Raw genomic sequence first — 57,671 nt, 5'->3', positions numbered from 1 at the left:
GGACCACGAAGGATGGCTGGGCCGCACGGGCGGAGGTCGATGAGGTCAAGGGCCAAATCCAAAGCAAAAAAGCGGGGCGTCAGTGTAATGCCAAACACTGCCGCCCGCAAAGGGACGCATGTATGTGAACAGGCTAACCCGTCCCGCTATCCGGCGTGGGACTTGATCAGTCGCAACACAAAATCCATGGTCTTGTGGCAATCGGGCTGGCTGACCAGTTTGAACTTGTCCTGGTTGTACATGGGCAGCACTTCCAACCAGCGCTGGCTGACCCAAGCCGCATCTTCCAGATGCATGTCATGGTACAGGTGCAGCAGATCGGGATTGACCTGATAAAACTGCTCCAGTGCCGCGCTGATGATGGTGAATTCCCCCAAAATGGGCTCGTGGGCCCAGTTCTGGCAAGGCACGGCCCGCACCTTCCACAGCCCGTCCCTTTCCTGGGCGGCCGAGATGATACGTACCCGCTGTTCGCCTTCCAGCACTATGCTGAGGGAGTCGTCTTCCAGCTGGTTAAAATCGATAATCTTGCATTGTGTGGCTTCGGGATAGCAGGGGGGATGACCATTGGGCTTGAGCATGCCAAAAGCGAGGGGATAACGCCCCTTGAACACATCGGCTACCATACGCAGATAGCGCGGCTCAATGATCCTCAACTCCAGCCGTCCATCTGGCAACAACAAGGCATCATGGGTCAATAACGCCATTTCCTGTGTTTGCATGGTAACCTCCACTCAGGAGCAAAACCGTGTCGCATTTTAAAGTTTAGCAGCTGTGTAAAAAGTCTACACACAGGCCAAAATTTATCAGCCTCACGAATTAGACCTTTGCCAGCAAGGATTTGTTGCACAGGAAAGGGCTGCCAGGCCCGAATTTACAGGGGTTCCAGCCGCTCCTGCCAGAGCCCGTTGTGGATAAGCTGGTTCAGTTCATCGGCCAATTTCAGGCTCATATCCGCCGCTTTGCGCCAGGCCTGCTGGCGACTGGCGGTATCCAGCAGTTTGAAGTCATCCCTATCCGGCAGCTTGCCATTGGGCAAGGACGCAATAAATTCGGCACTTGGCGCCAACATCAGCGCATTGGCGTAGTTGCCTTTGGCCCGGCGCCAGCGCAGCGATTTATCGAACCAGCCCGGACTGGCGAAGGGGTAAAAATGCGGGTACAGGGTCAGACCGGGTTTGGCCGTGAGCGGCAGGTCGAAGTGATAGTCGGTAATGCCGCCATCATAGTAGTGCCCCTGCGGCAGGCCGGTTATCTTCTCCACCGGTGACAGCACCAGAGGGATGGAGCCCGTTGCCAGCAATACCTCGGCGGCATTATCCCGGGTCAGTGAATAATCACGGGTAGGCAGATCCTTAAGATCCCGAAACGGCGAGTCCGGTCCCTCGGGGCCAAAGACGCAGCGCTCGAAATGCCAGCCCAGGGTGCGGCGGCTCAGCAAATTGGTGCCGGCGGTCAGCGATAATCCCAAAGCCAACAGACTCTTGGAGGATAGGCGATTCAGGTGACGGCCGCGGCACACCAGAAAGTGGCTGCGAAATATCGGATTGTCCACCAGTTCGCTTGCACCCGACTCGCCCAAAATACCGGCCACCACCTGGGCCACCTGGACTGAGATCTGCTCCCGGGTCGGTTTGCCTTCGTAGCGCTGACCTATGTACAGGGCTTCCAGTCGCTCATAGGCCTGCAGAGGATTTTGCTGACCCAAACAGGCCAGGCGCCATGCCCCCGAGGAGGCCCCCAGGGTATAGAGCGGCGTCTCCCGGCCGCGAAAAAACTCACCGAACAGAAAGCGATCAAGCCCGGCGATCCCCAGCCACTTTGGACCGCCCGAGGCCGCCAGCAGGCGGGAAAACATGCCCTGATGCAGGCCATCGCGCTTCAGGGCGTCCATGGCCACGGGGCCCGCCAGCAATCTCAGTGCTTTCAATCTATTACTCCGGTTCGGTCGATATCCGGCCCACTATAACAAGGCAGGAGCCCACTGCCAAAACGCCCCTTGAATCACACGCTGAATCAGGGCCTGAATCAGGGCCTGCAAGACCACTGCCCAAGGTACCCGGGAGCCGCTATAATCCAGGCTTTCCCCCAGCATCGGAATCCCCATGATAGTTGATACCCTCAGCAACCGCGCCCTGTACCAGGGGCTGCATCCCAGGCTGCACCAGGCCCTGGAACACCTGGCCACCACAGACTTCAGCCTGCTGCAACCGGGCAATTATGAACTCGACGGCAAGAACCTGTTTGTCATAGTCAATGACTACCAGACCAAGGCGCCGGGCACCGAGCCCTTTGAAACCCACAAGCGTTACGTGGACGTGCAGTTTGTGGTCAGCGGCGAGGAGTCCTTCGGCTATCTGCCGCTGGCACAGCAGGCGCCCCTGGCCCCCTACCACGAGAAGCACGACTATACCGAATACGCCTTCGAAGCCAACCGGGGCGACGCCAGTTTCGTCACCCTCAAGGCCGGCATGTTCGCCCTCTTCTTCCCCGGCGATATGCACATGCCGGGCACGGGCAATGGCACGCAGGTGCGCAAGGTGGTTATCAAGGTGCTTTGGTAACGAAGGCTTTGGTAACGAGGACTTTGGTAATCAGGCACTTTGGTAACGAAGGCCCTGGTAATTGGACCAGAGCCGAAAGCACAAGTTATTCCCGGCCAGGGTGTCATGCCCTGGCCTTCCCCCGGCAAGCAAAAACTCTTTAATCATACTTTTCAGCTTGTTATACGGTAAGTCGCAAACTGAGTATTTACCCAAACTGCAATATTTCTGTCGTGACTCTGTCATCTTCCGCCCCTAGGCTTGGGCCCCGTTTAAATCACCCAACAGCCCTTACAGAGAATAACGATGAAACATATAAGCCTGCTCGCGGCCGCCATAGGTGCAGCCCTTATCAGTGGATGTAACAGCGACACCAAGGAAGTGGTCAAGGAAGTTGAAGTCATCAAGGAAGTGGCGCCCGAAGAGGTGACCTCGGTTAAAAACGTGATCCTGATGATAGGTGACGGTATGGGCCCACAACAGGTTGGCCTGTTGGAAGACTATGCGCGCCGCGCCCCTCAATCTACCTACAACAGCAAGGGCAATAAGACCGCCATCAGCAAGCTGGGCGATGCCGGCCAGGTGGGTCTGTCACTGAACGCGCCCTGGGGCAATGAAGGCAGCTTGGTGGTGGACTCCGCCTGCTCTGCCACCCAGTTGGCCACGGGCATGGCTTCGGGTTCCGAGATGATAGGCCTGGATAATCAGGGCAACACAGTTGCCACCATTTTGGAAAGAGCCAAGGCGAAGGGCAAGGCCACAGGTCTGGTGTCCGACACCCGTCTGACCCACGCCACCCCGGCCGCCTTTGCCGCCCACCAGCCGCACCGCTCCTATGAGTCGGCCATTGCCGCAGAAATGATCGATGCCTCAGTGGTGGACGTGATGCTCTCCGGTGGTGCCCGTGAATTTATTCCCTCCGATGCCGCCAGCAATGAGACGGTAAAAACCAGCCTGACCGCCATGGGTGCACCGGCATCCATAGTCAAAAAATCCAAGCGCAAGGACAGCCGCAACCTGCTGGCCGAAGCCAAGGACAACCACGGCTATCAGCTGGCCTTCAACCGCGAGCAGCTCAATGCCGCCGACGGTGAGCGCCTGCTGGGTCTGTTTGCCAACTCGGGCATGATGGATGCCATCGCCTACGATGCCTGTGCCAAAACCGATTCCTGCACCGAACCTTCACTGCGGGAAATGACCCTCAAGGCTTTGGATATTCTGTCCAAGGATGAAGACGGCTTCTTCCTGATGGTGGAAGGCGGCCAGATTGACTGGGCCGGTCATATCAACGACGCCGGCTGGATGCTGCACGAACTGCTGCGCTTCGACGAGGCCGTCGATGCGGTATACGAGTGGGTCAAGGACAGGAACGACACCCTGGTGATAGTCACCGCCGACCATGAAACCGGCAGCTTTGGCATGAGCTACAGCCGCAAGGATCTGCCCGAGGCCCAATCCCTGCCCGGTGACGGTATGCAGGGCGCTGACTACAAGCCCAACTTTAACTTCGGTACCCTGGACAAGCTCGACCGGCTCTACGCCCAGTCCGGCACCTTCTATAACATGATGGACATGGTCAGCGCCGACTGGGCCTTCGACGGCACCACCGGCGATGACTGGGCCGCCGCCATCAACCACTACAGCGACTTCAAGGTCACAGCAGAGCAAGCTGCCCCCGTGGCACTGCGTGAACCCAACGAATACTGGGTCGATGGCCACAGCTACCTGTCCGCTACCGTGTTCCCCAAGGTCAATGACTTCAAGGAATTCTACGTGTACGCCGACGAGGTTCATGCCAACCTGATTGGTCGCGCCCTGGCCGCAGATCAAAACGTGGTGTGGGGTACAGGTACTCACACAGCCGCCCCGGTGCCGGTATTTGCCTTCGGTCCCTACGGCGTGACCAAGCAGTTCTCTACCCTGCAGCACCATGTGGAACTGGGTCAGAAGATGGCCAAGGCCCTGCTCGGCGAAGAGTAATGGCTTGAGGCTGATAGGCCTTGAAAGAAAAAGCCGCGACCAGGTCGCGGCTTCTTTATTTAGCACTCAAGGCAATTCAGGCCGCATCCTTGCCGAACAGCGCCTGGCGCACCTTGGCCTTGACCGAGCGCCAGTGGGTCATGGGCACTGTGGGTGCCGAGGCCAGCACTTCTTCCAGGTTGATTTCCGAGAGCGGATACTCGCCGCCGTGGGCCAGCAGTACCCGACTCGGTGCCAGAGCCTGGACCTTGAGCAGTGAACTGCGGTATCGGTTGGGATAAAACAGCGGAAAGGGGGCGATAAACCTCCCCCGCACCCGCACCAGCAAATCCGCCACATAGAGCTCGCCCGAAGGCCGGTGCAAGAGCGCCAGATCCCGGTCCGTGTGTCCCTGGCAGTGATAGGCTTGCCACTCGGGAAAGCCCGGCAGGGGCTCGTCATCCTTGAGCAGCAGATCCGGCCGCAGAAACCGTGGATACCAGAGCCAGCGCTGGGGGCGCTTCATGCGGCTGGCAACCCACTTGGCCAGCAGTATGTCGCTCAGGTGCATCATAAAACCGTCCAGGCCCCGATACCATTGGCCCGGAACATCGGCGGCGGCAATGAGCGCCCCACTCAAGCGTGCCAGTTTGTGGGCACCACCGGCATGATCCGGGTGCATATGGGTCACCACTATCAGGTGCAGATCCGTCAGTGGTCGCTTCAGTTGCTGACGAATAAAGTCACACACGGGACCGACATCGGCGCGGCAGCAACCATCGAGCAGCAGCAGGCGATCGGCGTACTCGGCCAGGTAGATGGTCTGTATGTGTCCCTGAAGTCTGTGCAATGTGAACATGGGTCATCCTTTGACAAGTGGATCCCGATTATGGCCAAACAGCTCCGACCACTCAAGTCAAACTGCGGCAATGACGAGCCCTAGGACGGATCACCATTCCCGATAAAACTTGATCTGGATCAACATCAGTGGGCTGTGTCGCAGATAATTTAAACGGGCGTTTAACCACATACAAAGGACAAACATGTACCCTATATTGCTCAAAGCCCACCTGGCTCTGGTGGCGCTCGCCTTTCTCAGCTTCCTGCTGCGTACTTACTGGGGGCTGCGCAAGCCCGTCATGCTCGACAATGCCATGGCCTTCAAGGCCCACAAGCTGCTGACCCTGTTGATGCTTCTCAGCGCCTTTGCCCTGTGCATTGCCGTCGGCCAATATCCGGTTGCCGATGCCTGGCTCACCGAAAAACTGGCCTTGCTGGTGATCTATGTGGGCTTCGCCATGGCGGCCTTCAGGCCCCGCGCCGCCGCCCCACAAAGACTGGTACTTGGCGGTATCGCCAGTGGCCTGTTTGTACTCATGCTGGTCATAGCCAAAACCCACAGCCCCCTGCTGCTCGGTTAAGTTAACTGGGGGAGACAGGCGTCTCCCCTGCGTCCACCAGCGAACCCCGCCGTAGCAACTATATAAATGCTCTTCGCCCTGTGCTGCTGTAGTTTCTGTCGATGGAAAAGACCAGTACAAAGGCCAATTATCATTCCTTTATCCCAACGGCCTTAGTCGTGGCGACAAAGTCATTGCGAGCAAGAAACTCCATCAATGCTTGGTTACCTGCCGCAACCAACACTGGGTCCGGGTCGAAATTACTCTCCTGAATGGCCAAGTTGCGAGTGAGCAGGTGACCCACACCCGGATAGAGATTCACCTCGCAGCTGCCCCGCATCTCTGTCAGCCGGCGGCAATACTCCTTGGCACCGACGGCCGGAGTAAGGGTATCCCTGTCCCCCTGCACTATTGTCACCGGCGGCATATCCGAGTGTAGGCTGGCCAGCGGTGAATAGTCAGCAGCAGCGGCTCCCTTAGGCAACAGTCGTAAAAACCATCCATCACGCTCCATATCCAACGCCGGCGACCACAGCAGTAAGAGATCCGGGCCACCATTGCCTTGAGCCCCCTGGTTATTGCCACAACCACGACTGGCAGCCATAGCGCTCAGGTGACCACCGGCAGAAACACCAAAGGCCGCCACTCGTTTGGGATCCAATTGGTACTTCCGAGCGTTCTCCCGCACCCAGCCCAGGGCATCACATACATCTTCCAGGGCATCAACCGGGGTCACAACCTCATCCGAGAGCCGATACTCAAGCGCCACGGCCAACATGCCCGCCGAAGCAAATCGTCTTGCATCATCGAAAGTCCAAGCCGCCTTACCCCATTTCCAGCCGCCACCATGAACTGTCACAACCGCGCTACCGCTCCCCCGGCCCGGCTCAGGGGTAAAAAGGTACAGCTTGATACCCTTGCCGGGCAGGACAATTTCCTGCGGCTCAGATGGGGCAGCCCACCCTCTGGGTAACAGGCAAAGCGCCAGCACTACAGACGCAAACATCCTTATCAACATAACCATGCTCTCCCGCCGTCAAAATGAGTCACAGGATCATGGTCCTGTGAAAACTGGCTAAAAACTCGCAGAAAACATTGGAGATGTCCAGCCAAGGTCTGTTTGTGCTGATGCTGGTCATAGCCAAGACCCACAGCCCGCTGCTGCTGGGTTAAGTTAACTGGGGGAGACCAAGGTATCCCCCGTTTCTACCAAACGCACTCTCCGCCGCAATTGTAGACAAATTGTTAAATCACTTATATTCTGCTGCGTCAAATTAGTGCAACAACACCAAAGCCCACCGGATAAGCGCCATGCAGCACAATAACAAGCATAAATTGCCTGGAAAGATCCTCTTCCCCCTGCTCTGCCCCCTGGTTTTCGCCCTGGGTCTGCTGTGGTTGTTGCCTCTTGAAAGAGGCTGGATAGCGGCGCTGTTGCTAAGCGTCTTGCTGATCCAGCTGGGCCTGGGGTTATGGTTGCTGCGGCGGCTGCTGGGGCAACGGCTGACGGCACTGGACCAATACCTGCAACTGGTAATCAGCACAGAAGAAGCGCCGGCCAAGCCGCTGAGGGATAAGGGCGATGACGAGCTGGCAAGCATCTGCAACGATCTCGGCACCTTTATCGACGGCCTGAAAGAGGTGCTGACCGAGGTGCGCCGCGATGCCCGGCTGTTCAGTCAGGATGCCCAAAACCTGGCGCGGCAGATGACCCAAGCGGAGGCGGCGGTGGACAAGAGTGCCGCCGAAAATGCACAGATCACCCTGTCGCTCGGTGAAATTGCCCAGAGCGCAGACGCCCTGTCGGTCAGCGCCTCCGAACTTAAAACCACCTCGGTGGAAGTGCAGCAACTGTTGCAACTGGGCACTCAGGATGCCGAAAATAACCAAGACGCCATGAATGAGTTCGCCGAGGGCATTGCCCGCATGGTCACGGATCTGGAGCAGTTAAATCAGGACAGCCAGCTGATTGGCCGGGTGCTGGAGGTCATTGGCACCATCGCCGAGCAAACCAATCTGCTGGCCCTCAATGCCGCCATTGAAGCCGCCCGCGCCGGCGAACAGGGCCGGGGTTTTGCCGTGGTGGCCGACGAAGTGCGTGCCCTGGCGGGTCGTACCCAGGACTCCACCTCTGAAATCCGTGGCATTATCGCCCAGCTGCAATCCCGCGCCGGCAATGCTGTCAGCGCCATCACCCAAAGCCAGCGCATCAGTCAGGACAGCCTGCAGCAATGCCTGCGGGTAACCCGAGCCTTTGGCGACATAGGCGCCGCTTTCGCGGCTCTAGACCAATTGGCCGGCACCATGAACCACAGCATTCAGGAACAGCAGGCCGCCACCGCCGCCATCAACACCAGGGCCGGCGAAATAGCCCGCCTGGGTCAGGAACTGCATGCCAGCCTTAAGCTCAGCGCCGATCAGGCAAAGCAGCAACAGGCGACCACGGCGCAGCTGGATCTGGTGCTGCGCAGAATTTGCGTCTGAACGCCGCCCTTCCCCGCACACACAAAAAGACCCGCAGCTGCGGGTCTTTTTTTTATGGATATCGGTTCGGGTTCATTGGCCCTGATTAAACTGATCCATGGCGGCCCGGGTCATGGCCCGCACACCTGTGCTTATGGTCAGCGGGTAATCGGGGGCAAACTTGCTCGAATGCAGCGACGGCAAACTGGTGCCCTTGGCCTGGCTTTCGGCATAGGCATCCGGCGTCACGCCGCCGAGCCAGAACAGGGTAATGGGCACCTTGGCGTCGGTGCGACCATAAAGACCGAAATCTTCACCGGCCATCACAGGTGGCACTTCCTGCACCTTATCCTCACCAAGTTCGGCGGCGATGCTGGCCTGCACCCGGGCCGCCAACACCGGATCGTTATAGGTGGAAGGAATGGTCTCGTCCTCGTGAACCAGCACCTCGGGCATCAGCTCCTCCGGCAACCCGGCGCTGATGGCTATGCCGCGGGTGATGCGCTTGATGGCTTCAATCTGCTGCTCCCGCACCTGGGGATTGTAGGAGCGCAGGGTCAGCTGCAGTTTGACCTCATCGGAAATAATATTGTGTTTGGAGCCGCCGTGAATGGAACCCACAGTCACCACATTGGGTTCCAGGGGCGAGATTTCCCGGCTGGGTATGGTTTGCAGCGCCAGCACGGTACGGGCCGCCAACACCACGGGATCGATTGTGGTGTGGGGATAGGCACCGTGGCCACCCTTGCCCTTGATGCTGATATCCACAGAATCCACATTGGCCAGCGCATAACCGGGCACTATACCGACGGAGCCCGCCGGCAGGTTGGCACTCACGTGGAGCCCCAGCACCTTGTCCGGGGTCGGAAACTGACTGAACAGCCCCTGCTGCAGCATGGCCTTGGCGCCGCCGCCCACCTCTTCCGCCGGTTGCCCCACCAGCATCAGGGTGCCGTGCCATTGATCCTTGTGTTTGACCAACTGCTCGGCCGTACCCACCAGGCTGGTCATATGAATGTCATGACCACAGGCGTGCATGACCCCAACCTGATTGTTATTGGCATCCACTGTGGTGACCTTGGAGGCATAGGCCTTGCCCGTCTCTTCGGTCACCGGCAGCGCATCCATATCGGCACGGATCATCACTGTGGGGCCGGCACCGTTTTCCAATATGGCCACCACGCCATGACCGCCAAACTCGCTGGTCACCTTGAAGCCGAGGCGTTTCAGCTCTTTGGCCATTGTCTGCCCCGAGGCCTTTTCCTGATAGGACAGCTCGGGGTGCTGATGCAGTTGCAGGTAGAGCTGCTCCAGCGCCGGCATGGACTGGCTCACATCCAGACCAGCGGCGGCGCTTGGCAGCCCCAGCCCCGCCAGGGCCAGCAGAACGGGTTTGAATTTCATTGTCATTTGCTTCCTTCCTCTGCAGCCCATTGAGCGGCGATAAATTTTTCTTTTAGTTGCAATAAGCTAATCGAAATAAGCTAGCACAGCCCAGCGCAAGATGGCAGCCAGACATCCCGCTTCGGCTATTGCCGGGTCGTTAGCTAAGGGAGAATCATCAAACCTTGCACTAGGTAACCCAATAACAGGAGCACATAGGTTAACATCTTGGTTGTGCTGGGTTTATGTTTCACTCTAGAATCGGCCCCTCTGAAATGGCGCTGAAATATGGCAAATGGAACGGCTGGCAGTCTCAAAGGGTAAGCCATGAACAAATTCAACAAGAAGGTCCGCTGGTACAATTTTTTTGAACGCCTGGCACATCTGGGCTTAGCGTTCAGTTTCCTGTATGTCTGCTTTTCAGGCACATTTTCAGTTCCCGTCCGAATAGTTCTGGTCATGCTGTTGATGATAAGCCTCTTCGTGATTCAGGGAATTAAGCTCAATAAGATAAGCCAGATGAAATGCCCCAACTGTGGTGCTTATGTGATGACAGAGTGTGCCGCTATGGACCAACGCCTCGAAACTGTTCGTGTGTCCGAGTGTTGCTACAAGTGCCATTTTAAATTTGACTGACTCAGTTCCAAACGACTGCTCGCACAACAGAAATTAACAAACAATACAATATGAAATACATGACCTTTTTTGACATAAGCCAGGACAGCCTGTTAAGTGTTCTGCCTGTGCCATGGCCCTTAGCAGTTTTGATAATTCTATTGGGCTTTGTCATTTATCCATTTTTTAAGCACCATTCAGGCCATTGGAACGCTCAGAAGATTTTCATGGCAATTTGGATGCTAGGGACTTTCTCTATGGGTCTAGCTGGTATCTCAAGTGGACTGTTACATAAATACAAAGACAGGGAATATTTGATAACGGGAAATTACAGTGTAGTCGCCGGATCAATTGAACAACACGTAATGGTCAGGCGTAGCATAGGTGCTTCAGAATTTGAGGTTGACGGCGTGCAGTTTTCCTTATTTAGTCAATACTTTTCAGAATCAAAAAATCCCAAATATAGACTGAGGGATGGATTGAACGTCCGCATAAGCTATATTCCGGAGGAAAATACCATTTTGAAGGTGGAGCTTGAGGAAGCTGATTTCAAAAAGATGCTCGATGGAAGTGTTTTGGCAAAAACCTTATGCACTAAATACCAATCTTGTGTCCAATAACCCAACCTTATTATTGACGTTCATCCAATTAACATGAATTAAATTACAGTCTTATATACACATCATTGTTTGAATCCCTAACCTAAATTTAGCTTATTATAGGCTGGGGCTCGAAGAAATAATCAATGCTAAGGTGAAAGATAAAGCTCTCTCTATAACATACGGTTAAGCGACATCAAATGTCATAAAAGAGCCATCATAGCCTTTGTCCAACTCAAGCCTGCTATTAATCCCTTCTCTCGTTTATGGGCTGTCATTACCCTGCCATCTGTCTGTTATTCAAGCTTCGCACTTCTGTCACCGTTCCGTCATTTCCCACAGCGGATAATAGCCACCTATCACATCCACAAATAACAGGGAGCAGTTTATGACAGGTGTGGCTTTGGTTACCGGCGGAACGGGCGGCATAGGCAGTGCCATTTGCCAGACATTGTGCCGCGACGGTTACCGGGTGGTTACCACCTACAGCAATGAGGCCAAGGCAAGGCAGTGGCAGGACGAGCAGAGGGAACTGGGCTTCGATTTTGCCATCTTCCCCGCCGATGTCCGCAACTATGAGCAATGTCTGCGCGCCGTGCTCGATATAGAAGAAGTTAAGGGCCCCATCGAGGTGCTGGTCAATTGCGCCGGCATCACCCGCGACAAGAGCATCAAGAAACTCACCCCGGAGATGTGGCAGCAGGTGATAGACGTCAACCTCACCGGCGTGTTCAACTTCAGCTCCATAGTGGCCAGGTCCATGCTGGGCCGCGGTTACGGTCGCATCATCAATATCTCCTCCATCAACGGTCGCAAGGGACAGTTCGGCCAGGTCAACTATGCCGCCGCCAAGGCCGGCATCCACGGTCTGACCATGAGCCTGGCCCAGGAGCTGGCGCCCCACGGCATCACGGTCAACACCCTGGCCCCAGGTTATGTGGCCACCGAGATGGTCACCCAGATCCCCGCCGAGATCCTGGAGCGAATAGTGGCCCAGATCCCCGTCGGTCGCCTGGGACAACCGCAAGAAATCGCCCGCGCCGTCAGCTTCCTGGCAAGCCGGGACGCCGCCTTTATCACAGGCAGCGAGCTGGCCATCAACGGCGGTCAGCACATGCATTGATGCTGTTAATCCGAGCAATCCAACCAACCCAAGCACGCAATAAGGAAATGACGATGGACCAAAATCTCTTCAACAGCTTCAGCGAACAGGCCCAGAAAATGTTCAAGCCCGTCAGCGACATCAACCGTCTGATGGTGGACAACATCCAGATGGTCACCGACTTCCAGCTGACCACACTCAAGACCTACACGGATCTGCAACTGCAGCAGTGGAAAAGCGCCACCGAGATCCGCGATCCCGACAGCCTGCAAAGCTACGTCAAGGGCCAGATGGATTTCATGGTCAAGGTCAACCAGCAAATGGTGGAAGACAGCAAGACCCTGGCCGACATGGGTCAGCGCTTTCGTGACCAGATGCAGCAGATCCTGGGTGAGAACAACCCGGTGAAGCCTGCCGCCAAGGCACCGGCCAAGGCCGTTTAAGGGTTTCGGTTGTGTCTCGGCCCACACCTATATAGGGCCGGGGCACAGCCTCCATACCAGTGGCCATCCTCCCGGGTGGCCAGCGGCATGGAATCAACCGCAGCGGGTGGCAAATGAAGGCGCATAAAGACTGGGATCAGGATCTGTTCGAGCTCGGCAAATGCTATTGGCAGGTGCTCGACAACCTCTGGCAACAGGGCAGCGGCTATTGGCAGGGCAGCGGCGCCGAGCAGTGGGCCGAGGCGGTCAACCAAGCCAATCAGGCCTGGCTCGGCAATCCCAGCGGGCTGTTTTCCCTCTACAACCAGTGGCTGGAGAAGCAGCAACTGTTGTGGCAACAGACCAGCCAGCGCCTGTTGGGCGGTCAATACCAGACAGTGGCCGAACCCAGAGCCGGCGATCAGCGTTTTAACCATCCCCAGTGGCAAAACCACCCGGTTTTTGACTTTATCAAGCAGGCGTATCTCATCAACAGCGAATACCTGGATGCCCTGTTTGCCCAGTTGCCTGAGCTCGACCCCAAGGTGCGCCAGCAGTTGCAATTCAATGCCCGCCAATACATCAATGCCCTGGCGCCGACCAACTTCCCCTGGTCCAATCCGGATGTGATAGAGCAGACCCTGGCCTCCGGCGGCAAGAACCTCAGCGAGGGCCTCAAGCGTCTGGCGGAGGATCTGGAAAACAGCCCCCTGGGGCTGAACCTGCCGATGACGGATCTGAACGCCTTCAAGCTGGGGGAGAACATTGCCGCCACCCCGGGCCAGGTGGTATTCCAGAATCGGCTGATGCAGCTTATCCAATACAGCCCCAGCACCGAGACCGTCGCCAAACGACCCATGCTGCTGGTGCCGCCCTGGATCAACAAGTTTTACGTGCTCGACCTCAGGCCCCAGAACTCGCTGATTAAATACCTGGTGGATCAGGGCCATACCCTGTTTGTCATCTCCTGGGTTAACCCGGATGCGGATCTCTGCGAGGTGAGCTTCGACGACTATATGCAGGAAGGCCCGCTGGCGGCCCTGGAGGCCATAGCCCAGGCGACCGGCGAGCAGGAGGTCAATGCCCTGGGATATTGCATCGGCGGCACCCTGCTGGCCTGCACCCAGGCCTATCTCGCCTCCAAACGCAGCAAGCGCATCGCCAGCACCACCTACCTGACCACGCTGCTGGACTTTGCCGATCCCGGCGAGATTGGGGTCTTCATCAACGAGCAGTCGGTGGCGGCACTGGAGCGGCAGATGCAGCAGCTGGGCTATTTCGATGGCCGCATGATGGCGCTCGGCTTCAATATGCTGCGGGAAAACGACCTCTTCTGGTCATTCTTTATCACCAACTACCTCAAGGGCGAGCTGCCACCGGCCTTCGATCTGCTGTACTGGAACAGCGACAGTACCAACCTGCCGGCGGCCATGCACGGCTTCTACCTGCGGCAGATGTACCTGGAAAACAAGCTGGTGCAGGACGAGCTGAAGCTCGCCGGCCGTTATATCCGCCTCAGCCGCATCACAGCCCCCTCCTACTTTTTGGCCACAGAGAAGGACCATATCGCCAAGTGGCAGGCCTGCTTCCAGGGTGCCCGGGCCCACGGAGGCGACAAGACCTTTGTGCTGGCGGGCTCGGGCCATATTGCCGGGGTCATCAATCCCCCCGAGGCGCAAAAGTACGGCTACAGCACCTGCGCCGACCTCGAACTTGAGCCCTTGGCGTGGCAGGAGGCGGCCGAGCGCCACAACGGCTCCTGGTGGCCCCACTGGCAGGCCTGGCTGACGCCGCTACGCGGCGGCGAGGTGCCCGCCAGGCATCCCGGCGATGGCGAGCTGCCGGTGCTGGAAGCCGCCCCCGGCAGCTATGTGCGTAAGAGGCTCTAACGGGGAAACCTGGACTCCCGGCGCTGTGGCTCTGTGGGCAATGGCAAGGAAAGGCCTTGGGGTTTATACCTAAGGAGCAACCCCCTGCCACAAATCACGGCACACGAAACAGACAGCCATAAGCCCGGGAGATAGCTATGAGCACCAGATTAAGCGATGCGGGCATGGACCTGCTGTTCCGCCAGGCCCGCACCCACACTCACTGGCTGAACAAGCCGGTCAGCGACACCACCCTGCACGAACTGTACGAGCTGATGAAGTGGGGCCCCACCAGCGTGAACGGCAGCCCGGCGCGGATCCTGTTTTTGCGCAGCGCCGAAGCCAAACAGCGACTGTTACCGGCACTGGCCTCGGGCAATATCGACAAGACCATGAGCGCGCCGGTGACCGCCATCATAGGTTACAACCTGCGCTTCTACGACAAGCTGCCCAAGCTGTCGCCCCACAATCCGGCAATGAAAGAGATGTTTATCAAGGCGCCGGAACTGGCGGAGATCACAGCCAGGCGTAACAGCTCGCTGCAGGGTGCCTATTTCATCATGGCCGCCCGCGCCCTGGGGCTCGACTGCGGCCCCATGTCCGGCTTCGACAATGCCAAGGTAGACCAGGAATTCTTCGGCGCCGGCCAGCAAGCCTACCCCGACGAGCAGGAGTTCTTCACCACCTGCTGCACCCGCTCCAACTTCCTCTGCAACCTGGGCTACGGCGACGCCAGCCAGCTGCACCCAAGGGCACCTCGACTGGACTTCGATGAAGCTTGTCAGCTTCTTTAGCTTGGCCAGCCAAGAATGAAGATTAAAGCCGCCTGCACAGGTGGCTTTTTGTTTCCAGGCCGGAGCCAGCGACGCCAGCAATGGCGGAACTTGCATCAACTACTCAAAACGTGTGCCAAAGCTTAAATGTTGCACCGATTCCCCGTTCCGACGCTGCCGAGGACGTTGCTGAAAATGGCGTGGCGAGGGCGAATGCTTGCCCACGGCAAGCGTGCTCATGAGCGCGAGGCATGGATGCCGAGCTGGCTTTTGTCCATTGATGGATTTGCCGAGGCTACTTCGGTCGAGCAGGGTGAGTGTCGCGCAGCGACAAGCTCACGAACGCGAGGCATGGAGCCGAGCTGGAATGGATTTACAAGGATGTAAATCCGAGAGTCTGTCGCGTTGGCCGTTTCGCCCATAAACCCGAGGGGCTTTCAGCTCCGGTCGGGGGTCGCTGGGGGATTGGACAAGGGGGCAAGTCGACACTGCACCCTTTCCCCGGGTGTGGGCTCGGCGCCCCCGGTTTGAGACCCACGACTTTGTGCCGCTGGCACAGCGGCTATCTTGGGCTTTGTCTTAACATCCGGCATCAGATGCCATTAATCACCTGCGGTGCGCTTTCGCACTGCCACACCCGTGACACGGCGTGGATACATCCTTGTAGCCTCCCCATGGCTCGGACGGTCACTGGTGCGGCAGTGCTTGATTAAAGGTGTTCCTCTCCGGCAAAGGTGTGGCCTCTAGCAGAAAAGCGGATACACAAACCGTGACCTATTACCTCAATCCATTCGTGCGATTACAGGCAAATTTAAAGACGATTACGAGAGCACTCGTTTTTATCGTAATTTTGACTGGACAAAATGATGTAACTTAATAATTATAAAGATAATTCACATGCTCGATTTACACTGAACTGAGGGAGAAAGCGTGTCAGTCAGGCAACGGAATGAACTGCTGCGCTCGGTTAGTTGAAGCCGAAATGCCCCGGCGTGACACGCGGGATATTTGAGCGTTTATATTATTAATACTTTTTTGTGCTACCACGAATAGAGTTCAATATGTATCAATTAAAGCTGGATAATGAAGGATTGTTGCCTCTTGAAGATATTACCTGCCTGAACGAGCGGATATTTTATGGTGAGCTAGAGGTTTTTATTGACCCAAATGTTAGTTCTGTGTTTAGTTATTTAATGGCCAATGACAATCTAAAATGCATGTCGAAAATTAGGTGCCTTGAACACCGTCAAGGAATAAAAAGAGCACCTATATTTGGCGTTCCATTCTCTAAAGCTCTTGTATGGTTCATTCCGTGTGTTTTTGGGTAAATTGAGGCCCACCCTCAACGGCCATTGAGGGCCTTCATGCAGCAGCTCGATTTAGCGCAGGCTCCTCTTGCGAGAGACCGGTAACAAGTGTGCAGCGCTGCATGACTCTTTAGCGACAACTCGAACAGTCATCGGGGCCTCGAGCCCGTATAGCAAGGCAGAGTCAGCTTATTATGAATACCACGGAAATCCAATCTGAAATCACAGTCGGAGTAGACGTCAGCAAGTCCAAACTCGACATCATGCTTTACCCGTTGAATCTGTATTTCACCGTTGCCAATGAAGCAGCAGAAATCCAAAAGGTGATTGTCTTACTGCAATCCCATCGCATCAGTCGCATTGTCACTGAAGCCACAGGCCGCTATGAACACGCCTTTGTGTTTGCCTGTGATAAAGCCGGATTGCCGGTCGTGGTGGTCAATCCCATTCAGGTCAGACGCTTTGCTCAGGCGATAGGCGTACTGGCCAAAACCGATAAACTGGATGCCGGCGTCCTTGCGCAGTTTGGCGCCACGCTCAAGCCAGAAATCAAGCCCATTCCAGATGAACAATCCAGGTTAGTCAAAGACTTACTCGTCAGGCGCACCCAATTACTGGAGATGTCCACCATGGAGAAAAATCGCCTGCAAATCCTGCCAAAGCCACTACACGCTTCTATCAAAGCCATGCTTAAAAGCCTTGAAAAGCAGATAGACACACTCACCAAACAGTTGGATACCCTGGTCATGCAATTCAAAGGCTGGCGTGAAAAAGCCGACATACTGACCAGCGTTCCCGGGGTAGGCAAGGTATTGGCATACACCTTACTTAGCGACTTACCCGAGCTTGGCAAACTCAATCGCAAAGAAATCGCCGCGCTGGTAGGCGTTGCCCCCATGAGCCGCGAGAGCGGCAGTTACACAGGTAAACGCCGTATTCGCGGAGGTCGAGCCAGGGTGCGAACCGTCATGTTTATGGCCATGATGTCAGCCATCCAGTGCAATCCGGTTTTCAAACGCTACTATGAACATTTAAAGGCCCAGGGAAAACTGCCCAAGGTGGCATTGATAGCCTGCATGCGAAAGCTCTTGGTCACTCTCAACACCATGATGAAAAACGGGACTCGGTGGGGCGAAGAATCACCTGAATTGGCGTAATAAATATTGACGGAATGCCACAGTCACTTGATAAAATCAAATGTTTAGGCAATACCAGTATTAAATCTACTTATCAACGGGTTGATTTGGTTGAAAAAGAACAGATTGGGGTGGTAGGAACTCTTGTTGCTCATCTTGAAAAAATCGAACACTGTGTAAAATTTGAATGCTGGGAACTATTCAATGCCGAGTCGAATATATTTTATGCCCACGGTGAATTTAATTTGGATGAGGACATATTCACTCATTTAGATGGATCTACAATTTTTTATACTAGAGAGGAAATACACAAACTAATGAGCCAACATATAATCAGCCGCGGAGTTAAAAGCCATAAGTTATTTCGTTTAGATGGAAGGATATTGCGCTCAGAAGCTAGTGAACTATTAAATAAATTCCTGCCACTTGAAGATCTCAGTTGTGAGTACCTTGAACATCCGACTTAACACGCATAATCGGGAATTTAGGAGTGATTATCAGCCCTTTAATTTTGTGTTATTACACATATATTAGAGTTAAAATAATATTAACCCCCTATATTAGCATTATGCAATTATAGAAAAGGAATGCATGTGAATAAGAAACAATTAATACTAGAAATTGCCATAAAAGCTGGTATACCCCAAGCGGAAGCACGATAAAGGGGTTGGAGTGAATTAAAAACTCATTCGTTTTTGCCAGGCCAAGGTCGCCCGGGTTTGAGATGATCAAGTTTTCGATTGAGCGCGGCTTCAATGTCGGATTTAAAGCGTTCATTGCCCATTGGATAATTATGGTTTAGGCAGTCTCGCAGGATGCGCAATTGTTCCTTGGAAATGTCGCAGTGAAACAGCTCGCGGTAGGCATGTTGGCGTTCGGTATGGGTGTAATTAACTCCGCCCCCTTTATCCCTTTATCCCTTTATCCCTTTATCCCTTTATCCCTTTATCCCTTTATCCCTTTATCCCTTTATCCCTTTATCCAGAAGCTAACCCGGCCAAGGCAGCCCATGGAAGTGCCAACGGCACCCAATCAACGTTGGTCTATGGACTTTGTGTCAGACCAACTCAGCAATGGTCGGCGCTTTCGAGTACTGAATGTCGTGGATGATTATTCGCGGGAAATTGTCGGTCAATTAGTCTCTGTTGCCATTAGTGGTAGGCAGGTCGCCAGATTCTTGGACCAATTGATGGAAGAGCGAGGCAAACCCAACAAGGTTACTTGCGACAATGGGACAGAATTTACCAGCAAGGCAATGTTCTTCTGGAGTAAGGAAACGGGCGTCACTCTGGGCTTTATCCAGCCAGGAAAGCCGACGCAAAATGCCTTTGTGGAAAGCCTGAATGGTAAATTCCGGAACGAATGTCTGAACCAGCATTGATTCAGAACCTTAGACGAAGCCCGATACGAAATCGAATTATGGCGTGAACACTACAACCATGTTCGCCCTCATAGTTCACTGAACTACATGCCGCCTGTTGAGTATGCCAAGCAGGCAGCATAAGCTGGAAAATCTCATCAAGGGATTGGTACTAACCCAGGGGAAAGGTCTCAACCATCAGAGAATTAAGTCGTTTTTGATGTATTCGCGGACATTGCTTTCTGAGTAAATCGTGTAAGATGTGGACATCACGCATGATGTTGGATCTGGTAGGTTTTTGGCGAAATTGATTAGATCAAACAGCACCGTGCGTGTCTACAAAATTGAATATACAGGGAGTTATCTGGGGATTCCCTAGATTGAAGTGTTGAGGTATGAATTAGATGCAATTGCAAATTATTTTGGCAAGATGGCTTATTCTGGTCTTTAGCATAGTGTTATCTGCAAATGCTGCTGCGGAACAAAAAATACAATGTAACCCTCAGACTTATCAAGATATGAACGATGCTATTCAACTGGCTGATTCTGTTGCTGAAGTTGAAAACATAGTAGCACCATGCGATACGGGGATAGGTAGTTTTCCGCATGAACTGAGACGGCGTGTTGAACATTTGTATATTCGGGGGGGAGATCCCTTACTCGATAAATGGAAAATATCATCAAATGTTACTTTGTATCGGATGACTGTTGATAGTCGCTATTTTGAGACACTTGTGGCCCAAGCCAAAAAGTTTGAACATGCATTCATCGAACTCTGTATGTTTAATCTTTGGGCAGAGCGTGAGCATTGCAAAGAAACTGAATTTGATGTGATGATAAACCACAAGCTGCCGCATGCAATGTGGGCGAAATCAAATTTTCATCAGGATGAACAGCGAATCAGTTTGTTGGATGAATCTAGAAAGTTTGGGCATGTCGATGCATTGTCTGAATATTTAATTGCTATGATAGATGAAAATAACCCACAGGTTGAGACCTTAAAGTCACAGTTATGGGAGTTGATTTTAAGTGGGAACAGTATTGATGCTGAAATTTATTACATAAGATCAATTGTATTTGGTTTTTCCCCGTATAAGAAAAACTCCAGATATGCAATATCATTGATTAATGAACTTTTGAAATATAGAGATTATTCTGAGTTATATTATTTTAATGCTATTGCCTATTTTGATATTAATGAGTATGAAAACTTTAAGTTATTTTTGGAAAAAGCTGTCAATATGGGTAACGAAGAAGCTATATATTTCCTTAATGGCTCAAAAGAGGATGACGTCAAAGGTAAACCTAGAACTCTGCAGTGATGAGGGTGTTCAATATTCTGTGTCAGCCTGGTAGTGTTCATAAATCTTTATCATTTGAATAAGATATCTAAAAAAGGATATTTAAATGACCAAACCTACGTTCGACATGGAAGCGGCGTTGTTGATCAAATCATTGCGTGAACAGCTACCGCCCCAAGGTCTTGCTCGGTTTAACGACCAGCGTCCCGTGAAGGCATTCCCAGACTTAGCATTTTGTTCATAGCCTTAACTCCGGCCAAGGCTTCGCCAACTTGGGCATTGTAGTCTCGCAAAGTCAGGGTGGGGCTTATCAGTTGTTTGTATCGGTACATCGCGGTTTCCGCCAGCGACCTTTTACCGTAGTGATGTTGCTGCTTCCAGTCCGATAGGCAGCCTGCTTTGAGCGCATCCACGGCCTCATTGCGAATATGTCCTTTGGGCCAGTAACCCGCATTCGACCTCGGCGGTATCACTGCTTTTATACCTTTATTTTTAAGCAGCTTGTGGCAGGCTTTGGTGTCATAAGCGCCATCGGCAGAGACTTGCTCGATGCGACGGCGCAGCGGCTTGAGCAAGGTGCCCAGCACTTCGTTGTCACCGACGCTTTCAAGACTGATCTCGGCCGCAATAACGGATAAAGGGGTCCGGATAAAGGGGTCGGATAAAGCGTAAAGGGGTCGGAGTGAATTAAAAACTTATTCGTTTTTACCAGGCCAAGGTCGCCCGGGTTTGAGATGATCAAGTTTTCGATTGAGCGCGGCTTCAATGTCGGATTTAAAGCGTTCATTGCCCATTGGATAATTATGGTTTAGGCAGTCGCGCAGGATGCGCAATTGTTCCCTGGAAATGTCGCAGTGAAACAGCTCGCGGTAGGCATGTTGGCGTTCGGTATGGGTGTAATTAACTCCGACCCCTTTATCCGCTATGTAACTTCCGGCACGGGAAGTACTACATCACCTGCGGTGCGCTTTCGCACTGCCTCACCTGTGACCCGCTGTGAACCCGTCCCTGGGCGCTCACCGGCGACGTCCATGTCGCCGATGGTCACTGGTGCGGCAGTGCTTGATTAAGGGTGTTCCTCTCCAGCAAAGGTGTGACCTCTGATTAATGCTCAAAAGCAATTCAGCTTTCCACTTGCCCAACGGCTGTAAGTTCTGTCAAGATGCTGATTCAAAGAGATAAAACAACGTTCAAGGGAGATGTGAATCACTTCAGCCCGTGCGGTAGCCATGCCGCTCGCAGACTCCTTTACAACCTGAATGTCGGCCGGTTTTCCACTGCACCACGAAGATCCACAGTGTTATTGCCAATAGCAAAAACGCAAGCACGGTTTTCTATATTTCATGGCACGGTTTCATAGAGTTAACGTGGCTTTTATTGAAATAAATCAAAGCCTTCAATAAAAACCGGATTCAGATAACAGGCCGTTAAAAAGTGCAAAGGTGCCAGCACGCTTTGCTTGTAAATTGATGTAGACAAAATCGGCTAACTCGATGAATAATAGGTCAATTTTCCGGCACGCTTTTCACTGATTTGATGTGATAAATGAGCCAGCACACTATACAAATGTTAAGTGCCTATGGAGGCTCAGTGAAATCGTTTTTCACCTTATTGATATTAGTAACCTTATTTACTCTTGGAGCAAAGTACGAGGTTATAAAATTTTCACAACTTCAAAGTGAAAACATAGCAAAGGAGAATTTTGAATTCTTCCTATACATATACATTTTATTAACTGGTCTACTTGCTGCATCTAGCTATGAAGAACGTTCATTTTTTAGAAAGTTTGTTCGTTCATTCACTGGCTTAATAAAATCAATTTATCTTGGTTTTTCCGGAGCGTTAGTCGGCTGGGGGCTAGGATTAACCTTATATGTAATAACTATCGGTGAGTTTGGTTCCGTTGCATTAGGTCTGGTATTAACTTCGTATATGATTTTGTTTTCATTGGCTCCAGCTTGGTATCACGAACAAATTTTGACTCAAAAAGATAAAATGACAGGTTTTATTTTTACTAAGCCTCGCTTTGCTAAATTATTTCAATATATCGGTTATGTTTTTGTTTTGGCAGCCTTGTTTGGGCTTTACGATTACTTCGGCACTTAACAAGTGACTGTGTACCCCATCAATAATCAGTTCGCCGAATCAGACAACAAGAATTATCTAAAAGGCCGTCCAATTGGACGGCCTTTTTACTGTTTGGGCTCAAGCCATTGAGCTTACCTCTAATCCAAGCTGGGCTCTTAACTCAACCCGGCTAAGGGCTTTGAGCTTAGATATGATCTGGGTACAGAGGCTGAATATCCACTGGTACCTGACCCACGCGCTCATTGACGGCGTGCACGCCGTCATCGATCTTACCGTATTTGTCGAGGAAGGCCTTGGCGGCGGCATAGTCGCCGTCACCCTGCACTACCACTATGTCGTGCACCAAGTCGGTAATCGCCTGCTCCAGCTTGGCGAAGTCGATGCGGTACAGGCCATCGGCCTGCAACTTGAGGGCGCCCTTGTCGACGAAGTAGCTGTACTGGAAGGCGGCGCCTATACCGTGGGCCTCATGAACACCAAAGCGCATGGAGCGGAACAGTCCGGCGGCGTAGGTGGCCAGCAGGTTGTTCTTCTCTGCCATCGGCAGTTCGCCCTTTTGCATCAAGAACAGAATGTTATAGGCGCCCATCACGTCGGCCTTGCCTTCCTCTGTGCCCGAATACAGCTCCTGCAGCTCGGCGGAAACCGTGGTGGCCTTGCCGTTTTTCACTATGGAGCCGGGGCCCAGGCTGTGGGACAGCTCGTGGAACAGGGTCTCGTAACCGAAGTACTTCTGGTCGAGCAGCGCCGCCTGCTCGGGCACCAAAATCTGCGCCGCCATCGGCTTCATGATGCGCTCGAACTTGGCCGCCATCACGTTGTTCAGCAGCACCTTCTTGGCACCCTTGGCCTCACGTACCCGCTCGTCGTTGGGCAGGTTGAAGGCTATGGTCTGCACCCCGGGCACGTTGTCACCGCCGCCCTGGATCTGATCGGCGACTGCTATGGGGGATTCAAAGCCACGCTTGAAGTTCTTGTAGTCCTCGGTCACCGGCAGGTTGGCTTCCATGTCCTTGAGGTATTTCTTGAAGCGGTCGAGGGCCTTGGAAGCCTGTGGATCCTTGATGGTTACAAAGGCCTCGAAGGCGGTCTTAAAGCCAAACAGGCCGTCGGTGTAGGTCTCGTAGGGACCTATGGCCACTTCGATGGGGGTGTCCTTGAGATCCATCCAGGCGATTTCCGACTGAAAGTAGTCATCGGTGCGGAACGCCTTGGCGCGCAGGCTGAGGAAGTGCTTGAGGCTGGGATTGCTGGTGATGGCGGCGGCCTCGTCCAGCAGCTTGGCGGCGGGCTCCAGCCACTCCTTGTAATGCACCGAATAGGGGATGGCCACCAGCTTGGCGCCGTCACGGCGGATCACAGTATACAGGCTGGTGAAGGCCTCCTTATCTTCGGGATGCTTTTCCAGCCAGGCGTTGAATTCTTCCTTGCTGATGTCCTGGGGATAGAAACCGGCACCTGGGGCGTTTTCCTTGCCACCGAAGAAGGCATGGCCACCGGCCAAGCTGTCCCAGGGGCCAAAGTGTTCATCGAACATGTCCAGCATCAGGTCGCGATCGCCACTCTTGTCGGCCGCGATGGCGGCACGGATCTGCGGGTTCTGCTCGCTCACCTGGCGCAGGTAAATCTCGCTCATCAGCCGGGCGGCCTGAATCAGCTTGTTAACCACCTGCTTCTCCTCGGCGCTCAAAAAGCTGGTGTCGGCACTCATGGGCACAGGCACTATCTTGGCCCGTTGGGCCTTAAGGTCATAGGCGGCAGCCCCATGTTCGGCATCGGCGGCGAAGGTGTCAAAAGTCAGGACCGGCGCAGCCAGCATACTTGCCAGCACCAGTGCCAGGGTGGATTTTTTCATCTTGTTATTCCTTTTCTATTCCCTTTGTTTCAGGGGCTTGCAGAGATTCTCTGCCGTCTGGGCCAATACCTTGTACCAGATGGCCTTGCTGTGCAAGTCATCCGGCAAAGCTAAGGCCCCAAAATAGTGCAGTCGGATGACCACCGCTACTTGCGCAGCTTGATGTACAACTCGCCTTCGCTGATCTGTATGTCCTCGACCCCGTCGGCGAAGGTGTTCCAGAAACCGCGGTCACCGAACTCGCTGACCAGATTGACGTTTTTGATATTGCCTAGCCAGGCATTGGGGATGGGTACCCCCATCAGGCTCACGCCCACCAGGGCCACCACGGGGCGGCGCCTGCTGTCGAGGTGGATATCGAGACCGGCATTGACCCTCAGAATTTCACCTGCCATCACGGGGAAGTCCTGGGGAATGGGCACCAGGATCTTGGCGCTCGCCAGGTTGTCGGAAAAGTCTATGGCCACCCTGTGGGCAAAATCCGGGTTGCGGCCAATCATGGCGTTGACCTCCTTCTCGCTGAAGGTCACCCGCCGGTCGCCATCGGCTTCGCGGTAGGGTTCGGGGGTGAGATCATTGCTGCCCCGGCGCGCGGTGCTGCCTTTGCCTGAGCTCTTATTTGAGTCAGTGCGTGAGCCACTGTCACTCTGCCAGCCCAGCACGCTTAATTTCTGATCCAGTTTTTGTTCTTCCTTGGCACTCAGGGTCACGGGCTCAAGGGGCTTGGGAAAGATATAGGCGCGAATAACGAAAAAGCTCACCGCGACCGTAATCACCATGGTCGCCAGCAGCATAAGCAGCACCTGGACACCGGTGAAGCCCCGCTGGCGGGACAATCGCCCCCCGGGGCAGGAAGAATGGAATGAGAACATGGTTTAGCCTTGCAGCAGACAAAGGGTTGGGCTCAATGGTACTTCGCTTCGCGAGGGAAAGGCAAAACCCGGCGGGCGCCATAACCTGCTATGCAATTGTTCCCACTATGATGTCCGCGCAGCGCCCTGCTGCCGCCGGATCCTGGTTCACATAAGCCGAAACAATAGCCCCCTCCTTGAGCAGACAAATCAAATCCAGCAAGGCACCATTTTCTTCCGGCATGTTACGGGCGATCAGCTCCCGCACCCGCTGTTTATGCGCCTTGCAATACAGGGAAACGGCGCTGTTGGGATCGCTGAATTCGGCCGCGGTATTGATAAAGAAGCAGCCCCTGAAGTCACCCAGCTCGCTGTCTTCCCCCAAAAACCAATGTTCCAGGGCAGCAAACAGTCTGCGCACCAATTCTTTATTTGAAACACACTGACTTAGCTTGTCATCAAGCCACTGCAGATAGATGGCATCCCGGCGGGCGAGGACCGCCAACAGCAGATCTTCTTTGCCCTGAAAATGGCTGTACAGGGTCTTTTTGGCAATTCCCGCGGTGGCGAGAATTTCATTGATCCCAATGGAATTCACACCCTTGCTGTAAAACAGCGCCAGCGCCGAATCGATCAGGGCCTCACGTTTGCCGCTCATATTGCTCCTCCCCAAGGTCAGTAAAATATTGACATGGGTAGACCGGTCTGTCTACCATCAAAACAAGTAGACAGACTGGTCTACTTGTTGAGATCAAATTCAGGATGACTGACACAAGGAACAAAAATGAAGCCAATTGTTTACCCATTACTCGCGGGTGTGGGCGCCGCCGTCGCCATCGGCCTGCTCTCCTTATCGACCATGATCAATCCCAATTGGGTGCTGTTGATGGCGCCCTTTGGCGCCACCGCAGTGCTGGTATTCGGGGTGCCTGACAGCCCGCTGGCACAACCGAAGAATGTGATATTGGGTCATTTGTTAACGGCGTTTATCGGCCTGTGTTTTCTTGAATTCGTTGGCATATCGCCACTGAGCCTGGCGCTGGCCAGCGGGCTGGCGGTTAGTTTGATGCTGCTGACCAAGACGACCCATCCACCGGCCGGCGCCAATCCGCTGTTGGTCATGCTGACCTCTCAACACTGGGATTTCCTGTTTACCACTGTGTTGGCCGGCTCCCTCGCCATGGTCGCCCTGGCGCAGATGCACAGGTCGTTGCAACGAAGATGGGTATAAGTCCTTCGCCTAAGAGAAAGGCCCTTTCCCCTGGTCCATGGACAATTGGCAAGCACTTAATATCCAAGCGCTTTTTAAGCAAATTCGTTAACTTTTGGTTAGATACAACAGTCCCACAGCCGGCTAAGATTTGGTTTAGCATTTGTAATCAAACAGTTAAGTCGGTGGCATGGAATCTGCTAGCTTAGGGCCCGATCGATAGCAACAAGAAGGACAATACCAGTGCAAAGGATAGTGAACTTAATCGTACTCGCCCTGCTGAGCTTTTCCTGTGGCGCCATTACCGCCGCAGATAAACAGGCCATAAACCAGCTGTTACAGGACAGCATCAATGAACAACAACTCCGGGGGGTGACAAGTGTGGCCGTGGTTGATGAGCATGGCCTGGCCTTCTTCACGGCCTATTCGAGGGACGGATCCCGCTTCGACAAAAATACCCCTTTTCTCATCGCCTCCCACACCAAGGCCATGACAGGCACCTTGTTCGCCATACTCGCGGATGAAGATCGGATTGATATCAATAGGCCAGTGAGTCAATACGATAAGGCATTGTTGAGCAGCCCCAAGCTCAATGGCGATGACATAACTATCAAACAACTGCTGACCCATACCGGCGGCTTTACCAGTATCCAACACACCTTTGCAACGGCTTACCTGGGATACGATGACAATGCCGCCCTGGTGCAGGCCTTGAATCAACAGGTACTGGTGGCACCGGATAAGTCATTCCGCTACTCCAACACCGGTCCCATAGTGGCATCCATGATTTTGGAAACTGTCACGGGAAAAAGCTGGCAGCAACTGATGCAGGAAAAGTTGTTTAGCCCCTTGGGACTGAGCAACACAACCACAGGTATCAGTGATGTCGACACTATTATTCCCGCCATTACCAGCGCCAAAGATGGAGAGGTGTTCTCCCGGGGGCATCATAAAACCGACAAGACCATGCATGCCGCCGGTGGCGTGGTATCCACGATCAGTGATATGGCAACCTGGTTGCAGGTGAATATCAATCAGGACCATTCGGCGCTCGCCAAACACAATATTTTTGTGCCGCTGCACAGCAAGCAAGTGCCCCAGAGCAAGGATTACTTCAGCTATAGGCGCGATGGCTATACCCTGGGCTGGGATACGGCCGAATACAACGGCGAGCGGATATTGACCCGCTTTGGCAATTACGGCGGCTACAGCACCCATGTGTCCTTCATGCCGGAGCGTAAACTCGGCATTATCGCCTTCACCAATCTCGACAGCGCCTACGCCCTGCCCCACCTGCTGGCCAACTTCGCCTACAACAGGCTGCTTAACAAGGACAACACCGCAGCCAAGCTGGCCGAAGAAAAAGAACGCGTTAAGGCGGCCATCACCCGCACCTTCTCCGAAGCGCCGGACCTGCAGCAAATTGTTGCCGCCAGCACTTTTCCCGCCAGGCAATTGGGTAGCTACAGCAATGAACAATCCTGGCCATCCATGGTGTTTTATGTTGAAGCCGAGCAGGTCAAGGTACGTTGGGGAGTGCTGAGTGGCACCCTGCTCAAAAAAGAGGAAGAATATTATGCCAACCTGGGGGTGATAGAGCGGCCGCTGAGTTTTCAGCTAAACGAAGATCAGAGCGCAACGGTGACAAACGGTTCACTGCGGTATTCACATCAATAGCTGTAGCTAAACTCCGGGTTTCCCTGGCATGACATTTCATGCCAGGGAATTGATCCTTAGAAATATCGTGGCAGATGCAGTACTGAAGCCCCATTCAGCCGGGCTCAGGGAGCGGCACTTGGCACCATTTTGGGTAAGCGGCTGATTTAAAAATAACTTCAATAGTCGGGCCCTGCCGCCACGCCTGTTGCTCGTCTGTTCCATCACTGAACCTTCTGCCCGCCATCACAACGGACAGATTAAAATTTATGCAAATCATCCCCTCCAAGCAGTGGCCTTGTTAAATAACTTCGGTTAATGTAGCGGCTTGTAAAAATGGTCGTAATCTCTTTACCTTACCGCGTTCGGAAAACAAACGACGCAGTGGGGCAATTAAATAAGCAGATTGTCACGCAATGGCAACCGAAACCCGAGTAAACATGGCTATCAGCTCAAACACTATTAAGGATAAGAGTGGATCTATGAAAGAGTGGTATTTCTCCAATAATGGCGAGATCAGCGGGCCCCTTGGCCTGACCGCATCCAACCGTTTTATCGCAAAGCACCCCGATGCTTATGCCTGGCACCCCTCCTATGCCCAATGGATTCCCGTGTGTCAGGTTGAAGAATTTGATATTAAGTTCACGCCACCGCCGCCGCCAATCGCCATTCCGGCACAACTGATTGAGCGCTTTATTGCCAAGGAGCAGGAACTCAATAGCGCCCTGGGCCGCATCGAAACCCGGTTGGATGCCATTACCGTCTCACTGGCGGATTTTGATCGTGACGCCAACAAGACCAAAACCGTCACCCAGAAACTCAATCAGGAAGTGAAAACAACCATCCAAAGCATCAACGAACATTACGAGGCCCTGCAACGGACGCTGGCCGGTGTCACCACCAAATAACGACGACACCTGATTAGGTTGATAACAACGAATTGGAAATAAGATTATGAAAAAATGGTTTTTTTCACACGATGGTGAGGTGAGTGGGCCTTTTACCCAAGCCGAGGCTTTGGCCTATGTGCCCGGCAACCCAAACAGCTATGGCTGGCATCCTTCATTGAGCCAATGGCTGCCCGTCAGCCATATAGGTGAATTTGCGGCACTGGTGACGCCTCCCGAGTCTCCGGCGCAGATCCCCCAGGCCCTGATCGATGACTTCACCGACAAAAGGCAGGCGTTAACCGAGAAAGTCGTCGAGATGGATGAGGCGATCAAATTCTCCAAGACCTATCTGTATGAGCTGGAGCAGGAGATCAACATCTACAAGCGCCTGACCCATAAGATGAGCGATGAAGTCCGCAGCAATATCAGCAGCATCGAAGACAAGTATCACGGCTATCAAAAGGTGCTTGAAGAGCTGATCCAGGCCATGGCTGAAGCCAAAACCGAATTGGCCGACGTTATCGCCGAGTTCGAGCATCGCTTGGAAGCCAGGGCAAAAGATCAGGCCTTTGTGCCAGCGCCGCCCCAGGTCACGCTAGAGCTGGCCCCAGTGCCAAGCACAGCTGCCATGCCGGAAGCCCTGATGCCGGACGCGATTCAGGAAACCGAGATACCTGAAGCCCTGGATCCAGTTCCGGTAGCCAAGGCGCCACCTGTGGCCACTCCGGTTGCCACCGCCGTTGCCAGCACCATGGCCCCCCTTGAACCCGAGTTGACGAGTCTGGTTTCGGCAGATCCAGTGGCAGCCAAGCCCCAGGTAGTCGATCCCGTGGCGGCCAAGCCAGCTGCGCGCGATACCCTGGTCACAGAAGCAATGGATCCTGTAGCTGCCAAACCGGCGGATCCGGTCGCGGCCAAACCGCGCTCGCTGGATCCTGTCGCCGCCAAGCCAACCTCCTGGAATCCTGCGCCCCTGGCGCCTATCTCCCTGGATCCCGTAGCCAGCCGTTCCGGCTCTCTGGATCCCGTGGCGACCAAGGGAGGCATGTTGGATAAGCTGGCCGTGGCCAGTTCGGCCAACGTGTCCCTGGATCCCCAGCCAATCAAGCCCTCACGCTCAGCCTCAAAGGCCACCCCAAGGGTGGACATGGAGGAGTTGGTTGCTGATCTGGTGCCAAAAAAGTCGCAGCAGAAAATTGATAACACTCAATTTTCTGCCGACGAAGACCAAGATAAGGCCGCAGCCAAATCCGAGGCTCCGGCCAAATTGCAGGCGGTCACCAGCATACTGAAATCCGTGTTCAAAAAGACCGAGGCCGACAGCCAGCACGACGCCAAGTCACCCGTGTCACTGGCCCACAGCAATGACGAACTGGACGATCATGACGAGCTCTATGAACTTGATGAACATGAGGATCATGATGAGCACGACGACGACCAGCTGGAAGCGGGTACGGGCACAGGCGGCAAGCGTGAAATCACCGCCGACAGCGCCGGCCGCATGCGTCGCCGCAGCAGAAGGCGCCGTTAATTTGCCACGGGGATGAGGCCTGCTGCCTCATCCAGGCGACCGGGGGAGTGTCTCCCCCGGCCAAATCGCTGCCATACGCAACAAGCCTTTTGGTCAACAGTAAGGGCAGCTGATTTCATCGCTAAGGAGAGTGAATGTTTGATCATCTGGTTTTCGGCGTCAGCGACTATGAAGAGAGCAAGGCCTTCTTTCTCAAGGCACTCAAACCCATAGGCGTTACCATTGCCTCCGAGGGCCCCCTCGGCGTAGAGCTTTGTTCCCCGGACAGCCAGTCTTCCCTGTGTATTCGCCGGATTGAGGCCAGGACGTCCCACCTTCACTTAGCCTTCACGGCCCAGAATCGACAACAGGTTGATGCTTTCTACCGTGCGGCACTGGAGGCGGGAGCCCAGGACAATGGCGCACCGGGACTGCGTCCTCAGTACCATGCCAATTATTATGCCGCCTTCGTCATAGGCCCAGACGGCCACAATGTCGAGATGGTGTGCCATCACCCCGAGGCCTGATCCACACCGAAAGCGGGCGTCATGGCCCGCGAAAAGGCAGCCGCATCTGAGTGGTCACCTTGTATCGGATGACCTATACATGCTCAATTTTATTCGGATTATTCCATCGACTCAGATATTGACACCCTGGACACACCGGCCATTTTGACATTATCCAATACCTGAATAACCACGCCATGCAAGGTTTCCCTTTCTGCCTCTATCACCACTGAGGCGCCGGGCATATCCGCAAGCATATTCTGGGTATTGGCTGTAATACTTTGAATATCAATGAGTCTGCCCTTCATTCTGACCAGACCCGCTTTGCTGACGCTAATGGAGATGACGCTGCTCTTTTCTTTGGAAAGCGAACTCTTCCTGGATTTGTTGTAATCAAAGCCGGAGGTATCGACAAAGGCGGAGGTGATAATAAAAAATATCAACAAAATAAACACTATATCCAGCATGGGTGTCATATCCACCGCGAGATCGTCTTTGGTTCTCAGGTATTTTTTAAATGCCATTGGATTCCCTTCTTCTCTATTCAGCTATTGTTATTATCCTTCTACTACTCAAGGTCTATTGCGCTCTTGCTTCACTGTGCGCCCGCTTGCCTGGCATCGCATCGAATGGCATAGCTGCATTAAAAATGCACAAAGACAAAGCAACCATTTATTAACATTTTTGACACATTTAAACAACACTAAAGCCAGCCAGAGATCCTGCAACACAGCAAATAACATCCCTTCAGGGTAAAATTCTGCCACCAACACAGTGCAACCTGTCGCTTCCACGTCAGCATCCAGCATCTGCTGCTATGCCCCACTATCCGCACAGCCACCGTCCCTGAACCTGTTGCTTTCCACGCAGGTAGTTAATGGAACTGGATAGCTTGGTTAAATCTGCACATAAGCTTGAAGATGACACCTGTCCCCCTTCGGAGCCGCCGAGGACGATGAGCTTGGGCGCGTAGCCGAGGTAAGGATACCGAGGCTGCTTCGGTCGAGCAGGGTGAGTGTCGCGCAGCGACAAGCTTACGAACGCGAGGCATGGAGCCGAGCTGGAATGGATTTACAAGGATGTAAATCCGAGAGTCTGTCGCGTTGGCCGTTTCGCCCATAAACCCGAGGAGCTTTCGGCTCCGGCTGGGGGCATCCTTTGGGATGCAAGGGGCTTTGGATGAGCAAAGCCCCTTGCCCGGTGTGGGTTGGAGACCCACGACTTTGTGCCGCTGGCACAGCGGCCATGTTTCGAACTTATCAAAGCATCCAACTGTGGATGCCATCAAACACCTGCGGTGCGCTTTCGCACTGCCTCACCCGTGACACGGCGTGCTCTTGATTTAAAAATCGGTCCCTATAGCCTCCCCTCGCCATCCATGGCTCGGACGATCACTGGTGCGGCAGTGCTGGCTAATGGTGTTCCTCTCCAGCTACGGAGAAACAGTCGAGAAAACTAAGAAATATCGCGATATATGAATGTTGCACCGGTAGCCCCCCCTTCGGAGCCGCCGACAACTGCATGGATGCAGGAGTTAGGACGAAGCAGGAGCCAGAGTCGAGGGTGTTGGGCAAGAAACGGCAACAACCGAGGCAGGAAGCCGAGGTAGCGACAGTCGAGCAGGGTGAGTGTCGCGCAGCGACAAGCTTACGAACGCGAGGCATGGAGCCGAGCTGGAATGGATTTACAAGGATGTAAATCCGAGAGTCTGTCGCGTTGGCCGTTTCGCCCATAAACCTGAGGGGCTTTCGGCTCCGGCTTTGGGATGCAAGGGCGAAGCTCGTAAGAGCGCCATGAGTGCGAACCATGGATGGTGAGCTGGCAGTTAAACAGGGAAGTTGTTCGCGGATGAGCAAAGCCCCTTGCCCGGGTGTGGGCTCGGCGCCCCCGGTTTGAGACCCCGACGTTGTGCCGCTGGCACAGCGGCTATCCACCAATTGCTGGTATAGCAATGCCAACTTTTGGCTTTCCACTCTGACACTATAGTCTAGTCATGAAAAAGACTTGGAAATTACAACAAATTTAAACTTAACTTTTGTCGACAAATTAATTCTTATTATAAATGAAAAAGTCAGCGCGCTTCATATAAAGGCATATAAAGCAGAAATTTAAATAATTTCAAGTAATTACTAATGAATAACATCTATCCAAAAACTAAACCATCTATTTTCTTAATTATAATATTTTTATAAAGTCAAACTTATATACTATTTTTCAAAAACAAAACCGTCTCCTTATTTATGAGCTCAAATTTGTAGAATTTCTTAACTTTTGATTCATTATCGCTTAATTTTTCTAATTCACTTCTATCATCAATAAACCACTTCCTCAGAAGAATCCACAAGAATGAGCAACGTACTGGGATCATTATTTCATCTTCTCTTTCTGGAATTCCAAACTCTAATCTTATTTTCCTTTTTGTGCTTTCATCAAGAGTAGAATGGAGACGAAGTTCAAGAGGGATTCTAAGGTTCCACTCTTTATCATTAGACAAACCTTCTTTTTCTTCTTTTTTTCCATCGTCATCATTATATAGCTCAATGACATCACTCACTCTCGAGAAATGAAAATTCTTAAAATTTAATTTAGCAGAGTCGTCACGATCGTAGCCCCTAAATAACCAACTTGTCCCATCATGCATTAAAGCCAGTGGAACTATAGTTCTAAAATTATGATTTGAACTATTTTCAGAGTAATATTTACAACTAATGGCGTAACCACCTGATAGTGCTCGTGTTATCTTGGCAACACAGTCAATAGAGAGTTTATTTGGAACTCGATCAATCTTTTCATATGGAATTAAAGTAGTTGAGGCTCCAGGAAGCTTGTTCTTGTTAAAGCCATTCGCTAGCATGCCTAACGCAACCTCGGCATCAAGCATGAGTAAGGAGTTGAATGAGTCTCTAGAAATCACATTAACTTTTTGCGAAAGGTCGTACTCCATATTCCCCTTACACCACAGGCTGTATGCACTAAGCGCTTTGGAAGATGCTGCATCTGCCACATTAAACATTTCACCAATTTCTGAACGCTTCACAAACCCAGTGAACTGCAGCTTAAAATCAATGTACGCCAAACGTTCAACGAGGTTTGACTTTTCTTCTTTTTTTAGATTTTCATAAGATTGCATTATAGCACCCACATAAGCCAGATCATCGCACTTGACGATAGCATGAATCACAAAATCAATCCACTAACAACACCCTTCCCTTGCACAACACCCACTAAAACGATACGCATCCATCAAAAAAATGCACACTTAACGATATGGATGTTTGACTTTGATGTCCTGCTTTTGTAAGATGGCGTAGCTGAAAGAACAAAAGGCGCTTTCAGCTTTCACTGAAAACGCCTTTTGCTCTAGCAATGCAAGTTATTGGACCGTTGGCGCGGTATCTCTAACACGCATTGCTAAGAGGAACAGAGCCCATGATTAGGCCTGTCGCTCACTCACAGTTGCGATAGTACCCTTCTTTTGTGCTCATTTCAATAACAAACAAGCATACTGCTGATGCCTTGTTTGAATATTGTCAGTTCCTCAATGCTGCTTGTTTGTTTTTACTTCAAACAAGTTTCTACAACACATTTTGAGGAAAATAGTATGAACAAAAATTTGGACCATGATAGCAAGCCCAAAAACATCATCATCAATGGCACTCCAACAAAATTTAATGGGGATGAAATCTCATATTCTCAGTTAGTTGAATTAGCCTTCCCTGGTGGTGCAGCAATAGTCTATACAGTTACATATACTGGGCCTCAAATGGCTGATGGTACTTTAGCTCAAGGACAATCAATCAAAATTCGTAACGGGGTGAAGTTTTATGTCACAAAAACCAATCGCTCTTAATCCATCAGTCATACGTTTAATCAAAGATGGCTTTGATGTTGAAGTTACGAATCAGCATTTGCTAATTCATTCCGTTCCTTATCTCAACTCTAAACTTGAGGTTAAAGCAGGTATCTTGGCTTGCGCTTATAGTGAGATGGGAGAGGTAGATACACATCCTTATGACCACACGATGTGGCTTCAAGGAGAAGTACCCTGTATGGGTAGTGGGCAACCTATGGTTGAAGTGATTAATCACTCAAGAATGCAAGAATTATTTTCGGGTTTTTTAGTAAACCACTATCTATCAAATAAACCAAATAACCAACCATTTACTAACTTCTATGATAAGGTGCATCACTACCATACTTTGCTTGTGAGCCAAGCCAGACTAATTAAACCAAATGCTGATGCTAGAATAGGTACCGTTCATAGGGAACGAAACCAAGATTCAGTATTTCAATATCCTGATACAGCTTCATCAAGGGTAGGTATAACTGCAATTACTCAGAAATTTGAAAATGACAAAATTGCAATCATAGGCTTAGGGGGTACTGGAAGTTATATTCTTGATCAACTGGCTAAAACACCAGTAAGAGAAATACATCTTTTTGATGATGACATTATGGAGCCGCATAACGCTTATCGTGCACCAGGTGCTGTTCCATTTGAGATATTAGAAACAGTACCTAAAAAAGTAGATTATTACTATCAACTATACTCAAATTTACACCGGGGTGTAGTCCCGCACAGTATATATGTAACTAATGAAAACTTAGAAGAGTTAGATCATTTCAACTTTGTGTTTCTATCAATAGATAGTGGTACAGCTAGAAGTATTATTACTTCTTACTTGATCATAAAAGGTATCCCATTTATTGATGTAGGCCTTGGCATCGAACGCCTCGATTATGATAACGGCAACACTGCCTTGCAAGGCAGTTGTCGGGTTACATTGGCAACTCCAAATAAATGTGATCACGTATCTAAATTGCTAGTTTTGGAGGATGAGCACAATGATGAAGTTCTCTATGAAAGCAACATCCAAATCTCTGAACTAAATGCCATGAATGCACTACTTGCAATATCAAAATGGAAGCAGTACAAGGGATTTTATCATGATGACACTGAAAATGCGCATAATTTAATCTATACAATAGCGATTCAATCAATAGTTAGGAGCGAGTAAACATGAGAATAAACAGGGTCTGCCCTGTTTTTGTCGAGTTCATTCCTGAACATCTAGAAAGTGGAAAACTATATATAAGTAATGAGTATGGTGTTATAGTTCATTTGTGTTGCTGTGGTTGTGGTGAAAAAGTTGTTACCCCTCTTTCACCTGTAGACTGGAGCTATATAAATAGTTCAAAGGGAGTGTCGCTTTCTCCATCAATAGGAAATTGGGATTATGTTTGCCAATCTCATTACTTTATTAATGACAATAGAGTTATTTGGGTTGGAGGTATGTCTAAATTACAAATTGAGAAAGTAAAAAAACGGGACTATGAAGATAAATTAGCATACATAGCTGAACGTAATTCTGCTAATACAGCACCTTGGATTATTATGTTCGCTGTATCAATTTTTAATAAAGTTAAGAACTTTTTTATAAAAAATGATATTACGTAATGGCATAATTCATTAGAAACAAAAAACCAGCCTTGCGGCTGGTTTTTTTATTAATGGCGCCTAACGCCAAACAACTATTAACCCTGTGGCCTCATCGCCGGGAACAGGATCACGTCACGAATGGTGTGGGTGTTGGTAAACAACATCACCAGACGGTCGATACCAATCCCCTGACCCGCCGTCGGCGGCAGGCCGTGTTCCAGGGCGGTAATGTAGTCGGCGTCGTAGAACATGGCTTCATCGTCACCTGCGTCCTTGGCTTCCACCTGGGCTTTGAAGCGACGGTCCTGATCTTCGGCGTCGTTAAGCTCGCTGAAGCCGTTGGCCACTTCACGGCCGCCGATAAAGAACTCGAAGCGGTCGGTGATGAAGTCGTTTTCATCGTTGCGGCGCGCCAGCGGTGAAATGTCCGCAGGGTAGCCGGTGATGAAGGTGGGCTGCATCAGCTTGGGCTCGGCGGTTTCACCGAAGATCTCTTCCAGCAGCTGACCACAGCTCCAGAACTTCTCGTACTCAACCCCCACGTCCTTGGCCAGGGCGCGCATGAATTCGAGATCTTTGACGTTCTCGTAGCTCATGCCCTGGATGGTGGCGTTGTTGGGGTTGTAGTGCTTGATGGCTTCCAGCATGGTCATACGGGCGTAAGGACCACCGAAGTCTATGGTGTGCTCGCCGTAGGGCAGCTTGGTGTCGCCCAGCAGTTCCTTGGCAATGCTGGAGAGCATTTCCTCGGTCAGATCGATCAGATCGTTGTAGTCGGCGTAGGCCATATAGAATTCCATCATGGTGAATTCAGGGTTATGGCGTGGCGACAGACCTTCGTTACGGAAGTTACGGTTGATCTCAAATACGCGCTCGAAACCACCCACCACCAGACGCTTGAGGTACAGCTCGGGGGCGATACGCAGGAACATCTGGATGTCGAGGGCGTTGTGATGGGTCACGAACGGACGGGCCGAGGCGCCACCTGGGATCACGTGCATCATGGGGGTTTCCACTTCCATGAATTCCTTGCTCACCATGAAGTTGCGTATGGCGGCGATCACCTTGGAGCGCATCATAAAGGCGTTGCGTGAGTCTTCGTTGACTATCAGGTCAACGTAGCGTTGACGGTAGCGGGTTTCCTGATCGGTCAGACCGTGGAACTTCTCCGGCAGCGGGCGCAGGGCCTTGGTCAGCAGCTGGTATTGTTCCATGTTGACGTACAGATCGCCCTTGCCGGACAGGTGCAGCGTGCCTTCGACACCGATAATGTCACCAATGTCGAGACCGGCATAACGCTCTTTCAGATCGGCCTGGACGCTCTTTTCGGCATAGGCCTGGATGCGACCGGACACGTCCTGAATAACCAGGAAGGGACCACGCTTGGCCATCACACGGCCGGCAATGGCGGTCTTGAAGCCCAGGGCCTCCAGCTCTTCCTTGGTCTTGTCACCAAATTGAGCCTGCAGTTCGGCGGCCTTGTGTTTACGACGGAAGGTATTCGGGTGACCACTGGCTGGGCAGTTGGGGCGAATGTGCTCCAACTTGGCGCGACGCTCGGCAATGAGCTTGTTCTCATCTTGGATTTGTTCAGTCATCGTCTCTTCTCGTAAATTACAGCCCGGATTTGAGGCTGGCTTCAATAAATCTGTCCAGATCGCCGTCAAGCACCGCCTGGGTGTTGCGGGTTTCCACGCCGGTGCGCAGATCCTTGATGCGGGAGTCGTCCAGCACGTAGGAGCGGATCTGGCTGCCCCAGCCGATGTCGGACTTGGCATCTTCGGCCGCTTGTTTTTCGGCGTTTTGCTTTTGCATTTCCAGCTCGAACAGCTTGGCCTTCAGCTGTTTCATGGCCGAGTCCTTGTTCTTGTGCTGGGAACGGTCGTTCTGACACTGCACCACGGTATTGGTGGGAATGTGAGTAATACGCACCGCGGATTCGGTCCGGTTAACGTGCTGACCACCGGCACCCGAGGCGCGGTACACGTCGATACGCAGATCCGCCGGGTTGATATCGATTTCTATCGAGTCATCGATTTCCGGATACACGAATACCGAGCAGAACGAGGTATGGCGACGGCCGCTGGAGTCAAAGGGTGACTTGCGCACCAGGCGATGCACACCGGTTTCGGTGCGGGTCCAGCCAAAGGCGTATTCGCCGCTGAACTTGATGGTGGCACTCTTGATACCGGCCACATCGCCGTCGGACACTTCAATCAGCTCGGGGCTGAAACCGTGGGCTTCACCCCAGCGCAGGTACATGCGCAGCACCATTTCGGCCCAATCCTGGGCTTCGGTTCCACCGGAGCCGGACTGGATATCCAGATAGCAGTCGGAGGCATCCTGGGCACCGGAGAACATACGGCGGAACTCCAGATCTTCCAGGCGCTTTTCCAGATCGGCCAGTTCGGACTGGGCATCGTCGAAGGTTTCCTGATCTTCTTCCTCAACGGCCAGTTCCAGCAGGCCTTCGACATCTTCGAGGCCGCTGTCCATATCGTCTATGGTTTTAACGACGTTTTCGAGGGCGGAGCGCTCTTTACCCAGGCCCTGGGCCCGCTCGGGATCGTTCCATACATCTGAGCTTTCCAGCTCACGGGTCACTTCTTCCAGACGCTCTTTCTTGGCGTCGTAGTCAAAGATACCCCCTAAGGAGATCTGTGCGCTCGGCCAGCTCCTTGATTTTGAATTTAACCGGATTGACTTCAAACATGGCTATATCAACTTAATGGCAAAAAAACTTGGACACAATTAAACGCGCCATTCTACCCCAAGGCCAGGCCCGGCGCCAGTTGCATCAGGGCCAAGGTGCGTTTGGCCCCCCTGAATTATCCCCATTTAATGGGAATTAAATTCAACATGAATTCAACTTGTTAATTATCAATGGCTATTTTTGCCCCAGCCCCATTGCAGCCCGGAAAAGGCAACTATACTTTTGCCATGAGCGAAAACAGCCCAATATGCTGCTATCACGAGGATGAAGGGTTTTCATGCTCAGAGCCGGCCGGTCCCAGCGGCCTGTGTTACTGGCATGATCCCCGCATCATCAAGGATGGCCCCGACGACAAAGCCAAGTTGGAAGCATACGCCCGTGGGGGTGGCATGCTGAGGGGCATTTGTCTTAAACGTGCCAATCTGGCCGGCATAGATCTGGTCAAACACCACAGCAAGACCGGCTTTGATATGAGCCACGCCGAGCTGTATCGCGCCAATCTCCAGGGCGCCCACATGTTCAACCTCAATCTGGAAAATGCCAGCCTGATGAAGGCCGATCTGCGGGAAGCCAATATCCACTGCGCCAACCTGACCAACTGCAACCTGCTGGGTATTAAGTGGAATGGCAGCAAGATAGACAATATCAATACAGGTAAACTGCTGAAGCAGGAAAAAATGGCGCTGGAAGCGGAGCGGGTTGGTGAGATGGAAATTGCCCTGGACTATTTTCAGCAGGCGGAAGAGATTTACCGGGATCTGCGCAAGGCCGCCGAGCGCGAGGGGCTGTTTGCCATGGCCGGGCATTTTATCCAGAAAGAACTGACCATGCGTCGGCACCAGATGCCCAAGTATTCGGGCAAACGCATGGTGTCCAAGCTCATCGATCTCTTCTGTGGCTACGGCGAGTCACCTATGCGGGTTATCGGCTTCTCCATGGTGCTGATCCTTATCTGCGCGGTTTTTTACTTCTTCACCGGCCTCAGCTATGGCGGCAATATCCTCATCTTCCACCCCGAAAACACCTTTATGATGAACTTTTATTTGTTCTTCAACTGCGTCTATTACTCGGTCGTCACCTTTACCACCCTGGGCTATGGCGACTTTACCCCCATAGGCTTCTCACGCCTGACGGCCGCCATCGAAGCCTTCACCGGCAGTTTCACCATAGCCTTGTTCGTGGTGGTTTTTGTGAAAAAGATGACCCGTTGATGGCCCGTTGAAACACCTGCTATTGGCAGATTCACCATAGACAGTCTGAGCCCCAATCGCTATCCCAAAAACAGGATAGCAGCTAACTTTCACCACCCCTTTGTTCTAATAAAATAGGCCTACTTATTCCAGCAGAGATAGCAAAAATGAAACAGACCAAAAGTGGCCGCCTGCTCCAGGGGCTAATGCTCGGTGGATTGATTACCCTCTCGGCCTGTGCCAGCGACGAACTGGCAGATACCATAATCACCAACGCCAGCATCTATGGCTATGACACGGCCGACAGTCTGGCCATCAGAGACGGCAAGATAGTAGAGATTGGCTCCAAGACCAGGGTGATGGAATATGCCAGCCCCCGGACCCAGCTACTGGATCTGGAGGGTGCCTTCCTGATGCCGGGTTTTATCGACAATCATAACCATGTGTTCGAGGCAGCTTCTGACATAGGCAGCGATTGTCTGCTGGATAAGGACAGGGATCTCGATGCCTATATCCGACGCCTGCGAAGTTGTAAGGCGGGACTGGCGCCGGACGAATGGTTACTGGGCTACGGCCACGAACTGTCCGTGCTGCTCAGTGATGACAAGACTTCACCGCTGCAACTTCTCGACGAGCTGTTTCCCGACAACCCGGTCATCATCATGGAGCAGACGTCCCATTCCATGTGGGTCAATTCCAGGGCTCTGGCCAAGGCCGGCATAAATGCCCACAGCCAGGATCCCCAGGGAGGCAAATACCTCAAGGACAAGCAAAGCGGTGAGCTGTTGGGCGTACTGCTGGATAACGCCGGCGATCGCCTGATGGAACTGGCCTGGCAGGCGCAGCCTAACCTCAGGCAGGCCAACTATCGCGGACTGATGAATGGCCTGGCCGAGGCCGCCGCCCATGGGATCACCACCATAGGCGATGGCCGCCTGTACTGGAAACGCGGCTGGCTGGATACCTGGCTTGAGGCCGAACAGAAAGGTGAACTGAGTGCCAGGGTCAGCCTGAGGCCCTGGGTGTACCCGGATGTGGATCCCGCCGAGCAGCTGGCCTTTTTCTCCAAAATACACAGCGACGATACCAACAGAAGGCTGCTGATCAATCAGGTCAAGCTGTACAGCGATGGCATCATAGTCAACGGCACCGCCAGCACCCTGGCACCCTATGACTGGAGCTATACCCCTGAACTTCCCTATGGTTTGGAATACATTGCCGCCGACAAGATGGCCTGGTGGCTCACCGAACTCGACAAGCTCGGTTATGGTGCCCATATCCATGCCATAGGCGATGCGGGGGCGCGCAACACCTTGAATGCCATAGCGACACTGCGTGCCAGAGGCGTCAGCCGTCCCTACGGCATGACGCACCTGGAGATGATAGACAAGGCAGATATCCAGCGTTTTGCCCAACTGGATGTGGATGCAGACTTTCAGCTGGGCAGTGACTATATTGCCGCACAGGACCACAGCTGGGCCGAGCCTTTCATCGGCAAAAACCGGGCACATGCCCTGCTGCCCATCAATCCCGTGTTCGAGAGCGGTGCCAATGTCACCCTCAGCAGTGACTGGAATGTCAACGACATCAATCCTCTGGTCGGCATTGCCAATGCCGTCTATCTACAGCAGGCCGGTCTTGGAGATGTGCACGCCGCCATAGCGGCCTATACCATCAATGCCGCCCGCGCTCTGGGAATCGAGACCATCACGGGTTCGTTGAGCCTGGGCAAGTCGGCGGATCTGGTGGTACTGGAGCGAGACATCACCCACCTGGCACCGGAGCAGATAGCCAACACCAAAATACTGATGACGCTGCTGGAAGGAGAAGTGGTATTCGATATGGATAACTAAGCCATGGCTAGGGCTGTCCCAGGTGTTGCCTGAGCAGCGCCAGCAGTGGCGCCCCCAGGGCGCTGGTATCGAAACCGTGATGCCAGCGCAGTTCCAGGCGGCGGGCGCGTGGCGACAGCTCTGTGCTCAGCCTTAACTCACGCAGCTCCCCGGCATCCAGTTCACCACGCACCAGATCCTCCGGCAACAGCGCAAAACCGTCACTGCTCTTTAGCACAGACAACAGCGTATGCAGATCCGGTATGAGGCAATAGCGGCCTGAGTAACCCACTTCGAGTTCGTCTCCCTGTGGCATACCCCTGGCCCACACCAGCTCGCGATAGGCCGCGAGCCGTGACGGGTCCTGAACAGGCTCCCCCAGCAGCGGGTGCGAAGCATTGACCAGCATCAGCTCCTGATACTCGCCCAGGCGACAATAGCCCCAATGGGGTTGGTGCAGCGCCAGGCTCTCATGCAACAGAATAAGGTTGCAGTCCCCATCACTGAATGCCGTCGTCAGCGCCTCCTGGGAGCCACTGCGGATAACCAGATCCAACTGGGGAAATTGCCTGAGATAACTGTCGATGACCGGACTCAGTCTGTCCATGGGAATGTAGTTCTCAACCCCCAGGGTGATGACCCCGGTGCCGTGCTGGACCAGACTCATAGCCTCCGCCTGTAACTGATCACACTGGCCCAGTGCCAAGATTGCCCTGGGCAGCAATTGTTCCCCCGCCGGGCTCAGGACAATCTGGTTCTGGCTGCGCACAAACAATTCGACCCCGAGATCCAGCTCAAGATCCGCAATCCACTGACTGAGCTGTGGCTGACGCTTACCCAGCTGTCGCGCCGCGGCAGAAACCGAACCCAGTTCGGCGGCCAACACAAAAGCTTGTATCTGTTGAATTTTCATAAGAGGTTTTATGCCAACAACTCAAATCCAAGGCCTGCGAGGGCAAAGCCCGCCACCAATAGCACTATGTGCAATCGAAACCACTGCAGGCAGGCAAACCCCAGCAGCACCAGGGCCATGTCGCGGGGACCGGAGACTGCCGACACAAATACCGGCTGATACAGGGCGGCCACCAGCAAGCCCACCACGGCCGCATTGACCGCCGCTATGGCACCGGCAATGGCGGGTTTGCGGCTGAGGCTGTGCCAGGCCGGCAGCAATCCCAGCAGCAGTAAAAAGCCCGGCAGGAAGATGGCAGCTGTGGCCAGCAAGGCGCCCATTAACGGGCTTTGTTGCCAGCTGTCGGCCCCCAGAAACGCCGCCAGGGTAAACATGGGGCCCGGCATGGCCTGGGCGGCGGCATAGCCGGTAAGGAAGCGGTCGGCACTGAGTTCGGCGCCCACAGTCTGTTGCAGCAAGGGCAACACCACATGGCCACCGCCAAACACCAAAGCGCCCGCCTGGTAAAAACCGGCGGCCAGTTGCGCCAGTGGGTCCAACGGGCTGAACAAACACCAAAAGGCGCCCAGCAACAAGAGGCCGAAGATCACCAGATAGTGGCTGCGCAGTTTGGTGGGGGGAGCCGGTTCACCCACCTCGCCCACCAACAGGCGACTACCAAGCAGCGCCGCCAACAGCAGCACCAACATCTGGCTCCACAGGGCACCAACCAGTAACAGCGTCAGGGCACTGGCGAGCATGATGCCGCGGGTCAGCGGCCGTAGGCAAAACTGCCTGTACATACCAAGGCAGGCATCGGCCACCACCACCACGGCCAATAACTTGAGTCCGTGGATCACACCCTCGAACCAGTCCAATCCCAGGGCGTTGGCACTGGTGACCGCCAGCAGGTACATGAGCGCAAAGGATGGCAGGGTGAAACCGAGGAACGCCAGCAGGGCGCCCCCCAATCCCGCCCGGCCATAGCCTATGGCAAAGCCCAGTTGACTGGAACCCGGTCCCGGCAGGAATTGGCACAGGGCCACCAGGGAGCCGAATTGGCGCTCATCGAGCCAGCCGAGTTCTCTGACAAAGGTGCGGCGGAAATAACCTATATGGGCGGCCGGACCACCAAAACTGGTCAAGCCCAACATAAAAAAGCGAATAAAGATGAGCCACATAGTTAAACCTCCACCGAACTGCCGAAGAGGAAAGAGTGGCAGATTATGACATCTTTAACACAGCAGAGTGACGGCGGGGAAATAAAAAAGACCAGGGACAAAGCCCTGGTCTTGGGAATACATGCCTGGCTCGCCCTGTTAGCCCCAAGGGGCAAAAAGGGGGACACATCCTTGTGTCAAATATTCAAACTCCGTCGGTGCCAGGGTTGATGTTGCAGGCTCAGCGACGGCGACGCAGACCGCCCATCAGGGCCAGCAGGGCGAGGGCCAGAGGACCTGTGCTACCACCGCTGGAGCTGTCGGCAGGAGCAGGCTCAGGCTCAGGGGTGACAACCGGTGGCTGAGGCTCAACACCATCGGATACCACGGTCAGCATGAAGCTGGTAGAGGCCGCATCGCTTGGGTTTTCCACATCGCTGACGGTTACTGTCACTTCCACTTCACCATGGAAATCTTTTTCCGGAGTGATGCTGAAGGTGCTGCCAGAAGCGTTACCGGATACTGTGGCGGTGATGTGTTCACCGGTCACAGTGATCTGGTTGACGCTGTTCTGCTCATCGGCATAGAGCACTTCGATACCTTCCAGAGTGGTGTTTTCGGCCACGCTCTGGTCGGCAATACCACCGATGCTGAGGTTGCCCGGCACCTTGATTTCATGGTTGATTTCGATATCAGCCATACCTTCAACCTGACTTACGGCGTTGAAGGCCAGGGTCTTGCCTGCGGCAGACGGCTTTACCTTGGTCCAGGCAGTCACTTCAAACTGGGAAGACTCAGGGCCCTGGTAGTCATAGCAGATCACCAGACCGTTCTTCAGCTTCTCATCCAGGTCGTTGAAGGCAAATTGCTCACCACGATAGGACTCCAGTGGACCGTAGGCATAAACACCACCACGGAAGCCCTGCACACCGATGGAACCACGAGCATCCTGACTACCGAAGTCGATATTGTCGTAGGCCATCAGCAGCTCGTATTCACCGTCACCGTAACGGGTGTTGGCATTGAAGATAAGCTCAAAGTCGAACCTGTCATCCTGCTCCTCCCATTGGTAAACGCGCTTGGCGTCACGGCCGGCAGGCTTGTAGGAACGGGCATTGTCATATTCCAGAATCGCCCAACCGGTATTGGTACTGGCGATGGTCATACCCGAGCGCTCATTCATGCTATTCACCAGCGGCGCGGCCATAATGGCCTGGGTCGCACCGGCACCCAATCCAAACCCACGCCACAGCATACCTATACTTTCATAGGGGAAGTTCTGGTACGGGAAGATGTCATGCCATGGGTAGAACAGCGGCTGTCCACCCCACAGAGACACAAAGCCATGGGCACGGATGTCCAGGTAGTTCTCACGCCCGGCGTTCAGGTTGTCGCTGTTGTTGTACAGGTGGAACGCATCATAGGCGCCACGGAAAACCACATCCATTGGCAACTCAATACCGTTGCGGTACAGAAGCTGGTTGTCCTTGTTTCTGACAGCATTGCCATTGGCATCGTATTCCACCGGAGCAAAACCACCGAACTGAGGATAGAGACGGAACTCTTCCAGGTTCACATAACCACCGGGGTTGCTGTTGCCAAAGTTCGGCGTACGGCACATGGCATCTTCAACGTTGGTGCTGATCTTGTAGGATGGCTCCAGATCGCGGGTGTCAGGCTGAACACCACTGATGGTCAGCTTGCCATTTTCCAGACTGATGTCGGTCACCATGGCGCTGGATGAAGCCAGCACGTCCTCAGCACTCAGGCTCAGATCGGCCGGTACATCGGCGCTGATGGTAAAGGCACGGTCGGCACCCGAGTCATTGGGCAGCACTGTGAAGGTGAATGGGATCACATCCCCTTCCCTGGCCGCTGTCTGAGGTACGTCCAGACTGACATCGTCTTTGCCACGGTTGAGCTTGAACGCGGTTTTGCCTATGTTGCCGGCATTGACTGCGGAGGTGCCGAAGTCAATCAGGGAGTAGTACAGATCCCCTGCCTGCATTTCCGGCATGTTCCAGTTTACCTGAATGTCTACCGGCTCCTTACCGTTGCTGGCAGGCACATCAACACTCATATTGCCGGCCAGGTCATCGGTGACAACGGCAGCGGCATACTGGAAGGTTTCCTCAGGGAAATCATGGTAGTTGTTCTGTGCACTGCCCTTGCGGGAGTTATAGAACACTGCCCAGTACTGACCTTCTTCCGGCTCATTGATGTTACAGAAGTTGTTGTAAGCAATGTGGTTGGAGACGCACAGCAGCTCTTCAAACGGATCGGCCTGGCCGTTGCCGTTATAGTCCTTGCCCACATACACCAACAGGTTGCCCTTATCCAGGGTGCCATCCAGCGGAGATTCTGTGGTCCCCAGGGACTCCACGATCAGGCGGCGGGCATTGGCCGGCACGTTGATCAGCACGGTTGCTGTGGCTTCATCCAGACGATCTTCCATGGGTGCGGCATTTTCGCCACCTGAGCTCCATGGGAAGAAGCCATCATTGTCCTTGGGCAATACCAGGGTCTGCACATCGGCTTTAACCGGGGCAAAGATGCGGCTATGGATGCTGTCACCTTCCGGCAGCTTAATCCCCTTGAGTACGGCATTACCATCGTTGCGATGGGCAGTTGCCTCAAGACGGGCCGGCATGTCGTTCATGTCGTACTTGAACACCACGGGCCAGTGAGCCTCGGGCGATTTACCACTGGCTTCGGTGAAGATCAGATTGGAGTGCAGCTCCACCTCGGCATTGGAGAACCATTCCTGGGTGTCCATAATGGAGGCTTCAACCACTATGCTCTGGGTCTCACCGGCAGCCAGGGTGAACTCGCTTGGGCTGACCTTGATATTGACACCGTTCTGCTTCATCTGCGAACGCATATCATAGGCCCAGTTAATCACATCGTCCGCCGTCACGGTCCAGCTGCCGTCTTTGGTGGCTTTTACTGTGCGGATCCACTGACACTTTGGCTTACAGCTGAAGTTCACCAGTTGCGGTATGTTCAGCTTGTGCACGGCACCGCCGTTCAGTGGATCGGCAGCACGGAAGTTATCCGCGGTCTCATCCATGATGAGGCCCGCCTGCACAGCGTTGGCCACGTTGATACGACCGGTACCGGCGCGATAGGTAGAGGCCAGGCCCACATCACCTTTTGCGTCGTTAAGGCGACGGTATTGCACCTTGTTCTCGGCAGTCATGGCCAGAGCAGATTGGATTTCGGTAGCAGTCCACTCTGGATGGGCTTGCTTGATCAGCGCCATGGAGCCGGCTGCGTGTGGCGAGGCCATGGAGGTACCGCTGAGGAACGCATAGTCACCGGATGCAGCTGAAGAGCTGAACGGATGCTCATCGGCAAAGGCGGCGTAGATGTTAACACCGGGGGCGGCAACCGCAGGGATCAACGCCTCTGGAGTCGATGGGCTTGGACCACGGGAGGAGAAGGCGGCCAACCAGTCTGCCTTGGTAGGGTCAATCACCCGGTCAATGGCGGTGGCGCTGATGGTCAGCATATGCTCACTGCCCTTGGCCAGCCAATCGCTCAGGCCGTAACCGGACATGCCGTTGTCATAACGGCCATCCCACTCTTCCTTGGTGATATGGATACTGGGCACAGAGTAGGCCGCAGTCGCCACTATCGCATCACCATTGGCGTAGTTGTACATGATCATGCCATCGGCGCCACCGGCCTTGATGTTGTCGGCCTTGGCACTGCGGGCAATACCGTTTGGATCGCTGAGGCTGTTACGCTTACAGACCACGATCACATCAACAGGGTTACCGCCGCTGTCGGTCAGATCAAAGGTGCCCGCCGGGAATGGGGTACCGCAGTACTCGTCACCAAAGTTCTTGGCCTGTACCACCATACCGGTGACAGATTCCTTGTTAACCGCACCGCCGACGATTTCGCTCCACTTGGGCGCTTCGGCGCCACCCATGGGGTCGGTCAGTTTGGTTTCAATCTCAATTTCACGGCCATGGGTACTGGCCGCCACGTTCAACAACCAGGGAGAGGCGTGGTCGATGGCACCAAAATATTCCTTGTATCCCGGAGGTTGACCCGAGTTACCTGCCGCAACGGCGACAGAAATGCCGGCCTCGCGGGCGGCCAGGAACGCCAGTTCGATATCGTCGGTCCAGGGATGGGAGTCCTGACCACCGATGGAGAAGTTGATAACATCAACACCGTCGCTGATGGCATCTTCGATACCACCAATCAGGGCCTCACCGGGACAACCCTGGTAACCGGGAACATCGTTGGATGGGAAGCACACCTGATAAGACACTATGTTGGCATGGGGGGCCACACCGCTCATGTGGGGGAACAGGTTTTCCTTGATGACTACGCCATCGGAAGCCTTGCCGGGCTCAGGACTGATGTAGTCCATATCCAGCAACACGTTACCCGCCACAGTGGAGCCTACGTGTGAACCATGGCCTTGGTAATCTTCACCCACGGGTGGCACAGTGGCGCCGAACAGGCCATTGGTGAAGTTGTCGGTGATCACAGGGTATGAACGCACACCGATCAACTTGTCGTTACACATCTGCTCAAAACCATCCAGGGTACAGTCACCCACATAGTTGCCTGAGCCCCAGGGGTTGGTGTGATCGTAACCGTCATCACCCACATCGGCGAATGAGCGGCTGTCGGTGTTCACACCTGTATCCACAATACCCACAATGATGCCTTCACCCTTGTAAGGCACAGACTGGGTCACTTCACCGGTCCAAATCTTGTCGGCCTGGATCAGCTCAGGACCTGCATCGGTTTGCAGTTCATAGATCTTGGAGCGCTGTACGCTTGCCACACCGGCCAACTTGGAAACGGCCTCGGCCTGCTCCTGAGTCAGGGACATGGTAAAACCGTTAATGGCATTGGTGAACTGCTGACGCACGGGTGCCTGGCCCACCTTGGCGGCTACCTCAGACAGCACCATCTGTTGTTTGTCCAACAACTGGGCACGATAGGCGGCAACCTCGCTGTTCACCGGCTTACCGGACACGAACATTTTGCCCTTGCCGCCCTTGGCGCTGCGGGCCTGCTGACCAACACTGGACTGGGCCAGTGGTTTTTGGTTCAGGCGCACTATGTAAACATGCTCACCGGTCAGTCCCTCTTCGTATACGAATTTACGATATTGAGGGGTGATCTGCAGGTTGACACCTTCACCCTGTGGCAGGGCATCTTCGGTCATCTGGGCAGGTGCCTGCAGATTGGCAATTTGTTCGGGACTCAGCTTGAGAGGTTCAAGCTTGTTGACTTGTTGATGCTGCAGCGCTGCGGCTGCATACATGCTGCTGGCCCCGTAAAGGGTCGCCACCACAGCACTTGTTATCAGGTTCAGTTTCAAGACGTTTTCTCCACTATCGTTAGATTGTCTGCTCCGAGCCACGCTGGGGTTGAGACGCGGACGGGAGACCAATCTAAGCACCGGAAACGGCGAAAACGTCAGCACTTTGATGTAGCATTTTGTAGTTTTGGTTTACATACTTAACAACAAAGAAACACCAAACAAGCCTGTAGCATTTTGTAGCCTTTGTCAGAAAATTGATGGAGACAAACGTCTCAAATGCTAGTCTGTGCTCACAGACGAACAATAATTACCCGCCATTGACGGCAAACGGATAACCAAACCAACTCACGATGAAATGCTGCAAACTGTTACTGCTGATGCTGTCGTTGGCCTTTACAACTCAGGCCGATGAATTGCAAACAGTGAGCCCGGGAGACTGGCAGATCTCGGTGGCTCTGGGCTATGGCGTGCTGGAAAATCCCAGAGCCAAGACCGAGGACATCACCACCTGGGTGCTGCCCAGCTGGTATTACTATGGTGAGGATTTCTATGCCGAAAACTTCACCCTGGGCTACAGCCTGTTCGAAAGTGACTGGCTGAGCCTGGATATTCAGGGCCAGCTCAATGAAGATGGCGTTTTTTACGAGTACGACGGTATCGGCAAACTCCTGGTGGCCGATGTGCTGGGCTTTACACCGGTAAGAGATACGGTGCGCCCCGGGGCCAAATTCAAACCCGAATCCATCAAACGCAAGCTGTCCTATATGGGCGGTCCCAGCGCCACCTGGTATACCCCGGCATTCGATATGACCACGGCACTGATGTATGACGTGACCGGTGTGCACAATGGTTACGAGTGGCAATTGTGCCTGAAGAAGGCCTTCGCCTGGTCTTGGGGCGCCGCAGGGATAGAGGCCGGTGGTGTCTACAAAAGTGAAGAACTGGTGACCTATTACTATGGCATTCGCCCCAAGGAGTTTGCCGGCAGGGTTCCCCGCGGTGGCCGCATGGATGCCAGCAGCAATTGGTATGTTAAGGCCGTGTTCAATGTCCCTCTGACCGACAGCCTGACCCTGGTTGCCACCGCCAAACACACCTGGCTTGGCAGCGAGATCCGCAACAGCATCCTTATCGATCAGGATGATTACTTTGCCGGTTTCATCGGCATAAGTTACGGATTCTAGGGGGCAGCCATGGGGATGAGAAGCTTGCTTATCTTGATGTTCGCCTTGGTTGGTCAGCCACTGCTTGCCGATGAATTCAGCGTCAATCCCCGGGCCTGCGCCACCACCAAGGAAAATTTGCCCTGCAAGATACAGATAGAGATTCATTTCCAGGGTGAGCAGCAACAGGACCTGTGCCTGTGGCTGAAACATGCCTCCCAGCCACTGCGCTGCTATCAATCCCTGAGCGAATTGAATGACCAACTCACCCTGGCACTGGAGGAGGACACCGCGCTGGAGCTGAGAGACGCCAATGCCAAGCTGCTGGCCTCCATGCCCCTGTCGGTCGCCCTGTATCACCCGGCACCAAAACGCAAACGACGGGGGCTCAATTGGGATCTGCTGTAACTATTCTGCTGATTGAAGATGACAAGGCCCTGGCCGAATTAATCGCCACCTTCCTGGAGACCGAGGGCTTTCGGGTGGTGCTGGCCGGTTCCGCTGAGGCCGCCATGCCCCTGTTGTCGGCACAGGAATTTGATTTGATTATCTGCGACATCATGTTGCCGGGGCAGGATGGCTTTGATTTTTACCCGACCTTAACTCGCCTGACCCAGGCACCAGTGATCTTTATGACCGCCTTGGCGGAGAGCCAGGATGAGATCCGCGGTCTGGAATTGGGGGCCGTGGACTACATCAGCAAACCCGTGGTGCCCGCCCTGCTGCTGGCAAGGATCAAGGCCAGACTCAGACGCGGCAGCGAATCCAAGTCGCAACAGTGGCAACACCATGAGGTCAGCCTGAACCTCAGTCTGCAACAACTGACCGTCGGTGAGCGGGCTTTCCCCCTTACCACCCAGGAAACCGCGCTGCTGTGGATCTTTGTCCACGCCCTGGATCAGGTACTGAGCCGGGAGTACTTGTTCGAGCAATTTGTCGGTCGCAGCTATGATGGTCTCGACCGGGCCATCGATCTCAAGATCAGCCGCCTGCGTAAAAAACTCGACGGTCTGGACATCCCCTTAACCATAAAAACGGTGCACGGCCGGGGGTATCTGCTCAGTTACCACGACGGCCCCCGCCCATGAAAAAACAACTGCTGCGGCTGTTTATTCTGATAGTCGCCTCCTGTGGTTTGATCGTCTGGTCTTTCAACCTGATTTACAGCGCGTCGGATCAGGCCTATGGCTATGCCCTGGATGCCGAAGAGCTGCTGCAACAAGGACAGTTGGGGTTTCGCGATCTGGCTCCCGAGAGCATTGCCTTTGCGCCCGAGTTAAAGGCGCAGCTGGCCGAAGGCAAGGTTATCGCCCTGCGCCAGGCCGATGAAAGGCTGTACTTTTATACCCTTATCGGGGACAAGCTCAGGGAAATGGGACCTGTGAGCCCAAGACCCGGCGATTCCCCCATTAATTTGCTGATCCCCCTGTTGTACGCCAGCCTGGCGCTGACAATTTTGCTGCTGATTGGGCGGGTATTCCGGGATCTCAGTCTGCTGCAGCGTCAGGCCATAGACTTTGGCCGTCAACCGAAACGGATGCACAGCCACATCAGCAAACGCTCGGCCATTTATCCCCTGGCGCAGGGCTTTGAAACCATGACCCGCCAGATAGTGGACTTCATTCAGTTGCATCGGGATCTGTCGCGCACCATGTCCCACGAAATCCGTACCCCACTGGCGCGGATGCGCTTTGTGCTGGAGTTGACCAAGGGCCAGCTGCCGGCCAATTACGCCGCCAGATTATCCGAGGACATAGATCAGATAGAGGCCCTCAGCCAAAGCTACCTGACCTTTGCCAGGGTGGAGCACCACAGCGGCAGTCAGGGCCTGTGGGTGGATGCCGACGACTGGCTGCGAACCCTGGCAGAAAATTTCAGTATCTATGGTGAACAGGTGCAATTGCTGACCCACTGCGATTGCCGCGCCTCAGACGGCAAGGTCTGGCTCATCCCACTGGGCATGGAGCTGGCCGGGCAAAACCTGATTGCCAATGCCCTCAGATATGCCCAAAAGCAGATCCGCATCAGCTTGGTGGCCGATGCCAGCCATTGGACCCTGATGATCGAAGACGATGGTCAGGGCTTTGGTGAGGGCAAGGCCGATCTGAAAAAGGCCTTTCGCCGTGGCGACAGTGAAAACAGCGCCGGTTTTGGCCTGGGGCTCTACATAGTGCGCAAAATCGCCATCTGGCACCAGGGTAAACTCAGGGTGGAAGACTCGGCGGAACTCGGTGGCGCCGCCATCAGCCTGCGATGGCGCCGCCCGGTGCTTTAAGCCCGTCTGACCGACCTCCAGCTTTACGGCCGCGCCTCACGCAACAGCAAGCACAGCACCTCGAAGTGATCCGTGTGGGGGAACATATCAAACAGCTGTACCCTGGCAATTCTATATCCCTCGATGGCACGCAAATCCTTGGCCAGGGTGTGGGGGTTACAGCTGGAATAGAGTATCGCCTTGGGGGCAAAGGCACTGAGCTGGGCACACAGACTCTCGCCTATTCCGCGCCGGGGCGGGTTAACGATAATGGCATCGGGCACCTCCGTGGCGTCCTGACCTTCGGCAAAGCCGGTAGAATCAAGGGCGCTGAAACTGATCTTGTCCAGCCCCAACGCCTCGGCCGACATGCGGGCGCAGGCGATGGCCTCTTCTTCGATTTCAATGCCGGTCAGGCTGACATTGGGCGAGGCACAGTGTAAACCAAAGCCCCCCACGCCACAGAACAGATCCCACAAACTGGTGGGGTTGATGTCCTCAAGCCACCGGGCCGCCGTGCGGTAAAGGGCCGCAGCCACTGTCGGGTTGGTCTGGAAGAAGCTCTTGGGCCTGATAAACAGCGGCACGGCGTTGAACACTTCCTCAAGCCGGGTGGCCTCGGTGAGAAAAATCTCCTCCTCCCCTTCCAGCCTTGCCATATGCACGGGTTGCAAGTTCACCGACACCACCTTGATACCGGGCCAACGGGCCAGCAGTCCCGGCAGCTCGCGCTCAATACGGGCTATGGCGTCACGGCTGCGAAGCACAAAGCGCAGCATAAATTCGCCGCGCACCTGGGAGCGGGTCAGCAGGATAAACTTGAGTTCCCCCTTGGCCTTGTCGACCCGGTAGGGCGGGATACCGGCGCGGCGAACAAAGTCCTGCAATTCATGGAGCAGGGCCTGCATGTCAGCGGGATACAGGGGGCAATCGCACAGGCTGACAGGTTGGCCATCGGGCCCTGGGATCCCCAGCACGGGGGCATGGGCCGCCCCCATAACCACCATTTTGGCCTTGTTACGGAAAGCATGCTCGGGACCGGAAACGGGGGGCAGCCACTGCTCCACGGCCAAGCCCTCAAGCAACTGGGTCAGGGTTGCCGTCTTGGCGGCCAGTTGCGCCGAAACAGGCTCGGGCAAATGGTTGCACGAACGGCACAAACCTTGGGAATAGTAGTCACAACGCACAGACCTGACTCCTCAGCGTAAAAGGGTGCACAACTTGGCGACTTTGATGCCGGCTTGGAGGCCAGAGCCCTGCTCCGAGCAGACCTCCAACATCAAAAGCCGCACACTTTAACGCGTTTGCACACACAAATCATCCCAATGGCACTCGGGCGCCGGGTGCAGCATCAGTTTGTCGGGATCCGCAAGCTCAGTTCTGGCGCCCAGTCGGCCATGAACCCAATCCAGCACCTCTGCGGCGCTGTCCCTGAAGGTGGTCAACTTGCCGCCGTACAGACTCAACAATCTGGGATGGGAATGGCTGGTATGGATAAGGGTATCACGGGGCGCATCGAAGGCATCGCTGGCTACCCTGGGCAAGACCCGAACGCCACAAAAACGCGCCACAATTTTTTGCGCCAGCTCCGACTCACTGCCGGCGTCCGGAAAGTAATGGCGAAAAATTCCCAACAGGTAAGCCTGCTCTGCTGCCGTCACCTGCGGCTCTGAGGCTAAGCTGTCGATTGGCGTTTCCGTGGTGCCAATCAAGGTTTTGCCATACCAGGGCATGACAAACACCACCCGCTTGTCGAAGCAGGACTCCAGGTAAAAGATGCCGTCAAATGCCGGAATATCCAGCAGCAGATGCGCGCCCTGCACCCACTGCAGGCGTTCGCTGGGTGCCGGCGGTTGCACCCGATGCAGCAGCTCATTGACCCAGGGGCCGGCGGCATTGACCACCGCCGAGGCCGCCACACTGATGGTTTCACCATTGCAGTTCAATTCCAGTTCACAGCCCGCTGCCGAGTGGCGAATGGCAGTCACTTCTGTATCTTCCTGCACCAGAGCCCCCAATTCACGGGCACTGGCGGCGACCGCCCGGGTCAGACGGGCATCGTCCGTCTGGGCATCCCAGTATTGGAACACTGTGTGCAGGCTATCTTGCCTCAAGCCATTGAACCTGGCCCATTCAAGCTTGGGAACCCGCTGAAAGCGGCCAAGGGGATCGAATTCGCTGAGCAGACCATAGAGGCTGAGGCCGGCACCTATGGTGAAAGCGCTGCGGCGGCTGTGGCGATAGATGGGAATATAGAAGGGAACGGGACGCACCAACTCAGGCGCCAGACGCAACAGATCGCGTCTGGCCTTGAGGGATTTGCGCACCAGATCCAGCTGCATGGACTCCAGGTAGCGCAAGCCCCCGTGAATAAGCTTGCTGGAATTGGCCGACGTTTGACCGCCAACCTTGCCCCTGTCCAATAACAGCACCGAATAGCCGGCAGCCCGGGCAAACTGGGCCACCCCCACCCCGTTGATACCGGCCCCTATAACGACCAGATCCAGGTGCTGCATCAGCTGTCGCTCCCGTCAAGCAGCTTACTGGCACGGTCGCACAACAGTTTGAGCTGTTGTAACTCTGCGGCGGCCCCGCCCACCAGGCAGCGCATGGCCTGGGGTATGCCTTCGGCCTGTTGTCTCAGGTGCCTTCCCGCGTCGGTGAGCTTGAGGACCCGCTGGCGTTCATCGTCACTGCTGCGCTCCCGCAGCAGCAATCCCTTGGCCTCCAGCCGCTTGAGCAGGGGGGTCAGGGTTCCCGAATCCAGGTGCAACTTGCCCCCCAGGGTTTTAACGCTGATCCCCTCCTCCTGCCACAGCACCATCATGGCCAGGTACTGGGGATAGGTCAGGTCCAACTTGTCGAGCAAGGGGCGGTAGGCGCGCACCATGGCATTGGCGGCGGTATAAAGGGAAAAGCACACCTGATTTTCCAGTGCCAACGGATCGTGCATCTGAGTCTCCATACCTTGGTTGCCAAGCAATCATCTTGTACACAAGATACTTTCCCCGACGATGAAAAGCGAGCCCGGCCAAAGCATGACACGGAGCAAAGCAGAAAATTGTCACTTCAGGGCCACAGCGACTAGGCTTTAATTTCACCGGATATGCCCTGCAAAATTGCAATGGCCCCGGAATTGGCTTACATTTGCGCCCGCCTTAGGGCCGTTGGCAGGATTTTGTTCTTCGACAGGGTGTTGGTATGAGAATTTTAGCTGTGATTTTAATGCTGATGAGCCTAAAAAGCTGGGCCAATTGCGACAGCAATAATGACCTGGGCGGCATCAGTTTTGACAAAAATAGCTCCTACTTCGACAAGGCCGGTAGTCAAGTATTGGACGCCATCTTAGATCCCACAGCGCCGGGATATTTACGACTGGAATTCGCCATAAACAGCAATGAAGGTGATGAACAGCTGCGACAATACAATCTATGGCTGGCGCAGCGCCGTATCGACAGAGTCAGGGAATACCTGGGCAACAAGGGCTTTGCCGCCCCTGTGGTCAGCCTTATCCGGACCGCCGCGACAGACACCAGCCGCAATCTGCAGCTGATTTGGTGTGAAGAATCCGACTCCGCCCCCAAAAGCCTGGTGGCCGATCGCTGAGCCCAGTGGACAGACCAATTAATAAGCAACTGAATTCAGTGGAAAGCCCCGTTACCGGCCCAAAAGGTGGGTAAATAATCCTTGAATTAAGCAGGTCTTTGACTAAAGTAACCGGACGGGATGCCGATTAAAGGTATCGATTCAGACCAGAAAGTCATACCAACAAGAGGTAATGCATGGCAATCACTGTCAATTCAGCCAATATCAGCCCCAATCTCGCCAATGGTTCCATAGGCGTTAAGGTCGCTCAACTCGCCAAGGGACAGCAGGAAGCTGAAGGTCAGATCGCGGTCGACCTCATTAACGCGGCCAGCGCACCTGCCAAATCCGCGCCAGTGGGCAACACAGGCCACAATATCGACACCACGGCCTGACCCGTTACACAGCTAACATTGAGCCCGGATCCTGTCCGGGCTTTTTATTTTGAGCGCGCACATACCCCGGGGCATGACCCTGAAGCTAGAGAGAAAACATAGCCGACTTAAGTCCCGAGTGGGCCAAAAAGGAGAAGGGAGAAACTCATCCCTGAGTCGCGAGATTACAGCTTGAATTGAGAGGTTGCGTTTTGCAGCTCATCGGCGAAGGCCGACATATTGTCCGAGACAGTTTGCACCTGATTGAGAATAGCCAGGGTCTGCTCGAAGGAGGCGTTCATGTCCACCACATTGTCCACCACCTGGGAAGCCACTTTGGACTGCTCATCGGTGGCCTTGGCTATGTGGGTGTTCATTCCATTGATACTGACGATCTGTTGCTGAATGGTCTTCAACGCCTGACCCGTTTGCTGTGCATGGGTCTCGTTTTCACTGGATTTGCTCATGGCCACGTCCATGGTGCTGACCGATGACTCGGCAGCCTGCTTGAGCCGGGTGAGCACTTCACGGATTTCCTTGGTGGCATCGGCGGTCTTGGACGCCAGCGCCCGCACCTCGTCGGCGACCACGGCAAAACCTCTGCCCTGCTCACCGGCACGGGCCGCTTCAATGGCAGCATTCAATGCCAGCAGGTTGGTTTGCTCGGCAATGGAGGTGATGACATTGAGAATGGACCCCACGCTCTCAGTATCCCGGGCCAACTCGTTGATTGAGTCTGCTGCCAGGGCGATTTCCCGATTTAGCTCCTTGGAGATATCCATGGTGCGCTGCACCACGGCCATCCCTTCCATGGCCTTCCGTTCGGCAATCTGGGCAGCTTCGGCGGCTTGATTGGCACTGTGGGAAATATCCAGCACAGAGTGACGCATTTCTTCCATCGAATGCTGCACAGTACCCGCGTCCCGGCTTTGTCGCTCCGTGGCACCACTGGCAATATCCATTTTTTCCTTGAGG

52 protein-coding genes and 2 pseudogenes (2 of these 54 running past the window's edge) are annotated in these 57,671 nt (G+C 53.8%); 33 read left to right on the top strand and 21 right to left on the bottom strand.

The window, feature by feature from the left end; all coding sequences use genetic code 11:
* From JYB85_RS03025 to JYB85_RS03015, 3 genes are all read right to left on the bottom strand, one after another.
* A protein-coding gene (locus JYB85_RS03025; protein ID WP_207381001.1) for a pseudouridine synthase crosses the window boundary here: on the bottom strand, nt 1–49 show its start. Its footprint begins 911 nt before the window's first position; the window shows 49 of its 960 coding nt (coding positions 1–49); its start codon is at nt 47–49; its stop codon lies off the left edge, out of view.
* A 97-nt stretch (nt 50–146) separates the two neighbouring features.
* Nucleotides 147–722: an LON peptidase substrate-binding domain-containing protein gene (locus JYB85_RS03020; RefSeq protein WP_207321945.1), complete on the bottom strand. Its 576-nt coding sequence runs from the start codon at nt 720–722 to the stop codon at nt 147–149.
* Between the two features lie 152 nt (nt 723–874).
* A complete protein-coding gene (locus JYB85_RS03015) occupies nt 875–1,930 on the bottom strand; it encodes an alpha/beta hydrolase (RefSeq protein WP_207381000.1) in 1,056 nt (351 codons plus the stop codon).
* 175 nt (nt 1,931–2,105) lie between these two features.
* On the opposite strand from JYB85_RS03015, the gene JYB85_RS03010 reads away from it, so the two are divergent.
* Nucleotides 2,106–2,564 carry a YhcH/YjgK/YiaL family protein gene (locus JYB85_RS03010; RefSeq protein ID WP_207325419.1) on the top strand — a complete coding sequence of 153 codons (459 nt, stop codon included), beginning with the start codon at nt 2,106–2,108 and terminating at the stop codon, nt 2,562–2,564.
* A 285-nt stretch (nt 2,565–2,849) separates the two neighbouring features.
* Nucleotides 2,850–4,523 carry an alkaline phosphatase gene (locus tag JYB85_RS03005; RefSeq protein WP_207380999.1) on the top strand — a complete coding sequence of 558 codons (1,674 nt, stop codon included), beginning with the start codon at nt 2,850–2,852 and terminating at the stop codon, nt 4,521–4,523.
* A 76-nt stretch (nt 4,524–4,599) separates the two neighbouring features.
* Here the strand turns inward: JYB85_RS03005 and JYB85_RS03000 are convergent, their stop codons facing one another.
* Complete coding sequence (locus JYB85_RS03000) at nt 4,600–5,361, bottom strand: MBL fold metallo-hydrolase (RefSeq protein WP_207380998.1); 762 nt, start codon at nt 5,359–5,361, stop codon at nt 4,600–4,602.
* Nucleotides 5,362–5,545: 184 nt separating this feature from the next.
* Here JYB85_RS03000 and JYB85_RS02995 point away from each other — a divergent pair, with 184 nt between their 5' ends.
* Nucleotides 5,546–5,923 carry a SirB2 family protein gene (locus JYB85_RS02995; protein WP_207380997.1) on the top strand — a complete coding sequence of 126 codons (378 nt, stop codon included), beginning with the start codon at nt 5,546–5,548 and terminating at the stop codon, nt 5,921–5,923.
* 130 nt (nt 5,924–6,053) lie between these two features.
* Here the strand turns inward: JYB85_RS02995 and JYB85_RS02990 are convergent, their stop codons facing one another.
* Nucleotides 6,054–6,920, bottom strand: a complete 867-nt coding sequence (locus JYB85_RS02990; protein WP_207380996.1) for an alpha/beta hydrolase — start codon at nt 6,918–6,920, stop codon at nt 6,054–6,056.
* 293 nt (nt 6,921–7,213) lie between these two features.
* Between JYB85_RS02990 and JYB85_RS02985 the strand changes: the two genes are divergently transcribed.
* Complete coding sequence (locus tag JYB85_RS02985) at nt 7,214–8,386, top strand: methyl-accepting chemotaxis protein (RefSeq protein ID WP_207380995.1); 1,173 nt, start codon at nt 7,214–7,216, stop codon at nt 8,384–8,386.
* 72 nt (nt 8,387–8,458) lie between these two features.
* Here the strand turns inward: JYB85_RS02985 and JYB85_RS02980 are convergent, their stop codons facing one another.
* On the bottom strand, nt 8,459–9,775 hold the full coding sequence (locus JYB85_RS02980; RefSeq protein WP_207380994.1) for an amidohydrolase: 1,317 nt from the start codon (nt 9,773–9,775) through the stop codon (nt 8,459–8,461).
* A gap of 300 nt (nt 9,776–10,075) precedes the next feature.
* On the opposite strand from JYB85_RS02980, the gene JYB85_RS02975 reads away from it, so the two are divergent.
* The 11 genes and pseudogenes from JYB85_RS02975 (at nt 10,076) to JYB85_RS02925 (ending at nt 20,252) form a co-directional block, all read left to right on the top strand.
* Nucleotides 10,076–10,384 (top strand): hypothetical protein, encoded by a 309-nt coding sequence (locus tag JYB85_RS02975; RefSeq protein WP_207380993.1) that lies wholly within the window; start codon nt 10,076–10,078, stop codon nt 10,382–10,384.
* Between the two features lie 50 nt (nt 10,385–10,434).
* Nucleotides 10,435–10,983, top strand: a complete 549-nt coding sequence (locus tag JYB85_RS02970; protein ID WP_207380992.1) for a hypothetical protein — start codon at nt 10,435–10,437, stop codon at nt 10,981–10,983.
* A gap of 367 nt (nt 10,984–11,350) precedes the next feature.
* The gene (gene phbB, locus JYB85_RS02965; protein ID WP_207380991.1) at nt 11,351–12,085 is read left to right on the top strand and encodes an acetoacetyl-CoA reductase; all 735 of its coding nucleotides are present in this window, start codon (nt 11,351–11,353) and stop codon (nt 12,083–12,085) included.
* 53 nt (nt 12,086–12,138) lie between these two features.
* Nucleotides 12,139–12,507 (top strand): phasin family protein, encoded by a 369-nt coding sequence (locus JYB85_RS02960; RefSeq protein ID WP_207321935.1) that lies wholly within the window; start codon nt 12,139–12,141, stop codon nt 12,505–12,507.
* 113 nt (nt 12,508–12,620) lie between these two features.
* Nucleotides 12,621–14,375 (top strand): class I poly(R)-hydroxyalkanoic acid synthase, encoded by a 1,755-nt coding sequence (gene phaC, locus JYB85_RS02955; protein WP_207380990.1) that lies wholly within the window; start codon nt 12,621–12,623, stop codon nt 14,373–14,375.
* Between the two features lie 137 nt (nt 14,376–14,512).
* Nucleotides 14,513–15,148 (top strand): malonic semialdehyde reductase, encoded by a 636-nt coding sequence (locus JYB85_RS02950; RefSeq protein WP_207380989.1) that lies wholly within the window; start codon nt 14,513–14,515, stop codon nt 15,146–15,148.
* A gap of 1,040 nt (nt 15,149–16,188) precedes the next feature.
* Nucleotides 16,189–16,455: a hypothetical protein gene (locus JYB85_RS02945; RefSeq protein WP_207380988.1), complete on the top strand. Its 267-nt coding sequence runs from the start codon at nt 16,189–16,191 to the stop codon at nt 16,453–16,455.
* A 173-nt stretch (nt 16,456–16,628) separates the two neighbouring features.
* Nucleotides 16,629–17,591: an IS110 family RNA-guided transposase gene (locus JYB85_RS02940; RefSeq protein ID WP_207379841.1), complete on the top strand. Its 963-nt coding sequence runs from the start codon at nt 16,629–16,631 to the stop codon at nt 17,589–17,591.
* 14 nt (nt 17,592–17,605) lie between these two features.
* Nucleotides 17,606–18,037: a hypothetical protein gene (locus JYB85_RS02935; RefSeq protein WP_207380987.1), complete on the top strand. Its 432-nt coding sequence runs from the start codon at nt 17,606–17,608 to the stop codon at nt 18,035–18,037.
* A 515-nt stretch (nt 18,038–18,552) separates the two neighbouring features.
* Nucleotides 18,553–19,074 (top strand): annotated as a pseudogene (locus JYB85_RS02930) (IS3 family transposase); the annotation flags it as partial.
* Between the two features lie 260 nt (nt 19,075–19,334).
* Complete coding sequence (locus tag JYB85_RS02925) at nt 19,335–20,252, top strand: hypothetical protein (protein WP_207380986.1); 918 nt, start codon at nt 19,335–19,337, stop codon at nt 20,250–20,252.
* A 170-nt stretch (nt 20,253–20,422) separates the two neighbouring features.
* Here the strand turns inward: JYB85_RS02925 and JYB85_RS02920 are convergent.
* A pseudogene (locus JYB85_RS02920) lies at nt 20,423–20,863 on the bottom strand (IS5 family transposase); the annotation flags it as partial.
* A gap of 222 nt (nt 20,864–21,085) precedes the next feature.
* On the opposite strand from JYB85_RS02920, the gene JYB85_RS02915 reads away from it, so the two are divergent.
* Together JYB85_RS02915 and JYB85_RS02910 are read left to right on the top strand one after the other, a co-directional pair.
* On the top strand, nt 21,086–21,301 hold the full coding sequence (locus JYB85_RS02915; RefSeq protein ID WP_207380985.1) for a hypothetical protein: 216 nt from the start codon (nt 21,086–21,088) through the stop codon (nt 21,299–21,301).
* A gap of 475 nt (nt 21,302–21,776) precedes the next feature.
* Complete coding sequence (locus JYB85_RS02910) at nt 21,777–22,337, top strand: hypothetical protein (protein WP_207380984.1); 561 nt, start codon at nt 21,777–21,779, stop codon at nt 22,335–22,337.
* A 166-nt stretch (nt 22,338–22,503) separates the two neighbouring features.
* Here the strand turns inward: JYB85_RS02910 and JYB85_RS02905 are convergent, their stop codons facing one another.
* The 3 genes from JYB85_RS02905 to JYB85_RS02895 all read right to left on the bottom strand — a co-directional run bounded on the left by JYB85_RS02905 (nt 22,504) and on the right by JYB85_RS02895 (nt 25,683).
* Entirely contained in the window at nt 22,504–24,174 is a 1,671-nt protein-coding gene (locus JYB85_RS02905) for a dipeptidyl-peptidase 3 family protein (protein ID WP_207380983.1), read from the bottom strand.
* A gap of 146 nt (nt 24,175–24,320) precedes the next feature.
* Entirely contained in the window at nt 24,321–25,046 is a 726-nt protein-coding gene (locus JYB85_RS02900) for an arginine N-succinyltransferase (RefSeq protein ID WP_207380982.1), read from the bottom strand.
* A gap of 88 nt (nt 25,047–25,134) precedes the next feature.
* Entirely contained in the window at nt 25,135–25,683 is a 549-nt protein-coding gene (locus JYB85_RS02895; protein ID WP_207380981.1) for a TetR/AcrR family transcriptional regulator, read from the bottom strand.
* Nucleotides 25,684–25,809: 126 nt separating this feature from the next.
* Here JYB85_RS02895 and JYB85_RS02890 point away from each other — a divergent pair, with 126 nt between their 5' ends.
* The 5 genes from JYB85_RS02890 to JYB85_RS02870 all read left to right on the top strand — a co-directional run bounded on the left by JYB85_RS02890 (nt 25,810) and on the right by JYB85_RS02870 (nt 30,818).
* On the top strand, nt 25,810–26,256 hold the full coding sequence (locus JYB85_RS02890) for an HPP family protein (RefSeq protein ID WP_207380980.1): 447 nt from the start codon (nt 25,810–25,812) through the stop codon (nt 26,254–26,256).
* Between the two features lie 234 nt (nt 26,257–26,490).
* Entirely contained in the window at nt 26,491–27,912 is a 1,422-nt protein-coding gene (locus JYB85_RS02885) for a serine hydrolase domain-containing protein (protein ID WP_207380979.1), read from the top strand.
* Nucleotides 27,913–28,373: 461 nt separating this feature from the next.
* The gene (locus JYB85_RS02880; RefSeq protein ID WP_207380978.1) at nt 28,374–28,799 is read left to right on the top strand and encodes a DUF4339 domain-containing protein; all 426 of its coding nucleotides are present in this window, start codon (nt 28,374–28,376) and stop codon (nt 28,797–28,799) included.
* 46 nt (nt 28,800–28,845) lie between these two features.
* On the top strand, nt 28,846–30,312 hold the full coding sequence (locus tag JYB85_RS19030; RefSeq protein ID WP_207380977.1) for a DUF4339 domain-containing protein: 1,467 nt from the start codon (nt 28,846–28,848) through the stop codon (nt 30,310–30,312).
* A gap of 134 nt (nt 30,313–30,446) precedes the next feature.
* The gene (locus JYB85_RS02870) at nt 30,447–30,818 is read left to right on the top strand and encodes a VOC family protein (RefSeq protein WP_207380976.1); all 372 of its coding nucleotides are present in this window, start codon (nt 30,447–30,449) and stop codon (nt 30,816–30,818) included.
* A gap of 98 nt (nt 30,819–30,916) precedes the next feature.
* Here JYB85_RS02870 and JYB85_RS02865 read toward each other — a convergent pair whose 3' ends face one another.
* Both JYB85_RS02865 and JYB85_RS02860 read right to left on the bottom strand, forming a co-directional pair.
* The gene (locus JYB85_RS02865; RefSeq protein WP_207380975.1) at nt 30,917–31,321 is read right to left on the bottom strand and encodes an ExbD/TolR family protein; all 405 of its coding nucleotides are present in this window, start codon (nt 31,319–31,321) and stop codon (nt 30,917–30,919) included.
* 1,676 nt (nt 31,322–32,997) lie between these two features.
* Nucleotides 32,998–33,978 (bottom strand): WYL domain-containing protein, encoded by a 981-nt coding sequence (locus JYB85_RS02860; protein WP_228730174.1) that lies wholly within the window; start codon nt 33,976–33,978, stop codon nt 32,998–33,000.
* 420 nt (nt 33,979–34,398) lie between these two features.
* On the opposite strand from JYB85_RS02860, the gene JYB85_RS02855 reads away from it, so the two are divergent.
* Genes JYB85_RS02855 through JYB85_RS02845 form a run of 3 tightly spaced genes read left to right on the top strand, consistent with a single transcriptional unit; the run spans nt 34,399 to nt 36,255 of the window.
* Nucleotides 34,399–34,647 carry a multiubiquitin domain-containing protein gene (locus JYB85_RS02855; protein WP_207380974.1) on the top strand — a complete coding sequence of 83 codons (249 nt, stop codon included), beginning with the start codon at nt 34,399–34,401 and terminating at the stop codon, nt 34,645–34,647.
* Nucleotides 34,622–35,815, top strand: coding sequence for a ThiF family adenylyltransferase (locus JYB85_RS02850; RefSeq protein ID WP_207380973.1), 1,194 nt, complete (start codon nt 34,622–34,624; stop codon nt 35,813–35,815). Before JYB85_RS02855 ends, JYB85_RS02850 begins: the two co-directional genes overlap by 26 nt.
* A gap of 2 nt (nt 35,816–35,817) precedes the next feature.
* A complete protein-coding gene (locus JYB85_RS02845) occupies nt 35,818–36,255 on the top strand; it encodes a DUF6527 family protein (RefSeq protein WP_207380972.1) in 438 nt (145 codons plus the stop codon).
* Nucleotides 36,256–36,332: 77 nt separating this feature from the next.
* Here JYB85_RS02845 and lysS read toward each other — a convergent pair whose 3' ends face one another.
* Nucleotides 36,333–37,835, bottom strand: a complete 1,503-nt coding sequence (gene lysS / locus JYB85_RS02840) for a lysine--tRNA ligase (protein ID WP_207321922.1) — start codon at nt 37,833–37,835, stop codon at nt 36,333–36,335.
* Nucleotides 37,836–37,851: 16 nt separating this feature from the next.
* A protein-coding gene (prfB, locus tag JYB85_RS02835) for a peptide chain release factor 2 (RefSeq protein WP_207380971.1) occupies nt 37,852–38,950 on the bottom strand; the annotation gives its coding sequence in 2 pieces (ribosomal slippage) (nt 37,852–38,874 and nt 38,876–38,950; 1,098 coding nt in all).
* Nucleotides 38,951–39,177: 227 nt separating this feature from the next.
* Here prfB and JYB85_RS02830 point away from each other — a divergent pair.
* Both JYB85_RS02830 and JYB85_RS02825 read left to right on the top strand, forming a co-directional pair.
* Nucleotides 39,178–40,161: a pentapeptide repeat-containing protein gene (locus JYB85_RS02830; protein WP_207380970.1), complete on the top strand. Its 984-nt coding sequence runs from the start codon at nt 39,178–39,180 to the stop codon at nt 40,159–40,161.
* A 146-nt stretch (nt 40,162–40,307) separates the two neighbouring features.
* Nucleotides 40,308–41,993, top strand: a complete 1,686-nt coding sequence (locus JYB85_RS02825; RefSeq protein ID WP_207380969.1) for an amidohydrolase — start codon at nt 40,308–40,310, stop codon at nt 41,991–41,993.
* Nucleotides 41,994–42,000: 7 nt separating this feature from the next.
* On the opposite strand, the gene JYB85_RS02820 is transcribed toward JYB85_RS02825, so the two are convergent.
* The 3 genes from JYB85_RS02820 to JYB85_RS02810 form a co-directional block, all read right to left on the bottom strand.
* A complete protein-coding gene (locus JYB85_RS02820) occupies nt 42,001–42,885 on the bottom strand; it encodes a LysR family transcriptional regulator (protein ID WP_207380968.1) in 885 nt (294 codons plus the stop codon).
* Between the two features lie 8 nt (nt 42,886–42,893).
* Nucleotides 42,894–44,045 (bottom strand): chromate efflux transporter, encoded by a 1,152-nt coding sequence (gene chrA, locus JYB85_RS02815; RefSeq protein ID WP_207380967.1) that lies wholly within the window; start codon nt 44,043–44,045, stop codon nt 42,894–42,896.
* A 220-nt stretch (nt 44,046–44,265) separates the two neighbouring features.
* Complete coding sequence (locus JYB85_RS02810) at nt 44,266–49,377, bottom strand: S8 family serine peptidase (protein ID WP_207380966.1); 5,112 nt, start codon at nt 49,375–49,377, stop codon at nt 44,266–44,268.
* A 293-nt stretch (nt 49,378–49,670) separates the two neighbouring features.
* On the opposite strand from JYB85_RS02810, the gene JYB85_RS02805 reads away from it, so the two are divergent.
* The 4 genes from JYB85_RS02805 to JYB85_RS02790 are packed head-to-tail and all read left to right on the top strand — an operon-like array spanning nt 49,671 to nt 52,758.
* Nucleotides 49,671–50,504 (top strand): MipA/OmpV family protein, encoded by an 834-nt coding sequence (locus JYB85_RS02805; protein WP_207380965.1) that lies wholly within the window; start codon nt 49,671–49,673, stop codon nt 50,502–50,504.
* A gap of 9 nt (nt 50,505–50,513) precedes the next feature.
* Nucleotides 50,514–50,891, top strand: a complete 378-nt coding sequence (locus JYB85_RS02800; RefSeq protein ID WP_207380964.1) for a DUF3019 domain-containing protein — start codon at nt 50,514–50,516, stop codon at nt 50,889–50,891.
* Nucleotides 50,876–51,571 (top strand): response regulator transcription factor, encoded by a 696-nt coding sequence (locus JYB85_RS02795; protein WP_207380963.1) that lies wholly within the window; start codon nt 50,876–50,878, stop codon nt 51,569–51,571. Before JYB85_RS02800 ends, JYB85_RS02795 begins: the two co-directional genes overlap by 16 nt.
* Nucleotides 51,568–52,758, top strand: coding sequence for an ATP-binding protein (locus tag JYB85_RS02790; RefSeq protein ID WP_207380962.1), 1,191 nt, complete (start codon nt 51,568–51,570; stop codon nt 52,756–52,758). Before JYB85_RS02795 ends, JYB85_RS02790 begins: the two co-directional genes overlap by 4 nt.
* A gap of 23 nt (nt 52,759–52,781) precedes the next feature.
* On the opposite strand, the gene rlmC is transcribed toward JYB85_RS02790, so the two are convergent.
* The 3 genes from rlmC to JYB85_RS02775 all read right to left on the bottom strand — a co-directional run bounded on the left by rlmC (nt 52,782) and on the right by JYB85_RS02775 (nt 55,690).
* The gene (gene rlmC / locus JYB85_RS02785; RefSeq protein WP_207380961.1) at nt 52,782–53,924 is read right to left on the bottom strand and encodes a 23S rRNA (uracil(747)-C(5))-methyltransferase RlmC; all 1,143 of its coding nucleotides are present in this window, start codon (nt 53,922–53,924) and stop codon (nt 52,782–52,784) included.
* Between the two features lie 108 nt (nt 53,925–54,032).
* Nucleotides 54,033–55,253 carry a glycerol-3-phosphate dehydrogenase/oxidase gene (locus tag JYB85_RS02780; RefSeq protein ID WP_207380960.1) on the bottom strand — a complete coding sequence of 407 codons (1,221 nt, stop codon included), beginning with the start codon at nt 55,251–55,253 and terminating at the stop codon, nt 54,033–54,035.
* Entirely contained in the window at nt 55,253–55,690 is a 438-nt protein-coding gene (locus JYB85_RS02775; RefSeq protein WP_207380959.1) for a MarR family winged helix-turn-helix transcriptional regulator, read from the bottom strand. Before JYB85_RS02775 ends, JYB85_RS02780 begins: the two co-directional genes overlap by 1 nt.
* Nucleotides 55,691–55,938: 248 nt before the next feature.
* On the opposite strand from JYB85_RS02775, the gene JYB85_RS02770 reads away from it, so the two are divergent.
* Both JYB85_RS02770 and JYB85_RS02765 read left to right on the top strand, forming a co-directional pair.
* Nucleotides 55,939–56,343, top strand: a complete 405-nt coding sequence (locus JYB85_RS02770; RefSeq protein ID WP_207380958.1) for an OmpA family protein — start codon at nt 55,939–55,941, stop codon at nt 56,341–56,343.
* 176 nt (nt 56,344–56,519) lie between these two features.
* Nucleotides 56,520–56,717 (top strand): cytoplasmic protein, encoded by a 198-nt coding sequence (locus JYB85_RS02765; RefSeq protein WP_207380957.1) that lies wholly within the window; start codon nt 56,520–56,522, stop codon nt 56,715–56,717.
* A gap of 164 nt (nt 56,718–56,881) precedes the next feature.
* Here JYB85_RS02765 and JYB85_RS02760 read toward each other — a convergent pair whose 3' ends face one another.
* On the bottom strand, nt 56,882–57,671 hold the final stretch of the coding sequence (locus JYB85_RS02760) for a methyl-accepting chemotaxis protein (RefSeq protein WP_207380956.1). Its footprint extends 830 nt past the window's final position; the window shows 790 of its 1,620 coding nt (coding positions 831–1,620); the start codon falls outside the window, past its right edge; the stop codon is at nt 56,882–56,884.

This window comes from Shewanella sedimentimangrovi (assembly GCF_017354965.1).
In the GTDB taxonomy this organism is placed as follows: domain Bacteria; phylum Pseudomonadota; class Gammaproteobacteria; order Enterobacterales; family Shewanellaceae; genus Shewanella; species Shewanella cyperi.
This window is presented reverse-complemented; position numbering and strand designations above follow the sequence as displayed.

What these genes read in the sequence shown, in the direction of transcription:
- JYB85_RS03020 (WP_207321945.1), bottom strand. Translation starts at nt 722, where the DNA reads ATGCAAACACAGGAAATGGCGTTATTGACCCATGATGCCTTGTTGTTG.
- JYB85_RS03010 (WP_207325419.1), top strand. Translation starts at nt 2,106, where the DNA reads ATGATAGTTGATACCCTCAGCAACCGCGCCCTGTACCAGGGGCTGCAT.
- JYB85_RS03005 (WP_207380999.1), top strand. Translation starts at nt 2,850, where the DNA reads ATGAAACATATAAGCCTGCTCGCGGCCGCCATAGGTGCAGCCCTTATC.
- JYB85_RS03000 (WP_207380998.1), bottom strand. Translation starts at nt 5,361, where the DNA reads ATGTTCACATTGCACAGACTTCAGGGACACATACAGACCATCTACCTG.
- JYB85_RS02995 (WP_207380997.1), top strand. Translation starts at nt 5,546, where the DNA reads ATGTACCCTATATTGCTCAAAGCCCACCTGGCTCTGGTGGCGCTCGCC.
- JYB85_RS02990 (WP_207380996.1), bottom strand. Translation starts at nt 6,920, where the DNA reads ATGTTGATAAGGATGTTTGCGTCTGTAGTGCTGGCGCTTTGCCTGTTA.
- JYB85_RS02985 (WP_207380995.1), top strand. Translation starts at nt 7,214, where the DNA reads ATGCAGCACAATAACAAGCATAAATTGCCTGGAAAGATCCTCTTCCCC.
- JYB85_RS02980 (WP_207380994.1), bottom strand. Translation starts at nt 9,775, where the DNA reads ATGACAATGAAATTCAAACCCGTTCTGCTGGCCCTGGCGGGGCTGGGG.
- JYB85_RS02975 (WP_207380993.1), top strand. Translation starts at nt 10,076, where the DNA reads ATGAACAAATTCAACAAGAAGGTCCGCTGGTACAATTTTTTTGAACGC.
- JYB85_RS02970 (WP_207380992.1), top strand. Translation starts at nt 10,435, where the DNA reads ATGAAATACATGACCTTTTTTGACATAAGCCAGGACAGCCTGTTAAGT.
- phbB (WP_207380991.1), top strand. Translation starts at nt 11,351, where the DNA reads ATGACAGGTGTGGCTTTGGTTACCGGCGGAACGGGCGGCATAGGCAGT.
- JYB85_RS02960 (WP_207321935.1), top strand. Translation starts at nt 12,139, where the DNA reads ATGGACCAAAATCTCTTCAACAGCTTCAGCGAACAGGCCCAGAAAATG.
- phaC (WP_207380990.1), top strand. Translation starts at nt 12,621, where the DNA reads ATGAAGGCGCATAAAGACTGGGATCAGGATCTGTTCGAGCTCGGCAAA.
- JYB85_RS02950 (WP_207380989.1), top strand. Translation starts at nt 14,513, where the DNA reads ATGAGCACCAGATTAAGCGATGCGGGCATGGACCTGCTGTTCCGCCAG.
- JYB85_RS02945 (WP_207380988.1), top strand. Translation starts at nt 16,189, where the DNA reads ATGTATCAATTAAAGCTGGATAATGAAGGATTGTTGCCTCTTGAAGAT.
- JYB85_RS02940 (WP_207379841.1), top strand. Translation starts at nt 16,629, where the DNA reads ATGAATACCACGGAAATCCAATCTGAAATCACAGTCGGAGTAGACGTC.
- JYB85_RS02935 (WP_207380987.1), top strand. Translation starts at nt 17,606, where the DNA reads ATGCCACAGTCACTTGATAAAATCAAATGTTTAGGCAATACCAGTATT.
- JYB85_RS02925 (WP_207380986.1), top strand. Translation starts at nt 19,335, where the DNA reads ATGCAATTGCAAATTATTTTGGCAAGATGGCTTATTCTGGTCTTTAGC.
- JYB85_RS02910 (WP_207380984.1), top strand. Translation starts at nt 21,777, where the DNA reads ATGAGCCAGCACACTATACAAATGTTAAGTGCCTATGGAGGCTCAGTG.
- JYB85_RS02905 (WP_207380983.1), bottom strand. Translation starts at nt 24,174, where the DNA reads ATGAAAAAATCCACCCTGGCACTGGTGCTGGCAAGTATGCTGGCTGCG.
- JYB85_RS02900 (WP_207380982.1), bottom strand. Translation starts at nt 25,046, where the DNA reads ATGTTCTCATTCCATTCTTCCTGCCCCGGGGGGCGATTGTCCCGCCAG.
- JYB85_RS02895 (WP_207380981.1), bottom strand. Translation starts at nt 25,683, where the DNA reads ATGAGCGGCAAACGTGAGGCCCTGATCGATTCGGCGCTGGCGCTGTTT.
- JYB85_RS02890 (WP_207380980.1), top strand. Translation starts at nt 25,810, where the DNA reads ATGAAGCCAATTGTTTACCCATTACTCGCGGGTGTGGGCGCCGCCGTC.
- JYB85_RS02880 (WP_207380978.1), top strand. Translation starts at nt 28,374, where the DNA reads ATGAAAGAGTGGTATTTCTCCAATAATGGCGAGATCAGCGGGCCCCTT.
- JYB85_RS19030 (WP_207380977.1), top strand. Translation starts at nt 28,846, where the DNA reads ATGAAAAAATGGTTTTTTTCACACGATGGTGAGGTGAGTGGGCCTTTT.
- JYB85_RS02870 (WP_207380976.1), top strand. Translation starts at nt 30,447, where the DNA reads ATGTTTGATCATCTGGTTTTCGGCGTCAGCGACTATGAAGAGAGCAAG.
- JYB85_RS02865 (WP_207380975.1), bottom strand. Translation starts at nt 31,321, where the DNA reads ATGGCATTTAAAAAATACCTGAGAACCAAAGACGATCTCGCGGTGGAT.
- JYB85_RS02855 (WP_207380974.1), top strand. Translation starts at nt 34,399, where the DNA reads ATGAACAAAAATTTGGACCATGATAGCAAGCCCAAAAACATCATCATC.
- JYB85_RS02850 (WP_207380973.1), top strand. Translation starts at nt 34,622, where the DNA reads ATGTCACAAAAACCAATCGCTCTTAATCCATCAGTCATACGTTTAATC.
- JYB85_RS02845 (WP_207380972.1), top strand. Translation starts at nt 35,818, where the DNA reads ATGAGAATAAACAGGGTCTGCCCTGTTTTTGTCGAGTTCATTCCTGAA.
- lysS (WP_207321922.1), bottom strand. Translation starts at nt 37,835, where the DNA reads ATGACTGAACAAATCCAAGATGAGAACAAGCTCATTGCCGAGCGTCGC.
- JYB85_RS02830 (WP_207380970.1), top strand. Translation starts at nt 39,178, where the DNA reads ATGAGCGAAAACAGCCCAATATGCTGCTATCACGAGGATGAAGGGTTT.
- JYB85_RS02825 (WP_207380969.1), top strand. Translation starts at nt 40,308, where the DNA reads ATGAAACAGACCAAAAGTGGCCGCCTGCTCCAGGGGCTAATGCTCGGT.
- JYB85_RS02820 (WP_207380968.1), bottom strand. Translation starts at nt 42,885, where the DNA reads ATGAAAATTCAACAGATACAAGCTTTTGTGTTGGCCGCCGAACTGGGT.
- chrA (WP_207380967.1), bottom strand. Translation starts at nt 44,045, where the DNA reads ATGTGGCTCATCTTTATTCGCTTTTTTATGTTGGGCTTGACCAGTTTT.
- JYB85_RS02805 (WP_207380965.1), top strand. Translation starts at nt 49,671, where the DNA reads ATGAAATGCTGCAAACTGTTACTGCTGATGCTGTCGTTGGCCTTTACA.
- JYB85_RS02800 (WP_207380964.1), top strand. Translation starts at nt 50,514, where the DNA reads ATGGGGATGAGAAGCTTGCTTATCTTGATGTTCGCCTTGGTTGGTCAG.
- JYB85_RS02790 (WP_207380962.1), top strand. Translation starts at nt 51,568, where the DNA reads ATGAAAAAACAACTGCTGCGGCTGTTTATTCTGATAGTCGCCTCCTGT.
- JYB85_RS02780 (WP_207380960.1), bottom strand. Translation starts at nt 55,253, where the DNA reads ATGCAGCACCTGGATCTGGTCGTTATAGGGGCCGGTATCAACGGGGTG.
- JYB85_RS02775 (WP_207380959.1), bottom strand. Translation starts at nt 55,690, where the DNA reads ATGCACGATCCGTTGGCACTGGAAAATCAGGTGTGCTTTTCCCTTTAT.
- JYB85_RS02770 (WP_207380958.1), top strand. Translation starts at nt 55,939, where the DNA reads ATGAGAATTTTAGCTGTGATTTTAATGCTGATGAGCCTAAAAAGCTGG.
- JYB85_RS02765 (WP_207380957.1), top strand. Translation starts at nt 56,520, where the DNA reads ATGGCAATCACTGTCAATTCAGCCAATATCAGCCCCAATCTCGCCAAT.